The sequence below is a fragment of the Streptomyces sp. NPDC047706 genome, assembly GCF_043204795.1.
Taxonomy (GTDB): Bacteria; Actinomycetota; Actinomycetes; order Streptomycetales; family Streptomycetaceae; genus Streptomyces.
On sequence record NZ_JBIDCW010000006.1, the window covers coordinates 276,370 to 332,359 of the forward strand.

Here is a 55,990-nt window from a genome sequence, read left to right on the forward strand (position 1 = left end):
AGTTCCCGGTGAACGGTCCACCGGTTGTCGAGGGCGCGGACGACGCCGGCGACCGAGTCGGTCGAGCCGTCCCAGTCCACCGTCGTCATGACCGCCTCGGTGATCTCCTCCGGCTCCCGGATCACCTGGGTCGGTTCGCCGTCGACGTCGTCGAGGGAGGTGCGCAGCGCCTCGTGCGTGGCGATCGCGATGCGCACCGCTCGTTCCAGCCGGGCGGGGTCGACCGGCCCCTCGACGATGAAGCAGTTGAACAGCCGCTTGGCCGGGACGGATGTGTGCTCGGCCATGATGAAGTCGTGATAGACGGCCTGTCCCGCCGATGCCTTGAGCAACCTCATGTTCCATCCAATCTCAGAGTGACCACGGCAGTGCCCAGAAGCCCGCCTTGGCCAGGACCCGGGCGGGGCCGGGCGGCAGCAGTGCCCGTTGCCGCAGGGTCGTCGCGAGCTCGTGGCCGAAGGCGTGGTGGCCGAGGGTCTTGCTCAGTACGAGGAGCTTGACGGCCTGCTCCAGCCGGATCGACTCGGTGCCGCACACCAGGTCGTCCTTCATCCACAGCCCGCGGTACTCCAGGGGCTGGTGCCGTACCGTGTCCCCCCACCCCGCGGCCGGGCGCGTTCCGGTGCTCAGATCGAGCAGTGAGTAGCCCAGACCGCGCAGCAGCGGGGCCACCACCGCCAGCGGGTACTGCCCCACGTAGTTGTCGACCAGGCCGCCCGCCACGTCGACGCACACCGCGTCCCGCACGGCGTCCAGGTCGGAGCTGAGCAACGCGTATTCCAGCCCCTGGGTGGTGAGCCGCAGGACGTCGAACGAGTCGTGGCGGTCCCGGAGCTGGCGGAGCGTCATCGAGGCCACGGGGCGTCGTTCGCACACCTCGAATCCGGCCGCGCCGCCGTACCGGGCCACCACGGCACGGTGGGGTTCCAGCAAGGAGGAGCGGTGGGGGTTCCTGGTCACCTTGAGTTCCTCGGGGCCCCCGTGCACGGAGACCGCGACGGTGTCGACCACGGTGTCGCCCCGCTCGTCCGCGGCGTCGGCCAGTGGGTCGCAGACGACGCTGCGGACGAGACCGTCCAGCGCGTCCCACGAGGCGGGCAATCCTCGCGCGCCCGCGTCCAGCACCCGGATCGGGGTGAGTTTCGAGGACAGCCACGCGAGTGTGTCGGCCACCTCCGTGCCGGACACCGCACTCGCCGTCGTCGGCGGACCGGTCACCATTCCCCCTCCACCGCGTTGTCGCGAAAGGCATTGGAATACCCACCCAGCGTGTACAGCAAGGTCGGCATGTGGGTGCTCACCATGGGCACGTCCGCCGCCACGAGAGCGCGCAGGAGTTTGTTGTCCTCGCCCACCACGTTGCGCCAGTCGTCGATGTCATAGGTCTCCGGGAAGGGAACGGTCCGCAGCAGCGCCCGCTCGAAGAGCCATTCACTGGTGTCGGCGTTCCGCACCCGGCCCGGCCCGGCGCCCGGCTCGACCTGGTCGCGCAGGACGTTGGACCAGGGCACGTACACACAGGGCTCACGCAGCTCCAGGTACCGGGACCGGGCTGCCTCGGCGTCGCGGACCCATGGGTGCCGCGCCTCCAGATAGGGCGTGCCGTCCTGGTGGATCAGCCGGCACTGGGAATGCACGGCCGGGCTTCCGGTGCGCCGCATGCAGTGGAACAGGCTGGACAGGTGGTGCGGTTCGAGCAGGTTGTCGTCGTCGAGGAAGCTGATCAGCGCGGTCCCGGCCAGCTCGACCGCCGCGTTACGGAGCCGGGACAGCACCGGGGGGCCCGAGACGTCCCCCGGCGACCGGGGCTGGAAGTGCCACGCCGTCACCCGGTCCGGGCCCCTGTCCTGCCGTGCCGTGCGCTCGGCCAGCGGGCGGTACGCCGGCTCGTCGTCGTCCACGACCACGAGATGTGTCACCGGCCCCGCAAAGTCCTGTGCGCGCACGGTGTCCAGACAGCGGCGCAGCAGGTCCGGACGGCCCCGGGTCACGGTGATCACGGTGATCCCGTCGGCACCCACGGGGGCACTCATGAGCGGCTGAACACCACCTTCGCGACAGCGTCGGCGATGTCCGCCATGTCCCGCTCGTCGCCGAGCAGCGTCGAGTGGTGGGTGAGCACCGCGTGGCCGGCCAGGTACTCGGCGTTCGGGAACGCGCGGCCGCGGTTCTCCGCGACGAAGCGCTCGGCCAGCGGACCCAGCGTCGGCTTGGTCCACGGCCGGAGCAGTCTGCTGCGGCTGAGCGGTTCCCGTGGCGGGTAGAAGCGGACACCCAGTTCGGCGGTGAGGGCCTCGGCCACCTCGCTGTTGGACATCCCCGTGGGCAGGGGGTCGAACACGATCGGCAGTTCGTAGACGGAGATCCGGGTCTGCTCCGCGCGATGGCGCAGCAGCCGGACGCCGGGGACGCCCTCGATGAGTCCGGCGAGGACCGCGTAGTTGCGATTGCGGATCTCGTGCTGTGCGTCCAGGGACTCCAGTTGGGCGCACAGGAGTGCCGCGCCGAACTCGCTGAGGCAGAGGTTGGCGCCCATCATGGTGGCGCTCTCCTCCAGTTCCAGTCCCTGGGGAGCGTTCTCGGCGGTGGTGTACCGGCGCGAGTCGGCGCGCAACTCCTGCATCACCGACAGGAGCCGGTCGTCGTCCGTGACCACCGCACCGCCCTCACCCGCGGCGAGCACCTTCGACTGCTGCATGCTGAAACAGCCGATCAACGCCAGTGAGCCGGCCGGCCGCCCGAGCCACTCGGCGCCGTGCGCCTGCGCCGCGTCCTCCACGACCCGCGCACCGTGCGCCGCCGCCGCCGCGGAGATCGCGGGGATGTCCGCCATCGCACAGGACCAGTGGACCGGGAGCACCGCGCGCGGTTGCGCGCCGAAGTCCAGGTACTCCGGAGCCAGGCATCCGGTCAGCGGATCGACGTCCGTCAGCACGGGCACGAGCCCGGCCCGCAGGACCGCACTGGCCGTGGCGACCCAGGTGAGAGCGGGGACCAGGACGCGGTCGCCGTGGTCGAGCCCCAGCGCTTCCAGGGCCACCACCAGGGCACTCGACCCGTGGTCCACCGGGACGCAGTGACGGGTCCCGACATAGTCGGCGAACATACGGGCGAACCTGCGCTCGAACAGCTCCCGGCCCGCCGGGCTGGTGATCGCCCAGCGTTCCCCGTGCAGCACGGTGTCCAGGAACGGCCCGGCGTTGGGCGCCGGTACCGGCCAGACCGGCCAGCGACGGCCGACCGGACGCACCGGAGTGCCCCCGTCGACCGCCAGCCGGTCGGCCGAGGTCCGCTGGGGCACACTGTGACCGTCCGTGTCGATCTGCCGAATTGAACGTCCCATTGTGTGCCCTCCGACGTCGGGAATTCTCACGAAAGACCGAAGAAAGTCACGGGTCCGGCTGGCCCGGTGTGCCGCAAGGATGCCCGAGGAGAACCGCCGTTCAACTGGCGACCGGACCCAGTTGAACGGGACGTACGCGGCGAAGTAGGGGCGGAGTCGGGGATTCTTGACCGGCCCGACGCCCTCGTACAGTATTCCCGTGCCGTGCGGCGCGGCTGGGTTCGGCACCACTAAAGCACCGATGGCGCGTGGGGCGGTCCGTATCCGCCGATATCACGGCCGGACGGACCCGATCCTTGGTATTCCGAGGCCGCCGCTCAGCCACCAAGCCACCGAAAACGGGAGCTGTACGTGCGGATATCCGAAGGACTGCACAGTAAAGAGGACCTACCGAAAAGGTGCGGTGTCCTGGTCGTCGGGGGCGGCATGAGCGGATTGAGCACCGCCCTGGAACTCCGGGAACGGGGCGCGCGGGACGTCCATGTCGTCGACCCCGGGCCGTTCACGGGTTTCGAGCACCGCTCCCGGACCCCGCACACGACGCCCCTGCCCGGGGCGCCCCCCTGGTGGCGTGCCGCCTCCCCGCACTACGCGGACCTCCCCGGCGTGACCGGCCCCCTCGGTGGTCGCTCGCGCTGCTGGCACGGCGTGCTCCTCCCGGTCGGCCCGCGCGTGCTCGCGGAGCACTGGCCGCAGGACACGGCGGACCGTCTGCTGGGCGACGGGCCGGGCTCCTACCAGGCGGTCACTCGGGAACTGCTGGACTGGCGGAGCGCCTTCGGCGATGCTCGTCCGGACCGGACGCCCGACGATCCGCGTGCGGAGTTGAAGACCGTCTGGCCCGACCTCTCGCTGCGGCCGGTCCCGCAGGCCGGCTGGTCCGTCGACGGTCCCGAAGGCCGCCTCGTCTGGGCGTACTCACCGCTCATGGCCTGGGCACGCCGCGGGCTCGCCCGGCACACCGGCCTGGAACTGCCGACCGTGGTCCCGGGCCTTCGAGCGATCCGGGTGCTGGTCGAGGCCGGACGCGTGCGCGGCGTGCTGTTCGCGGACTCGGCGGGCGGGACGCGGGAGGTCCTCGCCGATGTGGTGGTTCTGGCGGCGGGCACGCTGGAGAACACCCGCCTGTACGCCCAGACGCTCGCCGCCGCCGGGGACCTCGTCACCCGGTGGCACGGCCTCAACGACCATGTCACCCACGGCTACGCGATCCCGCTGCCGCGCGCGCTCGCCGACCGTTGGGCCCGCTCCGACCACCGCTTCCTCTGGTCCGACCACGAGAACGAGCTGAACGCGAACCTCTTCATGGAGGTGCACGCCGCGGGCCTGGCCGAACCGGTGCTGGACCTGTGGTGGATGGCGCAGCAGGAGGGCCCCTTCCGCGACGAGATCCGCTTCGACCCTCCTGACGATGCCGCCCCGGGCGGGACCGCGGCCTGGGAGGGGCAGGTGACCGCCTCCTTCTCCTCCGCGGACGAGGAGCAGATCCGCCGCCGGGACGAGATCACCGGCAAGCTGATGGAAGCACTGGGCGTCGAGGTCGCCGAGGAGCGCGAGTTCGTCGACTTCGATCCGGCCGCGCGCGCCGCCCTCGCCACCGGCACGGCCCACCACTACGTCAGTCTGCTGGGCACCGCCGACCACGAGGCGGGGACGCTGCCGCTGGGACAGCGGCTGGACTTCGGCGGCCGGTCCCGCTCAACCGACGGCTTGTTCGTCACCGGCCCGGCCGTCTTCCCGGCGGCCGGTGCCGCGAATCCGTCGCTGACCATCCTCGCACTGACCGCGCACACGGCCGACGCCGTCACCGGCGGCTGAGGGGAGCGGCCATGGCTCGGGCACTGGTACTCGGCTACTCCGGCGGGCTGGACGGGACCGCGTGTCTGGTGGCCGACGGGCGGGTGCTGTCCTGGTCGCGGTACAGGCGCGGAGCGCCGGGGAGTGCCGCTGTCGCCGACTGCCTCGATGCCGCCGGGGTCGGGTGGCGGGATGTCGGGCTGGTCGTCGAGTGCGCTGTCGAGCCCCACCCCTTACGCCCGTGGGATCCGCTGTCGGCCGTCCCCGAGGGCGTACCCCGGGTGACGGTCAGCCGGCACGACGCGCTGGCCCGGGCCACTGCCGCGTCCTTCCCCTTCCGGGACGCGGCAGTGGCCGTCGTCTCCTGTCCCGGCACAGCCCGGTACACACGCGAGGCCGGCGTCTGGTACGAATCCGACAGCCTCTACGACCTGGCCGACGGACACCTCTCGCTGCGCCTGCGCCATTGCGCTCCCGCCTCCCGGTCGGCGCTCTCCACCGTCCTCGACTTCCGGCGCCACGTGTGCCGCTATGTCTTCGGGACGGCCGCGGACGGCCATGGTCGGGCCGGCGGCCTCGCCGCGCTGGCCTCGTCGGGGCGCCCCGGCCGATGGAGCGACGCGGCGGCCCTGCGGTCCGAGGGGAGCCGCATCAGCGTCGAGGCTTCGGCACTGGGGCACTTGGACCCCGCACGGGCGCGATCGGCCCTCGCCGTCCCCACCGCGGCCGACCTCGCCTTCCACGCGGACGTGTCCCGCTGGGCGCAGACCCAGATCGAGACCGCCGTGCTTGGCCAGCTCGCCAACTGGGCCAGCGAACTCCCGCGCGCACGGCTGCTCTTCACCGGAAGTCTGGCGGGCGACGGTGCGCTCGACCGCCGGGTCGGCGCCGAGACCCCGTTCGACCACGTGCACCTCCACGCGCCGGCCGGCGAGCGCTCCGCCGCGCTCGGCTGCGGTGCTCACGGTCTGACCCTGCTCACCGGGCGGGCCGTCCTGCCGTTCGCGCCGCTCGGCCGGGCTAGGTGTATTGACCCGTGAGGTTGGGGACGCGGCTGGCGGGTGGTTGGCCCTTGAGCGCGGTGTGTCCGCGGTGGTGATTGTAGGTGTGCAGCCACCGCGGGAACGCTTCGCGGCGCTCGGCTTCTGAGCGGTAGGGGCGGGCGTAGGCCCATTCGTCGAGCAGGGTGCGGTTGAAGCGTTCGACCTTGCCGTTGGTCTGCGGGCGGTGAGGCCGGGTGCGTTTGTGGGTGATCCCGGCCGCCGCCAGAGCGTCTCGCCAGTCGCAGGATCGGTAGCAGGAGCCGTTGTCGGTCAGCACGCGCTCGACGGTGATCCCGCACTCGGTGAAGAAGGTGTGGGCCCGGGTCCAGAAGCCGGTAGCGGTCTCCTTCTTCTCGTCCTGGGTGAGGCGGGCCAGGCCGAAGCGGGTCAGGACCCGGTGCACGGTCGAGGGCACCAGATGCAGCGGGTGTGCGATGCGGGCCGGGCCCCAGCGGCGCGGGCAGCGGACCTTGATGATCCGGCGTTCGGTGCGGGTCGGGGTCCGGCGCGGGCTGGTGCGCGGACGGGAGGAGCGGTCGGACATGCCGGCCTCGCCGAGCTGCCGGTAGCGGTCGGCCCAGCGCCGGGCGGTGGTGGGTGAGACCTGGAAGCGCTCGGCGGCCCGGCGCAGGGGCCAGTCGTCCTCGACCACGCAGCGGGCCAGGCGCAGCCGTCCGGTCTCGGTCAGGGGTGCATTACGGTGGGGCACGAGGGCCTTTCAGTCAGGTGTAGACGTCGCAATCCACACCGAACCGGAAGGCCCTCACCTGTTCAAGATCCCTCAACCGAGACCTGGCTCACCCGTCCACGACCTCCCGGGACAGAACAGCTAGGCCGACTGCCGCAGCACCAGCCGAGTGGGGACGATGAGGGAGGACCGCGGCCGGTCCCCGCTGTCCGCGGACGGATCCGCGGCCCGTTCGAACAGCAGCCGGGCCATCAGGCGGCCCATGCCCTCGATGTCCTGGCGCACGGTCGTCAACGGCGGGTCCATCGCCTCGGCGATCGACCTCACGTCGTCGAAGCCGACGAGGGCGATGTCGTCCGGCACCTTGCGGCCGCGCTCGCGCAGGACCCGCAGGGCACCCTCGGCCATCAGGTCGGAGGCGACGAAGACGGCGTCCAGGTCGGGTGACCGCTCCAGGAGCACGGCCATCGCCGCCGCGCCTCCCCGCAGCGTGAAGTCGCCCTCGACGATCATCTCAAGGGGTCGGTCCGGCAGGACGTCCCGGTACCCGTCGAGACGGTCCACCGCGGCCGCCTGGTCGAGCGGCCCGGTGATGGTCGCGATCCGGGTGCGGCCCAGGGACACCAGATGACGGACGGCGTCGGCGGCGCCGCCGCGGTTGTCCGCATCGACGTACGCGTGACCGGCGTCGGTCTCCCCGGCGCCGAGAAACGGACGGCCGCCGAGGACGGTGGGCAGCCCCATCCGAGCACAGGTCTCCGGCAGCGGGTCGTCGGCGCGCAGCGAGAAGAGAAGCGCGCCGTCGACATGGCTGCCCCCCAGGAAGTTGCCGACGCGCGCGTAGTCGTCCGGTTCCTCGATCAGCAGCAAGACCGGCTGGGCGCCGTGCCGGGCGAGTTCCTCGCGGATACCGCGCAGATGGAGGTCGAAGAACGGGTCGATGAAGAGCCGGTTCTGCGGCTCGGTCACGACGACCGCGACCGCGTCGTTGCGTCGGGTGACCAACTTGCGGGCAGCCTGGTTGGGAACGTAGCCCAGCTCGGTCACCGCCTGGCGGACCCGCCGCAAGACGGTGGCGCTCACCCGTGGCGAGCCGTTGATCACCCGAGACACGGTGGAGCGCGACACCCCGGACATCAGGGCCACGTCCTCGAGCGTGGGGCGTTGATCCTCGGGCCGGTGGGTCACACGCGTCCTCCCAACCGCAGCAGTTCCTCGAGCACCCGCTGCGCGCGGTAGCCGGTGTCGAAGTCTGCCACAGGCACCGGGGGCCGGGCCCCGGCCACGACACCCGCCCAGGCGTGGAGTTGGTCGACGAAGGAGTCCGCCCAGCCGGGCACCTCACCGGCCGGGTCCGCCAGCCGGCCGGAGCCGAGCACCTTGACCGGCTCCCAGTCCACCCCGTCCCGCGCGTGCAGCACCGGACCGTCCTTGGAGTCGTGGACGAGGTCGCCGCGGCTGCCGATCAGGGCCAGGGTGAACCCGGCGTGCTCCGGCCGGGTCGCCTTGGAAGCGGTGAGCGTGAAGGAGGGCCCGTCCTCCAGAAGGCCGCTGACGAAGGCGTGGTCGTCGACCTTCACCTCCACACCGCCCTTCCTCGGGACCTTGGTCTGCAGCCCCACCCGGCAGCGGGTGAGGTCGACCCGGCTGTCGGAGAGGAAGTGCAGCAGGTCGATCAGGTGCACCCCCAGGTCGCCGAGCGCGCCGCTGGTGCACCGCTCCGCCTCGCCGTCCCGCCAGGTGACGTGCTTGCGGGTGAGCGCGCTGGAGCGGGTGAAGGCGATGTCGACGTGCAGAACACGTCCGAGGGCACCGTCGGCGATCCGTCTGCGCGCCTCCTGCACGACCCCGAGGTACCGGTAGTTGAAACCCATGGCGCACACCGCGGCGGAGGCCGCCGCCCGGGTACGCATGTCGGCGGCCTCGGCCAGGGACACCGCCATGGGCTTCTCGCAGAGCAGGCTGCGGCCGTTCTCCAGCGCTTCCCGCGCGTAGCCGGCGTGGGTCCGGTTCGGCGCGGCGATGATCACGCCGGTGGACGACTCGTACAGTTCGTGCGGGGAGCCGAAGGCGCGCGTGCCGAGGACGCCGGCCAGCGACCGCGCTCTGTCCCGGTCCACGTCGTACACCCCGGCCAGGGACACACCGGTGCCGGCCCGTACCGCCTCGGCGTGGACCCGGCCGATGCCGCCGGCGCCGATTATTCCGACTCGCAAACCCCTAGTTCCTTCCGCAGTTCGTAGAAGATCGCGTCCGTGTGGCTCCACGCGGACACGCGCGGGTACCGGCTCCGGGCCTCCTCGGTGCAGTTGCCGACCAGCGTCCCCGCGCCGACGGCGGCCAGCATCTCCAGGTCGTTGCCGCTGTCCCCGAAGGCGTAGGCGCCCGCGGGGTCCACCCCGTGCACGCGGCAGACGTAGTCGACGATCCGGCGCTTGCCACAGGCGGGCGGCAGGAAGTCGACGTCGTAGCAGTCCTCGGGGTCGCCGGCCGCCGGACTGCAGCGGCTGACGCTGACCCCGAGCGAGAGGGCCTCCGCCACCTGCCGGACGAGGGCGAGGTTTCGGGCGTCGCGCTCCGCGTCCTGGGCGTAGTAGTAGTGGCTGATCACCCTGGTGCCGGGCGGGCGGTTGTGCTGCGGTACGAGGGGCATGCCCCGAAGGCGCAGTTCCCGTACGACCTGTTCCGCGAGCACGGCGATGTGCGCGCTGCCGGGCAGTCCCCGCAGCCAGCCGGGGTCCGGATGGAGAGCGCCGTCCCGCACCGTGTACAGCTCGGTGCCGAGCGAACACGCCAGGAAGTGCGGCAGGGTGTGCATCCCGTGCGTCTCGGTCTTGCGCAGCACGGAGCCGAGGGAACTGCCGGTCACCCAGCCGAACAGCATCCCGTGCCGTTGGGCCGCCTCGGCGAGGTAGCTCTCCAGCCGGCGCCGCGAGCGCACGTGCCCCGGGGTGCCGGCGTGGGCCAGGTAGGTCTCGTCGAAGTCGGAGAACACCACGGTGCGCACCGTGCGCGGCATCGGCAGTACGCCGAGGTCAGTGGAGGGTGGCACGGACGGCGGCATGCAACGCCTCGATCACTCGGTCCTGCTCGGTGAGGGACAGGTTGTTGTGCAGGGGCAGGTGGAGGACGGTGTCGTGGAGGTGTTCGGTCCGCGGCAGCGTCACCCGGCTGAACAGCTCGCGGTGCAGGGGGGTCTGCTGGCGGTGGGTGAGCAGCGGGTAGTAGAGGTCCGTCTCCACCCGGCCCGTGGACCGCATGTGGTCCCGGACCGCGTCCCGCGCGGCACGTCCGGCGGGGATGCGTACGCCGAACAGGTGCCAGGCGTGGTCCGGTCCGGATTCGGGCAGCAGGACCGAGCCGCCCGCCGCCACCTCCGCGCAGTCGTCGAGGTAGCGTCCGGCCAGGTAGGCCCGGCGGTAGTTGTTCAGGGTCAGGCGCGGCAGCAGGCCGAGACCGACCGCGGCGGTCGAGTTGTCCATCCGCGCGTTGAGCCCGTATCCGTCCTCCTTGACGTTCTTGCGCTTCGGGTCGAAACCGTGGTAGCTGAACCTCCGGGCCCGCGCGGCGACCTCTTCGTCGCGGGTCACGACGGCGCCCGCCTTGCCGGTCAGTCCGAAGTTCTTGTAGGGGTTGAAGCTGAGGACGGCCGCGTCCGTGTACCGGCCCACACCGGTGACACCGATGGCCTGGCAGGCGTCTTCCACGACGCGCAGGCCGTGCCGGCGGGCGACCCGGGCCAGGGCCCGCACCTCGGCCAGACGCCCGTAGAGGTGGACGGGGAGGATCGCGCGCGTACGCGGACCGACCGCGGCCTCGACCAGGTCCGGGTCCAGGGTGTGACGGTCGGGGTCGACGTCGACGAGGACCGGGGTGGCCCCGCGCGCCCACACGGCGTTCTCGGTCGCGGCGAAGCTGTTGGCCGGCATGATCACCTCGTCACCGTGGCCGACCCCGACCGCTTGCAGCGCGATGACGAGGGCGTCGGTGCCGCTGCCGGTGCCCACCACGTGCGGCAGGCCGAGGAAGTCGGCCAAGGCGTCCTCGAACTCGGCCACGGCCGGTCCGCTGGTCAGCGCGCCGTCGGCCAGCGCGCGGGCGAAGCATTCCGTCGCGGTGCGCTGCTCCTGTCGCGTCAGCAACCGCTCCCGGGGCAGGAACGGCACCGGCTCTTCGGCCCGCGGCCGGGGCCCCGTGGCGAAGACCGGGTCGGGGGCGGCCGGATCGAGGCGCCCCGGGTCGTGGATGAGGAGATCGGCCAGTGCCTGGTTCGCACGGCTGAGGGAGGGGGCGTACGACGGGACCCGGCCGCGTCGCACCTCCGCCACCAGCCGGCTGATGGCGGCGCTGTCTCCGGTGAAGGGGGGCTTCGAGGAGGTGTCCACCACGGTGCTCAGCTCTCCGTTCCGACGGTGAGGAGCGCGCCGCACCCGAAGGACTTCGCCGCCTGCTTGAGCAGTTCGGGGCCGGGGTTCTTGAAGTACAGCAGTTCGCGGCCGGTCCGCAGGGTCTGGACGGTGACGGGCAGGTCGCGGTCGTCGGTGGTGTCGACCACGACGAGGTCCTGCACCGCGCCCGCTGACTCGATCTCCGGCACCGCGCCGTCCAGGTTGGACTCGTCCACGACCAGGACCTCGTACGACCGCCCGAGCGGCAGCCGGCCGGCGACCGCCCGGCAGGCGAACTCGAAGCGCAGGTAGGCGTCGAACCAACTGGAGCGGTCCTCGCGCCGGGGGTCGAAGTAGGCGTCGAGGACCTCCTGCAGCCGGACCTCCGGCTCGGGGTGCTTGGCGGTGAGCAGGGCGAGGTTCTCCCGCCAGGCCGCGTAGCGGTCCGCGTCGGACTCGGGGTGGTGCTGGTGGTAGACCCGGGAGAAGGGATTGTGGACGAGGGTCAGGCCGATCCGGTGGAGCCGGTAGCCCAACTCGACGTCCTCGAAGCTCCACTTCCTGATGTCCTCGTCGAACCCGCCCACGGCCAGCAGGTGCTCGGTGCGGACCGAGAAGTTGCAGCCGTACAGGAAGTGCCACCCCGTGGCCAGGTTGGCCAGGTTCTGCGACAGGGTGTCCGTGACCTCGGCACGCTCGTCCACCGCGACGACCGGCGGGAGGGCCTCGGGGGTGAAGGAGCGCCCGAGGGCGGGCAGGTCGACCGCCCCGGGTGCGAGGTAGTCCCGGAACCCGATGGCCACGATGCCGGGGCGCGTGCGGTGGCAGCGGATGTGCTCCTGGAGGAAAAGGGGGTCGATGATCTGGTCGCCGTCCGCGAAGACGACCAGGTCCCCTTCGGCGGCGCGGATACCGGCGTTGCGTGCCGCGGAACGGCAGGAACTCTCCGTGCGTGGCACGTACACGCGCCGCACCGGATAGCTGAGGTCCAGCGCGTCGACGGCTTCCCCGGTGCCGTCGGTGGAACCGTCGTCGACCAGGACGACCTCGAACTCGTCGGGTTCGTCCAGCCGCTGGTGGTTCAACGACACCAGGCAGGGGACCAGGAGTTCCTTCGAGTTGTAGGTGGGGATGACGAGACTGGCTTTCACGGCATTCTCCGAGGCAGAACTAGAGAGGAAGGAGCACAGGGGCACAGGGGGGACGGCGGCGAGGGGCGCGAAGTCCCGGGAGGGGAAGGGTGAGGCTCAGACGCCGACGGGCGGGATGTCCGCCGACTTCGTGACGAGCCGCCCGGCCCGCCCCGGCGCCGAGACGTAACGCCACCGGGCCGTGAGCAGCAGGGCCCGCAGGTTCTCGTCCACCGCCATAGCGATCATCACGCCGAGGATGGCCAGGCCGAGCGGCAGCGACAGGACGTAGGCGAGGGGGATGAAGACCCCCCACAGCACCAGGATGCCCGTCGCGGCCGGGTAGTTGACGTGTCCCACGGCGCGCAGCGTGCTCGCCGTGGTCATGATGAGCGAGGAAGCCGGGAGGTAGAGCAGACCGCACCACAGCAGGAGCCGGCCCGCCTCGGCGACCTCCGGGGAATCGGTGAAGCCGTCCATGATCCATCCCCCGGACAGGGCCGCCGCCAGCGCCAGGACGAACGCCACCGCGACGCCCCACCACCGCGTCGTCCGGGAGATGTGTCGAATGCGGTCGAGTTCGCCGGCTCCGACGAGGTGGCCGACGGTGATCTGGAGACCCTGGGAAAGCGCCGACGACACCATGCCGATCATGTTGGTGATGCTCAACGTGTACATGCGGGCGGCGAGTTCGGGCTCCCCGACCTCGGCGATGATGCGGGTGGTGGCGATCTGGGCGGCCTGCCAGAACGCGGGTTCCAGCATGGTGGGCAACGAGAAGGCCAGGAGGAGCGCGCCGTGCGCCCTCACCTGCCGCGCATCGGCGGGCCGCCGGAAGCGGATCCGGAGCCCGCGGAAGACCAGCCAGACGCTGAACAGCAACCCGGCCGCCGTCGCGAGGGCCGTGGACAGTGCGACCCCGCGCACACCCCACTCAGGACCGGCGGGGGACAGGACCAGGACACCGATCGCGGCGACGTTGACCACGTTGGTGAAGATCGCGGCGAACATGGCCGCCCGGGTCCGGCCGTTCGCGGCCATGACGCCGCCCAGCATCGCCACCAGCGAGTGCAGCAGACAACTGCCGCCGACGATACGCAGGAACGTCGTGCCGTGGGCCAGGTGCTCGCGCTCCAACCCCAGCAGGCCCGCCACGTCCTCGGCCCACAGGAAGAGCGCGGCGCTCACCACCACACCCAGCACGAGATGCAGGACCAGGGCGACGAAATAGCACTGCTCGGCTTTCCTCGTCTCCCCCCGCCCCAGCATCCGGGCATAGACGAGGCTCCCGCCCTGCCCCATGAAAGAGAACATCATCAGCACGAAAGTCATGACGGTGTTCACCGAACCCACGGACCCCGCCGCGGCATCCGAAATATGTCCCAGAGCCCAGACGTCGACAAGTCCCATACAATAGGTGAAACCGAGTTGAAAGAAGATGGGCCAACTCAGGGACAGAACACCGATGTTCACTCTTGACGACACGCCGATTTTTCTCTCCGCTTTCCCCGTGACCGGAACCAGGCATCCGAAGATCCCTGAGCCGCAAACGCGTCGGATACTAGCCACACGCGGCGCGTATTCGAAAGCATTCGACGATGCCGTGGACACCGGCACCTGGCTCTTCGGCCAAGCGGAATTCGCCGCGCCCCGCACACATATCACCCCGCGTGACCGGCCGGAGACATGCAATGTCCCGGTATACCACCCGAACCGCGCTCCGGAACGGGACGCCACAGCGGGCGGCCACGACGGTCCGTGGCGGCGGGGACACACTCACCGTGGCCGGTCCTCGACGGGGGACGGGCAGCGCCGGTGGGGCCGCCCGTGATCGAGGAACTGCTGCCCCCGGGTGTCGAACACGCCGAAGCGTTCGGCGACCTCGCAAGCGCGCGGCTGTATCCGGCGGAGGAGTCCGCCGTCGCGGGGGCGGGGCCGGAGAGACGTGCGGAGTTCGCCACGGCACGCCACCTGGCTCGTCGTGCGCTCTCCCGACTGGAGGTGGCGCCCGCCCCCCTGCCGGCGGGCCCGCGCCGGGCACCGCGGTGGCCGGCGGGGGTCGTGGGGAGCATCACGCACTGCGCCGGCTACCGCGTCGCCGTGGTGGCGAGACGGACGGTGTTCGCCTCACTCGGTGTCGACGCCGAACCGAACGAGCCGCTGCCCGTGACCGTCCTGCGGCGGATCGCGACGGACCGGGAGCTGGCCCAGGTCGCCGACCTCCTGGTCAGGCGGCCGGAAGTGCGCTGGGACCGGCTCCTCTTCAGTGTCAAGGAGTCCTTCTACAAGGCGTGCACCCCTCTGGCCGTGCGATGGCCGGGATACGACCGCACCGACATCGTCCTTGACGCCGACGGACCGGCCTTCACCGTCCGACTGCTTCCCGGAGCCCCCTCGTGCGGCACCCTCGAGGGCCGCTGGCTGGTGCGCCGTGGCCTGGTGCTGACCGCGGTGACCCGGCCCGCCTGACCCGGGCCCGTCTGAGATGGGCGGCATCACCCGGCCGGTGGCACCAGTGGCCCGGGGTGACCGTTGTCCCCGCCGGTGACCGTGCTGCATCATCGGCCACGGCATGCGCTCCTGCGAGGACGCCGGTCCGCGAGAGCACGCGACCCGTCCGGTGACGGGGCCGTCCGGCGCTGCCGATCCCGCGCTGACGCCGGCCGAGAAGCGTCAGGGCTCCCGTGTCCCACCGAGTCGGAGAGGGCTGTCCATGAGTGGACCTCGCACCCGGGCAACGCTGCATGACCTCGTCCCTGCGTTCGTCCGGACACCGGACCCGTCCCTGATACAACTCGCCGCCAACGAGGCGGCCTACGGACCGCTGCCGTCCGTGGCGGAGGCGGTGGCCCGGGAGATCGGGCAGGTGAACCGGTACCCGGACGACGGCGCCGTCGGACTCCGCCACACGCTCGCCGACTGGCTCGGCGTGGCGGGCGCCGAGGTCGCGCTCGGCGCCGGTTCGCTGGGTCTGCTGGAGCAAGTGATGCAGGCACTGTGCGACCAGGGCAGCGAGGTGGTGTATCCGTGGCGGTCGTTCGACGTCTACCCCCAGCTGATCCGCGTTGCCGGCGCGACGCCCCGGCCGGTGCCGCTCCACGAGGAGCGCAACGACCTGGAGGCGATGCTGGCGAGCGTCGGCGGGCGCACCCGAGTGGTGATCGTCTGCAACCCCAACAACCCGACCGGGCCCGCGATCGGCCGCTCGGAGCTGGAGAGCTTCCTCCGACGGCTCCCCCGGACCGTGACGGTGCTGCTGGACGAGGCCTACTTCGAGTACGTACGGGACCCCACCGTGCCCGACGGGCTCACCCTCCTGCGGGAGCATCCCAACCTCGCCGTGCTGCGCACCTTCTCGAAGGCGTACGGGCTGGCCGCCCTGCGGGTGGGCTATCTGGTGGCACGACGGGAGATCGTCGAGGCGGTGGACAAGACGCACGTGACGTACTCGGTGAGCCGGCTCGCCCAGGCGGCGGCACTGGCCTCGATCGACGCCCAGGAGGAGCTGGGCAAACGGATCGAGGAGACCGTGAGCGAGCGCGGCCGAGTGCGCGACACCCTGCTCTCCCAGGGGTGGCGGGTGCCGGTGAGCGAGGGGAACTTCGTGTGGCTGCGGCTCGGCGCCGCCAGTCAGGGCTTCGGGAAGGACCTCGAACGGTTCGGTGTCGCGGTCAAGGTGGTGCCCGACGAGGGCGTTCGGATGACCATCGGTACCCGCGAGGAGAACGACGTCTTCCTGGAGGCGGCCGACGCGATCCGCGAGGCCGCCCTGTCATCCGGCGGGCGGCCACCGGGCGACGGACACGTTCAACTGACGCCGCCGGGCAGTTGAACGGACCGGACGGCGGGGTGTCGCTGGTGTTCAGGGGTCCGGGCGTTCGCCGTGCTGCCTTCGGTCGTCGGCGGGCTAATGTGGTCCTCGCGGTCGGGCGGGGAGTCGCCGGTTGTACCGCCGGTCGGTCTCCCGCCGTGCGGACACCGCTCATCGGGGCCGACGGGACACCGGCCGAGGCGCCACGGGCCGCCGGCAACGCCGGCGACCCGCCCCGCTGCCACTCCATCCTCTGAGCAGGCCGCCGCCGGGCTCATGGCCGGTCCACCGGCGCACGCCACGGCGGGCCCGCCTGACACGCAGGGCGATACTGAAGGGCATTTGCCATGCTGACGCTCGGAATCTCCGCCTATTACCACGACGCCGCCGCTTGCCTCCTCTCCGACGGCCGCATTGTCGGAGCGGCCCAGGAGGAGCGATTCACCCGCCAGAAGTACGACTCCGCCCTGCCGGTCAACGCCGTCCGCTACTGCCTGGAAGAGGCCGGGGCCACCATCGCCGACGTGGACCGGCTGGCCTTCTACGAGGTCCCACGGAACAAGCGGTCCCGACAGGAGTGGCAGGCCGCCCGGCGCACCGCCGGCCCCGAGGTCAGGGTGACCGCCCAGGACACCGAGGCTCGGCTGCGCGACGGTCTGCAATGGACCCGCGAGATCCACTTCGTGGACCACCACCGGGCGCACGCGGCCAGCGCCTACTACGTCTCCGGTTTCGACGACGCCGCGGTGCTCGTCTGCGACGCTGTCGGCGAATGGGACACGACCACGTTCTGGCACGGGCAGGGTCCGGAGCTGACCCGGCTCGGCGGGGTCCGCTTCCCCGACTCCCTGGGCCTGTTCTATTCCTGCCTGACCTCGTACCTCGGTTACCGCCCGAACTCCGACGAGTACAAGGTCATGGGCCTGGCGAGCTACGGGAAGCCCACGCACGAGGCCGGCCTGCGGTCGCTGCTGAAGCTCGACGGCGGCGGATTCACGATGGACACGAAGGTGCTGGACTTCATCAGCGAGCCCGAGGGCCACGTGAGCAACCTCGCCGAACTGCTCGGCGTCCCGGCCCGCCGTCCGGGCCAGCCGGTGCTGCCGCAGCACGCGGACATCGCCGCGTCAGGCCAGGCGGTCCTGGAGTCGGCCGTGTCCGCCCTCCTCGACTGGCTCTCCCGGCAGCGGACCACCACCAACCTCTGCCTCGCCGGCGGCGTCGCGCTGAACTGCCGTGCCAACGCGGTCGCCTTCGAGGGGTCACCCTTCACCCGCATGTTCGTCCAGCCGGCGGCCGGGGACGCGGGCACCGCCCTCGGCGCGGCGCTGTGCGCCGAACCGCCCGCGACCCGTGCGACGGCCGCCACCGGGGCGATGCGGCACGCCTACCTCGGCCCCCAGTGCGGCAGCGACTCCATCGCCGAGCTGCTGACCAGCGCCGGAGTGCCCTTCCGGGACTTCAGGGGCGACGAGGAAGGGCTCGTGGACGCGGTGGCCGGGGCCCTCGCCGACGGCCGCACCGTGGGCTGGCTGCACGGGCGGATGGAGTTCGGGCCCCGGGCGCTGGGCGCACGCTCGATCCTGGCCGATCCCCGCCACGAGGACATGCGCGACCGGGTGAACAGCAAGATCAAATGGCGTGAGGAGTTCCGGCCCTTCGCCCCGGCGGTGCCGGAGGAACGGGCGGAGGAGTACTTCGACATGGGTCGCACATCACCGTTCATGGTCGACCTGTTCACGGTGCGGCGGCCGGACGTCCTCGGCGCGGTGACCCATGTCGACGGCACGGCCCGCGTGCAGACCGTGAACGCCGCCGTGGCCCCCCGCTATCACCGGCTGTTGGAGCGCTTCGGGGCACTGACCGGTGTACCGGTGCTGCTCAACACCTCCTTCAACCTGAGCGACGAGCCCGTGGTCTGCACCCCGGTCGACGCGCTGCGCACCTTCCTGCGCTCCTCGCTCGACCTGCTCTGCCTGGAGGACGTCCTGGTCGACGCGGAGTCGATCCCCGGGAAACTGCGGGAGGCCGCGGTGGAGGAACACCGCTTCGTGGCCGGCGCGGGGACCCAGCAGGGCGGGGAACTGTACAGCTTCTTCTGATGCGAGCGGGTGCTCGGATCAGGCGCGGATCTCCCGGTGCGCCGGGCGGATCGCGGGACCACCTCGACAGACCAGCGAAGGGTGTGAGAGATGGGTACGGTCCGCCGGATCCTGGACGAGGGCTTCGGGCCCTGGGCCCTCTCGGAGGACGGGACCTGCCTGGTCCGCCGGAACGACCGGCCACCGGGCGAGTTCCCGAGGCAGAGCGGCTGCTGGTCCCGGGACGAGCAGATTCCGGTCGAGCCGGGCAAGCCGTTCCGGGTCGCCGTCGTCGGTGAGTCGGTCGCCCGGGGCTTCCTGCTCGACCCGGTCGTCACGCTGCCCGACCTGTGCCGGGCGGCGTTCCGGGAGGCCGACCTCGACGACCGGCTGGAGCTCCTCGACTTCACCGTCAACGGGCTCTCGGCCGCGGGCGCGGCCAAGCTGTGCCGGGCCGCCGCTGAACTGCGGTGCGCGATGATCGTGCTCTACGTGGGCAACAACTTCCCGCGCTCCACTCCGTGGCTCGACGACCCGGAGACCCGGCAGGTCGCCGCCGAGGCCTTCGCCGGCCGCGGCTACGCGGACTACCTGGCCGCCCGCCGGGAGGCCATCAGCGCGTTCGCCCGGGACTTCTGCCAGGAGGTGGAAGAGGTGTGCCGGGCGGCGGGGATACCGCTGGTCGTGGTGGTCCCGGCCACCAACCAGCTCGACTGGCACGCCCCCTGGGTGATGCCGACCTGGCTGCCCGAGGACCGGCTGGCCGAGTGGACGGCGACGCGTCGCCGGCTGGACGAGTCGGCCGACGCGGCCGAGGACCCGGCCCAGCGCCTGGCCCTGGCCGAGCGGATGACGGCCCTGGACGGCGGCACCACGGCACGGCCCCTGGAGATCGCCGGCCGCTCCCTGGTCCGGCTCGGACGCGAGAGCGAGGGCGTCGCCCTGCTGAGCCGGGCCGTGAGCACCGGCGCCGACCCGGCGAACTACGAACGGCGTTGTCCGGCCGAGGTCGCCGAGGAGCTGCGACTGCTCGGCCGGGCACCCGGCTGCCGCCTCGTCGATGTCCCGGCCCGCGCCCGCGAGCGGTACGGGATCGCCGCGCTGGGCCGGGAGATCTTCCTCGACTACTGCCACCACACGCTGGATTCGCTGCGGGACGTCGCCGCCGACATCGTGGCCGAGGTCCGCGCCGAACTCGGTCTGGCACCGACGCCGGGCCGGCCCGAGCCGCTCGGGCCGGCGGTGTCCCCGCCCGCCCGGGAGATGGCCACCGCCTATCTCCTCTCCGCGCTGCACAACCAGCACTGGGGGCAGCCCGCCGACATCGTCGAGCACTGGCTGCGGTGTGCCGCGCGGACCGATCCCACCTGCGTGGAGGATCTGACCACCTACTTCTCCATGTCCCTGCCACAGGCGCAGTTCTGGCTGCTGGAGGACTCGCTCGCGGCCCGCTCGGGCCGCATGTACTGGTTCCTGAAGAACTTCTCCCATCTGCCCGTGCTCGACGCCCGGTTCGCCGATCGGGCGCTGCGGTCGCTCCCCGAGGACGGCGGACAGCGGCTGGGGAAGGAACTGGACGCCCTCTGGCAGGAGCTGCGGGTCGAGCGGCGCGGCGAGGTCAATCTGCTGGACACCTTCTGGCGGGAACGAGACAGTGGGCCCCGCCCGTTCACCGTGGTCGCCGGCGAGGACGGACCTGTCAGCCGCTACGGCTTTCTGACCTCGGGAGAGCTGCCCCTCACCCTGGACGTCGTCCTCGTCGCGGGGCCCGGGATCAGCGGCGGCCGCTTCGACGTGAGCCTCAACGGCCGTCAGTGCCACGCCGGTGAGGTGACGGCCGAATGGCGGCACGAGCGGATCGTGCTGCCGCCCTCCCTGCTGCGGGCCGGCGCCAACGAACTGGCGTACACCTGGACCACCGTCGGCCGCGACCCGGCTGTCGCCACCGCCGCGGTCTCCACCTTCGGCACCGGTCCGGAGAACCAGGACCTGATCCGCCTGGCGCGGATGCGGCTGACCCCGTGAGCGCCGCCGGGAACACCCCGGGCGACCCGGGCGGCCCCCTCTACCCTGACGGCATGACCTTTCCCACGCTGCCGGAGCGCCTGAAGCACGTCTGCGCCGCGGCGGTGCTGATGCCGCAGGGCCCCCCGCGCCTCATCGAGAGCCAGTCCAACGACACCTGGGCACTGGACGACGCCCGGCTGGGCCCCGTCGTGCTGCGCATCTGCTGGCGCGGCGACGTCAGCCGGATGGCCCGGGAGACCGCGGTCCTCCGGCAGCTGCCCCACACGGTGCGCCACCCCGAGGTGGTGGGCCACGGTGACCTCACCGTGCACGGTCATCCGCTGTCGTACTCCCTCACCCGCCGGCTCACCGGGCAGTCCCTGGCCGAGGCCTGGCCGGCCCTGACCGCGGCCGAACGCCGGGCGGCGATCCGCCGGACGGCCTCGGTGCTGCGGGAGCTGCACGGCTGGGAGCCTCCGGCCGCCCTGGCCGACGTGGTGCTCGCCCGCCCGGGTCTGGCGGCGGGGACCGCCGAAGAGCTGGTGGGCGCGGACATCGCGCCCCTGCCCGTGTCCCGGGCGGTGCGCCTCGCGGAGCACGTGGCCCGGATGCCGTACGTCGACACGGGGCTCATGGCGGCGGCGGTGCGTCTGCTGAGGGCGCTCGGGGACCCCGAGCCGGCCGTGGACGCCCCCCGGCACCATGGGCTGGTCCACGGTGACCTCAATCTGAGCAACCTGTGGTGGGCGCCGGACGGCACCGTCTCGCTGCTCGACTTCGAGTGGACCCGGATCGCACCGCCTTCGCTGGACCTCATGCGCATGTGCGAGTACGCCGACGACGCGGTCGGCGGAGCCGGCACGTATCCGTCGGTGCTGCGGCTGCTGTACGAGGCGTATCCGGAACTGTTCCGCGCCGAGGGCATCGCCCGGCACGTCCGGCTGTACGTACTGGCCTACTCGGTACGGTCACTGGCCATCGCTCCGCCCGACGGGCCCGCCGCTTCCCTCCCGCCCGGCCACGCTCTGCACCGGGTACGGCGGATCGTGGCCGGCCGGTGGCCCGCCCCCGGCACACTGCCGGACGTGCTCGTGGCCGCGCCCTGATGCGGACGGCGGCCACGAGGTGAGAAGCGGGCGCCGGATCCCTCCGGCGCCCGCGGGGTCACCCTTCGGCCGGCTTCCAGTACCGGGCGTAGGCCGCCGGCACGCCGGGTGGGGGCGCCTGGTGGACGTAGAGGACGTCCCTGGCTCGCACGACCTGCCCCAACGGGTCCACCCAGTAGAGGTCGTCGGTGCCCGCCTCGATGAGCCGACGTGACACCTGCGCCGTCCCGGAGTGATAGACCTCCGGGTCGAAGACGAACTTGTCCGCGCTCCACGGCACCAGGAAGACGGCCTGCGGCCACTTTCCGGCGATCTCGAACAGCGCGTCCTCGCCGTCCGCCCGCAGCACCTCACCGGCGAAACGCGGTGCCTCTGCCTCCCCCACGGCGCACAGGGCCGAAGTGGTCAGGACCTGCTCGCGGCCGAGGACGTCCACCGTGCGCTGCGCGTGGGCCGTCTCCGGGAGTGTCACCAGGAGCGTCGGCCGGTCGGGGAGGCCGCGGCAGTTGATGCGCAGCGGGTCGAGGTCGCCCACCCGCGCCTCGCGCTTGTCCTCGAACACCCGGTCCCCGATGACCAGGACGTCCATGCCCGAGGACACGAACAGGCGGATCGCCTGCTCGCAGGTCTGCACGATCGGCTCCCCCTTGTCGTTGAACGAGGTGTTCAGGACCATTCCCATCCCGGTCCGTTGCTTGAACGCGCGGATGAGCCGGGAGAAGAGCGGGTTGAACGACTCGCCGACCGTACCGACCCGCGCCGTCCCGTCGACGTGACAGACCGACTCGAGCGTCTGTCGCCACTCCTCGCGCAGCGGCGCGACGACGGTCATGTACGGCAGCGGCTCGGTCGCCTCGAAGTAGGTGCTCAGATCCTCCTCCAGCACCGAGGGCGCGAACGGCCGCCAGTTCTCGCGGTGTTTGACCTCGGCGTTGATCCTGGTCCTGATGCCCGGCGTGGCCGGATTGCCGAGGATCGACCGGTTGCCCAGGGCCCGCGGACCTATCTCGCTCCGGCCCTGGATCCATCCGACGATCTGCCCGGCCGCGAGCCGCTCCGCAGCGAAGGCGGCCGGGTCGTCGCACCGGACCCCCTCGATACCGGCCGCGGCTGCCGCCTCGTCGACCCGGTCCAGGTCGATCCCCCGCCCGAGGAACGGGTGGCTCATCTCCCAGTGATGGCGTTCGGCCGGCCGCACGCGCTGGTGATAGGTGTGGAGCGCTGCGCCCAGCGCCGCGCCCGCGTCGGTCACCTGGGGATAGACCGCGATCCGTGGGAAGACGCCCTCCTTGCGAATGAGGCCGTTGGCGACCGAATTCAGGGCGACGCCGCCGGTGACCAGCAGGGCGTCCGACCCGGTCCGCTTCCGCAGGGTGGTGGCCAGGGTGAGCATCACGCGTTCGCACACGTACTGTCCGGCGGCCGCCACGTCCTTGTGGAGCTGTCCGATCTCGTCGTCGCGTCCCCGGCGCGGCCCGAACCGCTCTTCGAAGACCCGGGCCACCAGCTCCGGTGTGGAGTAGGAGAAGGTGCCGTCCGTCAGCCCTTCGTCGAACCGGAACAGGCCGTCCCCGTCTACCTGGAGCAGGCCACAGAGGTCGGCCGCGAACCGCTCGGGATCGCCGTAGGCCGCGAGTGCCATGGTCTTCCCCTCTTCGCCGAAGCCCCAGCCGAGCCAGCTCGTCACGGCTTCGTAGAAGCGGCCGAGCGAGTGCGGAAGACCGACGGTCTCCAGGATGCCGATGCCGTCGTCTCGGGTGCAGTGCGCCAGCAGGGCCGTGTCGGCTTCCCCGCTGCAGTCGAGGCTGAGCACGGCGGCGTCGCTGTAGGGGCTCGCGTGGAAGACGCTGGCGACGTGACTCACGTGGTGCCGGACATCGACGACCCGGTCCTCGCCGAACCCGGCCTCGGCCAGCAGCCGGTGGAAGGTCGGGTGCCGCCACGTCACGTTCTTCGTGGCCTTCTCCAGTGCCTCCCCGGACAGATAGGCGCGGGCCTGCCGCAGCCTCTCGGGCACCAGGCCGTGGTCCCCGCATGTCGCCACCAGATCGACGTCACCGGGGGCGAGGCCGTGCTCCGCCAGGCCCTCGAACAGGACCGACAGATCGCTCGACCTGCCGTGCTTCACACGGTTGAACCGTTCCTGTTCGTAGACGAACAGCGGCTCCCCGTCCTTGACCAGCGCGAAGCACGCGTCGTGCTCCCCCGCCTTGGCGCCGAGCACGATCATCGCGACCACCTTATGCCGTGAGTGGGTCGTTGCCCCCGGCTGAGGGCACCGTCCGATTGCTGCCGCACCACACATCTCGAAACCACGCGGACCCCCAAAGAATGTCCGTCCGAGCAGGGAGAGAGGATGATTTCTGCAGAAGACGAAAAGGGACCTTCTTCAACAATGTCCGACGCATTGCAGCCCACGTCTTCTCGGTTCAGCGGCCTGCACATTCAGACGGTCGGAGAATGTGTCGCTACGAGGCCGATGCACATCGTGGAAGGCTTCTTGCTCCTTCTTCCGAGCGGGGACTTTACGGGTCCTTTCATTGCCGCCGCAAGCCGCGCCGATCATTCCGGGAGCACCCAGATCGGATTGGCGTAGAACCACAGATCCGTCCAGGGGTCCTGATCCCCGTCCACGTCCATCGCCGGCCCGCACGGATCGATGTCCGCGCCCAGCAGGCCGGGGCGTGAGCGGTTGCCGTCGGTGCCGCGCAGACGCACGTAGTACGGCTCGTCCACCCGCCCCAGGTCGAAGCGCACCGAGAGCTTCCGGTCGCCGGGGCGCACCTCGAACGACGCGATCACCCGGGTCCGCGGGGCGACGAAGGAGTCCCGGTCGGCCGCCGGGCCGGTGACCGCTCCCCGGATCAGGTCGATGCGGGCCAGCCTCGGAACGAACTGGGCCCAGTTCGGTGTCGTGGGCAGCGTGATCTCCAGAGCCAGTTCCACCGGGGTCCCGCGCCGGGCCGTGAGAGTGCCGCCGAGCACGGTCCCCGACCCTGGAGGGCCGCCGGCCACCCGGATCCGCGCATCGACCGCGTCGACCAGGCCGCCGTGGTCGACCCAGACCCGGCCGGAGCGCAGGCCGTCCATGACGGCGCGGTAGCCGAACTCCGTCGCGCCGACATGGGTCCTGGAGTAGAAGCCGGGCCAGAAGTCGCCGTCGATGACGGGCTGCGGGCTGTACACCGGATCGTCGTTGCGCCCGTTCGCGGCGAAGTCGCTGTCGGGGCCCGGCCGGGCGTGGTCCAGGTGGACGGCGTGGGCGTCGGAGTTGGCGGTGATCCACCAGGGCCGGCCCTCGGCCAGCATGCTGTCCCACAGCCCCCCGACGGTCGAGGTCATCCAGTCGAATCCCCCCCACGACCGGTAGGCGTCCAGCGGAAATCCCGGGAACGACGCCGCGGTCGGGTTCAGGTAGTAGTAGCCCCGGGCACCACCGAATCCGTGCGGTTTCGGAATGCCTCCCGCCTGGTGGCCGGGTGCGCCCTCCATGCCGACGGCCACGCTCGGGTCCGCGTCCCGCCAGGCACGGAGTTCGTGCGGGGAGTCCAGGCCCCGGTGGGAGGGATGGTTGGCCAGCATGAGCGCCGCGTCCACGTGCCGCCGCCGCACCTGGCCACCGAGGTAGGCGATCCCGGCGACCGCCCTCGCCTCGTTCTCCTCCGCGGTGTGGGTGGCCGGCATCTGCGACCCGTCGTAGAGCTTCTCGAACTCCTTGAGCACGGTTGCCTCGTTCGGCCCGGGCGACACGAAGACCGTACCGTGTTCCGCGTTCGGTATGTTCCATTCGAGCCCCTGGAAGATCAGCAGGTCCGGCAGCTGGGCCCGGGCGGCGACGATGTCGGGGTGCACCGCGTCGACGCCGATCCTGCTGTGCTGGGGCCCGCCGTGATCGGTGATCACGAGCCAGTCGAGGCCATAGGCGCGTGCGTGCCTGGCCTGGTCGATCACCCGGTACACGCCGTCCGCGCTGTACTGGGTGTGCACGTGGTGGTCTCCGGCCAGCCAGCGGACCGCGCTCCCGCCGCCGGGCGCCGGCCGGTGGCGGGAGCCGGAGGGGCCGGCCGCGCGCGGGTCCTGGTCCTGGTCGTGACCGTGCTGGCTCTGCGACACCGAACGGCTCCTCCGGTTGGGGTCCCGGCGCCATGCTACGAGTGCGCATACGACTGGAAACAGCAATCGACGTCTTATTCGCGAACGGGCACCGAGCAAATTCAGCAACCTTTGTCAAGGTGTGTTCAACTGCCTCCCGACAGCAGTTGAACAATGGGATCCGCCCGGTCCTCCGGTAATGCCGCGACGGAAAGCTGGGGTACGGTGACGCGGCGAATCAAATCCATGGACGGACGGGGAGCATGGACCACTCGACATGGCCGGGCAGCGACCGGGGAGCCGCCGTCGTCTTCGATATCGACGGCACACTGCTGCGGCCGGGTACTTTCCTTCAGCGCGTGCACATGGAATCGATGGCGACCGCGATCGAACGGATTTCCGGCGCACCCGCCGAGTTCCGCTACGAGGGCGGTGACCTGTTCGTCAACGGCCACGATCTGGCGGGCTGCACCGACGCCGGAACTATCGACCTCGTCCTGCGCGGAGCAGGCGTGCCCGCCGCGAAGTCACCCGGCCTGCACGCCGCCGTCGTGGCGGCCATGTGCGACCTAGTCATCACAGCGACCCAGGACCTCGACAGCGCGCACGAACTGCTCCCGGGGGCCGCGGACCTCGTCGCCGGACTGCGGCGGCACGGGGTGATCGCCGGGCTGTCCACCGGCAACGCGCGCACGGTGGCGACCTGCAAGATGCGCGCCACCGGGCTGTCCGGACTGGCGGCCCTCGGCGGCTTCGGCGACATCTGTCGCGCCCGGACGGACATCGCCCGTGGCGCGGTGGAGGCCGTCCGCGCCGCCGCCGGCACCCGGGGCCAGGTGCTCGGCGCAGCCGGCATCGTCCTCATCGGTGACACCACCAGCGACGTCGGCGCCGCGCGGGCGGCGGGCGTGCGGTGCGTCGGTGTCGCCACCGGGGCCTCGCGGGTGCACGAGCTGGAGCGGGCGGGAGCGGATCTGGTGGTGCCGACGTTGGAAGGGCTAGGGGTGCGCGATCTCGTCGAGCTCGTGCACGCCGACGGGGCCGGCTGCCTGGACGGGGCCGCACCGTCGACGCCGCGGAGGTAGTCCCGGCGATGAAAGGTGCCGTACGTGACCGTCTGCGGCTGCTGGCCCTGCTGCGGGCAGCCGGCCCTGTCCTGCTCACCTCGCTCTGCTGCCAGATCCTTCTGGTCGGCCTGGTGCCGCCCGCCACGGCGATCACCTTGGCCCACCTCCTGGACCGGGTGCAGGAGGTGCGTGCGGGGTCCCTGGCCGCCGCCGCGGTGCCGCTGCTCCTCTTCGCGGGGGTGCTGCTGCTCGGCCACGGGCTGGAGGCCGTGCGCGATCCGATCGCCTACGCGGTGCAGGCCCGCATCGACGGCAGGCACCGGGCCGAGGTCGCCCGGCTCGCCGCCACCAGCCACACCATCGACGCCCTGGAACGGCCGGAGGTGCAGCGGCTGATCCGGCTGTCACGGGCCGACCCGGAGAACTGGACCGAACGCACGCCGGGTGCCGGGGCGGTGGCTCAGCTCGCCGAGTTCGGACGGGCCGTCACCCTGCTCAGCTCCTCCGTGGTGCTGGCCGCGTACGCGTGGTGGCTGATCCCCGTCCTGGTGCTGCCGGCCCTGCTGTACCAGCAGCTCAACCGCCGGGACTCGATGCGGTGGTACCGCGCCTGGCGCGGCAACAGCGGCGCCGCGCTGCGCGCCGGTCTCTGGTACGAGGCGATCGTGTCGCCGAGCGAGGGGAAGGACATTCGCCTCTTCGGCCTGGGCGGGTGGGCGCTGGACCGCTCCGAGGAGCACATCCACACCCTCTACGATCCGGTCTTCGCCGTAGCACGCCACCAGCTCCGCTCGCAGTGGAGGCAGTTGGCGGTGCTGCTGATTCCGATGACGGTCGCCTTCCTCGCGGTGTCGCTGGCCGCGGCACGGGGACACCGGTCGCTCGCGGTCGCCATGGCGGTGCTGTCGGCCGGCGCGGCGGTGTACCGGGCCGTCGGCGGTGAACCCCGGGACATGATCGGCGGGATCGCGAGCCTGCACGCGGTCGACCGGCTGCGGGCGCTGCTGGGGTCGAGTGCCCGGGCCTCGGACCCCGCGAGGACGGACTCGGCGCCGGGCGCCGTCACGGTGCGTTTCGAGGGTGTGGGGTTCACCTATCCGGAAACGTCGAGGCAGGTGCTGGACGGGCTGGACCTGGAGATCCGGCCGGGCGAGCTGGTGGCGGTCGTCGGACTGAACGGCGCCGGCAAGTCGACCCTGATCAAGTTGTTGGCGGGGCTGTACGAGCCGGACCGCGGCAGGATCACGGCGGGCGGGGTCGACATCGCCGCACTGGGTCCCGTGGCGTGGCGACGGCGCATCGCGGTGGTGTTCCAGGACTTCGTGCGCTACCACCTGTCGGCGGCGGAGAACGTGGCTCTCGGCAACGCGGCGGTGCCGGTGGACCGGGCGATGGTCCGTGAGGCGGCACGCGACGCGGGGCTGACGGAGGTCGTGGAGCGACTGCCGGACGGCTGGGACACGCCCCTGGCGCGGACCCGCACCGGCGGGGTGGACCTGTCCGGTGGTCAGTGGCAGCAGGTGGTCCTGGCACGGGCCCTGTACGCCGTGCGGACGGGCGCGCGGCTGCTGGTGCTGGACGAGCCGACCGCTCACCTGGACGTGCGCACCGAGTTCGAGGTGTTCGAGCGGCTGGCGGCGCACAAGGGGGACGCGAGTGTCGTCCTCATCTCCCACCGGCTGTCCACGGTGCGCCGGGCGGACCGCATCGTGCTGCTGGAGGGCGGGCGGGTGGTGGAGTCCGGCACCCACGAGCGGCTGATGGCGGCCGGCGGCCGGTACGCGGAGATGTTCGCGATCCAGGCCGACCGGTTCAACCGGGGGTACGACGACCGCATCGAGGAGGATGAACTCATATGAGCGCGACGGCGACCGTCCCGGGCGGGTGGTCGCGCTACCTCCGTCTCTGGCTGGAGCTGATCGGGCTGTGCCGACGGGCACACCCCTGGCGGACCGCGGGTCTGCTCGGCATCAAGCTCGTGGCGTCGGTCAACGTGGCGGCCACGGCGCTGGCCCTGCAGGCGACGGTCGACGGCATCGTGCGCGGCGACGTACCGGCCGCGGCGGTCGCGGGGGCCGCCGCGGCCGCCACGCAGGCCCTGTCCGCGTACCTGCTCAACCTGGACTTCACGTTGACGATCCTGATGGTCGACTCGGTCGGCGCACTGGACATGACCCGGCGGATCAACGAGGTGATCCTCGGCCTCGACGGGCTGGGCCACCTGGAACGCACCGAGGTCCTGGACCGCGTCACCGTGGTCCAGACCGGCGGATGGAACCTCGTCTACGGCGCGTGGACGGTGGTGGACGTGGTGGCGGGCGCGATCCGGCTGGGGCTCACTCTGCTGCTCCTGGGCACGGTGAGCCCGTGGCTGCTGCTCCTGCTGCTGTTCGCGGCGGTGCCCCTGTGGTTGGACCGGCGCGGCCAGCGCGCGGTCGCCACGGCGGAGACGGACACGGCGGAGGCGTTCCGGTTGCAGCGCCATCTGTTCAACCTGGCCACCGAGGCGGCCGGCGGCAAGGAGATCCGGGTCTCCGGCGCGGGCCACGCGGTCAGCGAGGCGCAGACCCGCGCCTGGGACGAGGCGGTACGCGGACGGATGCGGGCACGCCTGCGGGCGGCGGGCTACAAGGTCGTGGGCTGGGTGCTGTTCACGGCGGGCTTCGTCGGCGGGCTGGTCCTGCTGCTGGACCGGGCCGCGCGCGGTCAGGGAGGCGTCGGCGACGTGGTGCTGGCCATCACGGTCGCCGTGACCCTGCGGGACTCGGTCCAGCTGACCGTGGCCCGTGTGAGCCGCACGACGGGCAGCGCGGGCGTGGTCGACGCCTACCTGTGGCTGCGGGCGTACGCCGCCGGCCGGCGGGAGGCGGACGCCGGCGCCCTGCCCGTGCCCGCCACCCTGCGCCGCGGCATCACCCTGGAGGGGGTGCGTTTCACGTACCCCGGCGCCGGCCGCCCCACGCTGGACGGCCTGGACTGCCATCTGCCGGCCGGCAGCGTGGTCGCCGTCGTCGGGGAGTACGGCTCCGGCAAGACCTCCCTGGTCAAGCTGCTGTGCAAGCTGTACCAGCCGGACGCCGGCACGATCCGGGTCGACGGGGCCGACCTCGCCGACCTGGCGACCGCGGACTGGTACGCCCGCACCAGCGCGGCGTTCCAGGATTTCGGCCGCTTCCAGATCCGCTTCGGCCAGACCGTCGGACTGGGCGACGTAGGGCGGCTCGACGACCGCGACGCGGTCCTGGCGGCCGTCCGCGCGGCCGACGCGGAGCCTCTGCTCGGCCGTCTGCCCGACGGCATGGAGAGTCAGCTCGGACGCCGCTTCGGCGGCGTGGACCTGTCCGAGGGGCAGTGGCAGAAGACGGCGCTGGCCCGTGCCTCGATGCGGTGGGCGCCGCTGCTCTTCGTGCTGGACGAGCCCACCGCCTCGCTGGACGCGCCCAGCGAACACGCCATCTTCGAGCGCTACATGGCTCGCGCGCGGGAACTGAGCGCACGGACCGGGAGCGTCACCGTCATCGTCTCGCACCGCTTCTCGACGGTCACCGACGCGGATCTGATCCTCGTGCTGCACGCCGGACGAATCGCCGAGTCCGGCACGCACGGGGAACTGCTCGCGGCCGGCGGACGCTACGCGGAGTTGTACGGCATCCAGGCGAAGGCCTATGCGCCTGGCTGAACCGGAGGCGGCGGGCCGTGGCCGTCGTCGCCGGAGCGCTGGGCCGACCGGACGCGGATCTTCCCGGGATTCGAGGTGCCGGATGATGTCCTCGACGACGTGCGGGTTCCGTCGCCGTCCCCGGGTGTGTATGCGTAGCCGACGATGAGGAGAGCGACATGGAGTCTGCTGAATTGCGCCGCGCGGTCGAAGCGGCACGGGCGACCGCGACGGAGCTGGGCCTGCGCGTGGACGACGTGGTCGTCGTCCACGACTCGGACCGCGTCGCGCTGCGCCTGCTCCCGTGCGACGTGCTGGTCCGGGTCGCTCCGCCGGGGCAGCGGGACGACTCCGCGTTCGAGGTCGAGGTGGCCCGCCGGCTCGCCGCCGTCGACGCCCCGGTGGCCGGGCTGGACCCCCGGGTCGAGCCGCGTCTGTACGTGCGGGACGGTTTCGCCGTCTCGCTGTGGACCTATTACGCACCGGGGGCGAAGGAGATCACGCCGGCCGCGTACGCGGACGTGCTCATGCGCCAGCACGCCGCCCTGCGCCGGGTCGAGCTGGACGCGCCCCATTTCACGGACCGGGCCGCCCGGGCGCTGCGCGAGGTGACCGATCGGGAGCAGTCCCCCGACCTGTCCGACGACGACCGGGAACTGCTCGCCCGCACCCTGGGCGAGGTGAGCGCGGCGATCGGCGCCGACCGGTCCGGCGACCAGTTGCTGCACGGCGAGCCGCACGAGGGCAACCTCCTCGCCACGGAGCGGGGGCCGCTCTTCGTGGACCTCGCCACGTGCTGCCGGGGGCCGGTCGAGTTCGACCTCGCCCACGCTCCCGACGGCGTGGCGGAGCATTACGCGGGGGCCGACCCGGATCTCCTGAACCGGTGCCGTGCCGTGGACTGGGCCATGTTCTCGGCCTGGCGCTGGCGCCGAGCCGACCAGATGCCCGACCGGGACCACTGGAGGGCGGAGGGACTCGCCCTGGTCCGTGCCTCGCTCGACCGCTGCGGACCGGGCTGACCGTCCGCAGCTGCCACGACTGACGAGAGGGCGCGCACCCTGTGGTGAAACGCCAGGAACGAACGGGCCGGTCATGCCCGGGCCGGTGCCTGGTCCCGCCGGGGCCCCGCCTTCTCATCGTCACCGCATGCGGTGCGCACCGCGGGGATGAGCAAGGCGACGGCGGCCGAGACCGCGGCCACGCCGCAGCCGATGAGCAGACCGGTGCGGAAGCCGCCCTCGAAGCGGCCGTCGACGCGCGCTCGGCCGGGTTCCGCGCGCCGGCCACCGCCAACGAGCACGAGGACACCATCCCGGAGGAGGCGCAGGGCCGACGTGATGAGTGCATCTCGTCCTGATTCGCTTCGAGCGCCGGTACCTCAACGGCCCGTGCCCCCCCCACAGCTCGGCCGTGGACGACCGACGTGAACAAGGATCGTCGGTTGCGCACAAACGCCGCAGACCGTCTGACACCTCGGGAGAGCGCATGGACCGGCCCTACGTGATCGGCAGTACCAGCCGAAAGTCCCTGAGAAGTCCCTACGGGCGTGGATCGCCCCTCGCATGCTCTGGAACGTGCAGGTCAATGGCATAGCGCGCCAGGGCGCCGACATGTCCGTGAAGTACAAGGAGACGGCCCGGGGCGGGCTGGCGGTGAACATCATCGAGTGCTGAGGGCGTTCGCCCGAGCCGCTGCGGGGAATCATCGACTCCCGTCCCCCACAGCCACATCCGGGAGCCCCCGTGCTGCGTGGCATCGGCGTCAGCTCCTACCAGTCCAGCACCTACGACACCGACGGCCTCTCCTTCGTCTTCGTCAAGGCGACGGAGGGCCGTTCGTACGTGAACCCCAGACTGGCCGCCCAGCCCAGGCACGGCCGTGTCGCGGGCCTGGTCGTCGGCCTCTACCACTTCCTCCGGCCGGGCAACCTCGCCGCCCAGGCGGAGCACTTCGTGGGCAGGGCCCCCGAGCGGGCCGGCGACATACTCGCCGTCGACTGGGAAACCACGGGCGCCGGGACGCACGCGAGCAACGCGGAGAAGGACAGGTTCATCCGCACGGTGAAGCAACTGCGGCCGGACAACCGGGTGCTTCTCCACCGCAACCGCCACTACTGGCTGAACGTCGACACCACGTCCTACGCCGGGGACGGCCTGTGGATCGCGGACTACGTCACCGCGGGAAAGCCCCGCATCAGGGCGAAGTGACGCTTCCACCAGTACACGGACGACCCGGTCGACAAGAATGTCGCGGACTTCACGAGCAGGTCCGCGCTGCGGGAGTGGGCCACGAGCGCCTGACGGCGTGCGTGCCGGGACACTCGGCGTGAGTCCGTGTCCCGCCGCCGGTTTCCCGGTGACGGCCCGGTACGACGAAGGGGCGCCCGTCTCCCCCCGGGGAAGGCGGGCGCCCCCAGGGGCCCGTCACTTGTTCATGTGGGCCCAGAACTCGTCGAAGGAAAGGAGCTTGTCGCCGTCCAGGTCGCGGCTGGCGATGATGGCCTCGGCGACCGCCTCGGTGACGTTCCAGTCGCCCCCCTGCGCCAGAGCGGTCTTGAACTCCTTGGCGGTGATCCGGCCGTCACCGTCCGTGTCGATCCGCTCGAACTGCTTGCGCGCTTCCTCGATGTCCGCCACCGATCCGCCCCTCTGTCTCGTGCTGTGCCGTCGTACTGACGCAGGTCAGATTATCCGGCGACCCGAGCCTCCCGTGCGGCGACCACCCACGCGAACTCTCCGCGGTGCGCGGCGGCCGGTTCCTGACCGCTTCACCGCGGCGAGCAACTCGCGGTAACGGGTGAGACGGTCGTCGGCGCCGGTGCGCAGCCGTTGCGGTACGTCGGCGGGGTCGCCGTCCCCGTGCCTTCCAGTGGGGGACAGACTCAAGGGGCGACGGGCAGCGATGCGAGGAGCGACCGCGTTGGAGACCTTGAGGGACGTTCTGGACGCCGCCGCGCACGGCGTCTTCCCGCCGGCGGACGGCGGTACGACGGTCGTGCCCCAGCCCTCGTCCAGGGACGCGGGCGTGATCGCCTTCACCGGCCACTCCGTCGTCTTCACCGACGAGGACCCCGGCTGGGTCCACGAGACCCTGCGCATTCTGGACTGCGACGCGCTCGCGGCGACGATGAACCCCCGCTTCCTCGCCGCCTTCATGGAACGGACGGGACGCACCACGGACACGGTCGACGTGCTGACGGTGGGAGCGCCGCTGGCGGGCGAGCCACCCCTCGCGCTGAGCGAGATCCGCGACCCCGGGCATCCGAGGGTCGACCGTTCCCGCCGGCGCCGGGACGACGTGCGGGTGTGGGCCACCGAGGGCGGTGTGCTGGTACTGGGGCGCGGCGTCGCGGGGCGGCTGGAGGCCGCGGTGGAGGTGGCGGAGGCGGTACGGCACCGGGGGCTGGGGCGGGCCCTGGCGGTGGCGGCGCGGCACCTGGGCGGGGGCGAGCCGGTGTGGGCGCAGATCTCCCCGGGGAACGCCCGCAGTCTGCGGGCGTTCCAGGCGGCGGGCTACCGGCCGGTGGGGTCGGAGGCGCTGCTCAGTGCCAGGCCTCGTAGTGGGGATTGCTCTCGCAGTCGCTCATGATCTCGGCCTTGGTGGTCCTGTCCACCGAGCAGACACCGCTCACGTACGCGCGGTCGATGCCGCCCGGGAAGGCCACCTCGACCTGGTCGGCCCACTTGTGGGTGTCACCGAGGGTCCGGTCGAACGGTCACCCGTACGGCCGTGTGCCGGGTGGGGGTGCCTGCGCCGCTCAGCGGTCCGCCACCCGCATCTCGAACCAGGTCGTCTTGCCGCGCGGCAAGAGGTCCACGCCCCAGCGGTCCGAGAGCTTGTCGACCAGGTACAGGCCCCGGCCGCTGACGTCCAGCTCCTGGACCGGCATGAGGCAGGGCAGCCCGCGGGAGGGGTCACGGACCTCGATGCGGATCCAGCCCCGGCGGCGGTGCATCCGCAGGCCGAAGACGCGGGCGCCGGTGTGCCGCACGGCGTTGCCGACCAGCTCCGAGACCAGTAACACGGCGTCCTCGGTCATCCTGGCGGACAGGCCCCATTGGCGCAGGACGACGACCTGGGCGAGCCGGCGCGCCGTGGCCGCGGACTCGGGGCGGGACGGCAGCGCAACTTCCGCCTCCGTCGGGTTGCCGAACAACTCCAGGGCCCTGAGCGCCCGTTCGTCCTCGGCCGCCGGCGACCAGCGCGCCGCGGTCGCACCGCCGCGTCCTTGCGGCTGTTCGATGCCCTCCAGCCCCGCCATGCCCCCATCATGGCCGCCCGGTGCGCCACGCGGGGCCGTTCCTGGCGAATACGCCCCCCTCGGGGCGTCCTTCCGTACCCGCCGTCCGGCATATGCCGTGGGCAGTTCGGAGGCGTCAACGGCCCCTTTGACCTGCGGAGATGGGTCGACTGGCGGCAAAGGACGGACTCCCTCGACAAGACAGGCTTAAGGCTGCCTTAAGGCTTCCATAAACCGCCCCATCGAGGGACCCGGATCAGACACCGCGTCAACTGCAAGTCCTGACACGGTGATTTCAGAGAAACTTGGCCTTGCCCGGCCCCTCTTCCACGAAGCTGCGCATCCCCCGCACGCGGTCCTCCGTGGCGAACAGGCCCGCGAACCAGTTCCGTTCGACGGTGAGCCCCGTGTCGATGTCCGTCTCCAGGCCCGTGTCGATCGACTCCTTCGCCGCGCGCAGCGCCAGCGCCGGGCCCTGCGCCAGCTTCGCCGCCCACGCGTGTGCGGTGCCGTACACCTCGGCGGCCGGGACCACCCGGTCGACCAGGCCCAGGCTGAGCGCCTCGTCGGCCTTGACCATACGGCCCGTGAAGATCAGGTCCTTGGCCTTGGACGGGCCGACCAGCCGGGCCAGCCGCTGGGTGCCGCCCGCGCCCGGGATCAGGCCGAGCAGGATCTCGGGCTGGCCCAGCTTGGCGTCGTCCGCGGCGACGCGGTAGTCCGCGCACAGCGCCAGCTCACAACCGCCGCCGAGGGCGTACCCGGTGACGGCGGCGACGACCGGCTTGGGGATGCGGGCCACGGCCGTGAAGGCGTCCTGCAGGCCGCGGGCGCGCAGGACCATGGCCGTGTGGTCCATGTCCTGCATCTCCTTGATGTCCGCGCCGGCCGCGAACACCTTCTCCCCGCCGTACACGACGACCGCGCGCACGTCGTCGCGGCGTGTTGCCTCCTCGGCGAGTTCCTTGAGCCGGTCCTGCGTGGCGACGTCCAGCGCGTTCATGGGCGGGCGGTCGAGGCGGAGGGTGCCGACGCCCTCGGCGACTTCGAGATTCACGGTCATGCCAGCAGGTTAACGGGGACTAACGGCGACCGGGCCGGTGCCGTCGCTCACACCCGGCCGGAGGTCCCGGGGGTTGCCCCCGGACGGGCACGGCACGGGGACCAACGGCGGCCGGGCCGGTGCCGTCGCTCACAGCACGGGCCCGGTGCGGTCGGGCGCACCGGGACCACTCCCGCGCCGTGCTCCTCGGAGGCTCACGCCTTCCACTCCTCCCACGGCATGTTCCAGCCGTTGAGTCCGTTGTCCGGGTCCACGATCCGGTCGTTGGAGTTCTTCACCACGACCACGTCACCGATCATCGAGTTCTCGAAGAACCACGCGCCCGGTGCGCCCTTGTCCCAGCCGCCGCGCGCGTCGCGCAGGCCGATGCAGCCGTGGCTGGCGTTGTAGTTGCCGAAGGCGCCGCCGGCCCAGTAGTTGCCGTGCAGGAAGGTGCCGGAGGTGGTCAGGCGCATGGCGTGCGGGACGTCCTTGATGTCGTACTCGCCGCCGTAACCGACGGTCTCGCCGTTCATCCGCGTCACCACGTGCTTCTCGCTGATGACCATCTGGCCGTTCCAGGTCTCCATGCCGGCCTTGCCGGTGGTGACCGGGATGGTCTTGACGACCTTGCCGTCCCGCATGACCTTCATCGTCAGCTTCTTGACGTCGACGACGGAGACCTGGTCCCGGCCGATGGTGAAGGAGACGGTCTTCGACTGCTCCCCGTAGACCCCGGGGCGGCCCTCGACGCCGTCGAGGTTGAGCTTGACGGTGACCTTGGTACCGGCCTTCCAGTACTTCTCGGGCCGGAAGTCGAGCCGGTCGTTGCCGAACCAGTGGCCCTCGACGTCGACGGCGGGCTCGGTCTTGATCTCGATGGCCTTCTCGACCTCGTCGGGGTGGGTGATACCCCGGGTGAAGTTGAGGGAGAAGGGCATTCCGACGCCGACCGTGGAGCCGTCCTCGGGGGTGAAGTGACCGATGAACGTGTTCTGCGGCGTCAGGGTGGTGAAGCTGGAGGACTCGGCGGCCTCGCGGCCCGCGGAGTCCTTGGCGACCGCGTGCACCTGGTACTTGGTGGCGGCGGCCAGGTGGATGGACGGCGTCCAGCTCGCGCCGTCCTCGGATATCTCGCCGGCTATCTCGGTGCCCTTGGCGTCCTTGACGACGACCTCGGTCAGCTTGCCCTTGGCGGCGGTGACCTTCAGGGCCCCGCTGGTGTCCACGGAGTTCGCGCCGTCCTTGGGGGCTATGGTCACGGCCGCCTCGGACTGCTTGCTCTGCGTCGTCGCCGAACCCTTGTCCTTGCCGTCCCCGGACCCGGCTCCCGGGCCCCCGGAGTCCGAGCCGCCGCCACACGCCGTGACGGTCAGCAGCAGTACCCCGGCGACCATCGCCAGGCCCTTGCGTCCGCGCCCCCCGCGCGCGTCAACCGACGCCCCCGATATCGGTCGCACGTTCAACTTGTCTCCCCTCAACGGGCCCCGGACCGGACCCTCACCGGGCCCCGTGGGCCCGCTCCCCTGCGCGTCCCCGCGCGTTCGGCGCATAGTAACCACAAGGTCGGCGCGGTCGCGGCCGCGTGATTGTCACCGTTCAGTCCCAACATCGACCGGCCGCCACGGGCCACCCCGCCCCCCCGGCGGGCTCACTTCGCAGCACTGCCCGCTTTCCACTCGTTCCACCCCATGTTCCAGCCTCCGAGCCCGTTGTCGGGAGCGACCTTCTTGTCGTCGCTGTTGACGATCTCGATGACGTCCCCGACCAGGCTCCGGTCGAAGAACCAGCCCGCCGGAGTCTGCGAGCTGCCGCCCTTCTCGTCCCGCAGTCCGACGCACCCGTGGCTGACGTTCGACTCGCCGAAGGTGCCGGCCGACGCCCAGTAGTTGCCGTGCAGGAAGGTGCCGGATTCGGTGAGGCGCATGGCGTGCGGGACGTCCTTGATGTCGTACTCGCCGCCGAATCCGACCGTGCTGCCGTTCATCCGGGTCACCTCGTACATCTCGGTGACCACCATCTTCCCGTTGTACGTCGGGGTCTTGGGCGCGCCCGCGGTGATCGGCACCGTGCCGAGCAGCTCGCCGTCCCGGCGCACCTGCATGGTGTGCTTCGCCGCGTCGACCAGCGAGACCTGGCTGCGGCCGACGGTGAAGGTGACGGTCCGGTGCTGGAGCCCGTAGACGCCCGGCGCGCCCTCGACGTCCCTGAGCCGCAGGTCGACGGTGACCTCGGTGCCGGGCTCCCAGTACTTCTCGGGGCGGAGGTCGAGGCGGTCGCGGCCGAACCAGTGCGGGCGGATCTCGACGGCGGGCTCGGAGGAGACGCGCACGGCCCGTTCGACCGCGGCGCGGTCGGTGATCTCCCGGTTGAAGCCCAGGCTGACGATCATTCCGGTGCCGACCACCGAGCGGTGTTCGGGGGTGATGTACGCGATGAAGCGCTCGTCGGGGACGTACGTGGTGAAGGTGGTGTGCCGGGCGGAGCGGCGGCCGTCGCCGTCCACGGCCACCGCGTCCACCGCGTATCTGGCGGCCAGCGCGAGCTTGCCGTCGTCGGGCTGCCAGCGCCGGCCGTCCGCGGAGATCCTGCCCGGGACCGGCTGTTCCTGGGCGTCCTGGGAGCGGACGACCCGCACCGATTCCAGGCGCCCGCTGGACACTTGTACGGACAGCGTCCGGCCGGGGCGGACGCCCTTGTCGCCGTCGTCGGGCGAGACCTCGATGACGTTCCCGGGGGCCCCGGGTCTGCCGGGCGAGCCGAGCCCGCTCGCCCCGTCCGCGGTGCAGCCGGCGGCCCCGGCCAGCAGCCCTGCCCATGTCAGTACGGCGGCCAGTGCGGCCCCCGCGCGCCGCGCGCGCCCATGTACGTGCCTCACAACCGTGTCCAACGACCGGGCCCGCCCTGGGGAAACGTGAGTGCGAGGCAAGCTCTGGGCAGAACAGTGGGGAGGACGACGGGCCGGGCTCCGCGGAAGGGACGCCGCGGCCCCGGCCGACGTCGTCGACACGAGCCGCGGGAGGCTGACAGGTGTCCAGCGCAGCCGAGCAGGAGACGGTGGCCGGGCAGGGCGGACGCCCGGCCGCCGCGTTGAACGGCGCGCCGCGCGCGGCACCCGCCGCGGTGCCGGTGTGGCCGGGTGCGCCGACACCACTGGGGGCCCGGTTCCGGGTCGGCCCGGACGGGGTGGCGGGCACGAACTTCGCGCTGTGGGCGGGCGGGGCGGAGGCGGTGGAGCTGTGCCTGTTCGACGAGGAGGGCACGGAACACCGGCATCGTCTGAGCGAGCTGACCCATGAGATCTGGCACGGCTTCGTGCCGGGGGTGCTGCCCGGTCAGCGCTACGGCTACCGGGTGCACGGCCGCTGGGATCCCTGGACCGGCGCCCGGTGGAACCCGGCGAAGCTGCTGCTCGACCCGTACGCGCGCGCGGTGGACGGCGACTTCGGCCTGCCGCCGGAGGTCTACGGGCACGTCCGGGACTGGCCGCAGCAGCAGGTCGCGGACACCGTGCGCGACGAGCGGGACTCGGCGCCGTACGTGCCGAGGGGCGTCGTCGTCCACGACGACGACGACTGGTCGGACGACCACCGCCCGAAGACGCCCTGGGCCGACTCGGTGATCTACGAGCTGCACGTGCGCGGCTTCACCAAGCTGCACCCGGGGATTCCCGAGGAGCTGCGCGGTACCTACGCGGGCCTGGCCCACCCGGCGGCGGTCGAGCACCTCACGCGGCTCGGCATCACGGCCGTCGAGCTGCTGCCCGTGCACCAGTTCGCGCACGAGGACCATCTGCTGCGGCGGGGCCTGAGGAACTACTGGGGGTACAACTCCATCGGCTACTTCGCCCCGCACGCCACGTACGCCGCGTCCGGTACGCGCGGGCAGCAGGTCGGCGAGTTCAAGCGGATGGTGCGCGCGCTGCACGCGGCCGGGATCGAGGTCATTCTCGACGTCGTCTACAACCACACCGCGGAGGCGGGCGAACTGGGCCCGACGCTGTCCCTGAAGGGCATCGACAACCGCGGCTACTACCGCCTCCAGTCCGACGCCCGCCGGTACGCCGACTACACCGGCTGCGGGAACACGCTGCACGTCGTCCAGCCGCACGTGCTGCGCCTCATCACCGACTCGCTGCGCTACTGGGTGACGGAGATGGGCGTGGACGGCTTCCGCTTCGACCTGGCCGCGGCGCTGGCGCGGTCCATGCACGACGTGGACATGCTGTCCCCGTTTCTCGCCGTCATCGCGCAGGACCCGGTACTGCGGCGCGTGAAGCTGATCGCCGAGCCCTGGGACGTCGGCTCCGGCGGCTACCAGGTGGGCGCCTTCCCGCCGCTGTGGACGGAATGGAACGACCGCTACCGCGACGCCGTGCGGGACTTCTGGCGGCACGCGCTGCCCGACGTACGGGAGATGGGGTACCGGCTGTCCGGGTCCAGCGACCTGTACGCCTGGGGCGGCCGGCGGCCGTACGCGTCGGTCAACTTCATCACCGCGCACGACGGTTTCACGATGCGGGACCTCGTGTCGTACGAGCGCAAGCACAACGAGGCGAACGGCGAGGGCAACCGGGACGGCACGAACGACAACCGGGCGTGGAACTGCGGGGCGGAGGGCGAGACCGGCGAGGAGCGGGTACGGGCGCTGCGGCGGCGGCAGCTGCGCAACCTGCTGACCACGCTGCTGTTGTCGACGGGTGTGCCGATGCTGGTCGCGGGCGACGAACTGGGGCGCACCCAGCGGGGCAACAACAACGCCTACTGCCAGGACAACGAGATCAGCTGGCTGGACTGGGAGCTGCTGCGGGAACCGGGCTGGAAGGCCCTGTACGACCTGACGTCGAGGCTGATCGAGCTGCGGCACCGGCACCCGGTGCTGCGGCGCCGGGCGTTCTTCTCCGGGCGGGCGCACTCGGCGGACGGGCTGCGGGACCTGGCGTGGTTCACCGCGCGGGGCACGGAGATGACGGAACGGGACTGGTACGCCCCGGCGGCCACGCTCGGCATGTATCTGTCCGGGCGGGACATCCCGGGGCGGGACGAGCGGGGGGCGCCGATCGTGGACGACAGCTTCCTCGCCGTGCTGCACGCGGGGGAACGGCCGGTGAGCTTCGTGCTGCCGGGGCCGCCGTGGGCGGAGCGGTACGAGGTGGTCGTCGACACCTCGCAGGAGGAGCAGGCGGCGGCGCCCGGGACGGCGTACCCCGCGGGGCGGGCGATCTCGGTGCCGGCCCGGTCGGTGCTGCTGCTGAAGGTCGGGTGAGGCGCCCCGCCGGCTCTCTTCCGCGCAGGTCGTAGGACCAACGGCGGACGCCCGCCCGGCCAAAACTCGGTGGGCGTTGTCAGTGCCGATCCGTAGGCTCGCTCCTGATGCCCACGACACGTGCCACCTCGCCCCGCGACCGCTCCGCCGTCCGCTCGCTGCTGCGCCTGTGGCCCTATGTCAGGCCGGTGCGGGCCCGTCTGTTCACCGCCGCGTTCGTCGCGATCGTCGCGTCCTGCGTCGGGCTGGTGATCCCCCTCGTGCTGAAGTGGCTCGTGGACGGCCCGGTGGCCGGGCGCGACCCGGCGGGCGTGTGGCTCGGCGCGCTGTTCCTGCTGCTGCTCGGGCTGGGCGAGGCAGTGCTGTTCGGGCTGCGGCGGTGGCTCGTGGCCCGCCCGCTGGCGGGGGTCGAGGCCGCGATGCGGGCGGACCTGTACGGGCACCTCCAGCGGCTGCCGGTCGCCTTCCACGACCGGTGGGCCTCGGGGCAGTTGCTGTCGCGGGGCACGACCGATCTGATGCTGCTGCGCATGTTCCTGGCCTTCCCGCTCACCTTCCTGCTGGTCAACGGGGTGACGATTCTCGTCGGCGTGATCATCATGCTGGTGCAGGACCTGACGCTGGGGCTGGTGGTTCTCGGGCCCGCCGTACCCGTGGTCGTCAGTTGCGCGATCTTCGAGAAGCGGTACGCCGAGGTGGCGCGGCGCGCGCAGGACCAGGTCGGTGATCTCACCACGGTCGTCGAGGAGGGCGTCCTCGGCATCCGCGTCATCAAGGGGTTCGGGCGGCATCGCAGTCAGGCGCGGGCGTTCCGTGAGCTCGCGCGGACGCTGCGGGGCACCGAGCTGCGCAAGGCCCGGCTGCTGGCGGCGATCCTGAGTGTCATCGTGACGCTTCCGGAGGTGGCCGTCGGGGCGGCGCTGGTGCTGGGGGCCGTGCAGGTGGCGGACGGGACCCTGTCGGCCGGGACGCTGGTGGCCTTCCTGTCGACGGCGCTGGCCCTGCGGTGGCCGGTCGACTCGATCGGCTTCCTGCTGGCGATGAGCCAGGAGGCGGCGACGGCGACCGAGCGGTACTTCGAGGTGATGGACGCGCCACCGGAGACGGCCACGCCGGCGGTGAGCACCGTGAAGGACCCCACGGACCAGGGGCTCCGCTTCCACGCCGTCGGCTTTGGCTACCCCGACGCCCCCGCCGGCGCCCAGCCGGTCCTCGACCGCGTCGACCTGCACATCCGCCCCGGCGAGTCGATGGCCCTGGTCGGCGCGACCGGCAGCGGCAAGACCACCCTGACCGCGCTGATCCCCCGGCTGCACGAGGTGACCTCGGGCCGGATCACGCTCGACGGCGCCGACATCGCGGCCATGTCCCGCGAGGAGCTGCGCGCCAAGGTGGCCGTCGCGTTCGAGGAGCCCACCCTCTTCTCGGCGAGCGTCGGGGAGAACGTCCTCATGGGCGCCGCCCACGAGGCCGGAGCCGCCGAGCTGAAGCGCGCCCTCGCCGTCGCCCAGGCCGAGTTCGCGCACGCGTTGCCCGAGGGCACGGACACCCAGGTCGGTGAGCAGGGGCTGAGCCTGTCCGGCGGGCAGCGGCAACGCCTCGCCCTGGCCAGGGCGGTCGTGGGACGCCCGGAGTTCCTGGTCCTGGACGACCCGCTGTCGGCGCTGGACGTGCACACCGAGGCCGCCGTGGAGGCGGCGCTGCGCGAGGTGCTGGCGGGCACGACGGCCCTGATCGTGGCGCACCGCCCGTCCACGGTGCTGCTCGCCGACCGGGTCGCCCTGCTGTCCGGCGGCCGTATCACGGCCGTCGGCACCCACCACGAACTGCTGCGCGGCAACGCCGAGTACGCCCATCTGATGTCCGGGACGGAACTGGAGGCAGCCCGGTGACCGCGTCCACATCCACCCCCGCCCCCGTCACCGGCGACGAGCCGCAGCAACCCGCCGAGGCCAAGGACCCCTTCGACAAGGACGTCCTGCCCGCCCCGCCCGGCGCCACCGGCTCGCTGCTGCGGTCCCTGCTCGCGCCGATGAAGGCCCGGGTCGCCCTGACCACGCTCCTGCTGCTGCTGCAACAGGCGGCCGTGCAGTCGGGCCCGCTGCTGGTGGCGTACGCCATCGACCGCGCCGTGCCCGCGTTCCGCGCCCACGACCAGGGGCCGCTGATCGCGGTGGCGGTCGGCTATCTGCTGTGCGCGGCCGCCTCCGGCGGGCTCCAGTACGCCTTCGTCGTCACCTCCGCCCGGGTCAGCCAGGACGTGCTCCTCGATCTGCGAGGCCGGATCTTCCGCCATGCCCAGGCGCTCAGCGTCGACTTCCACGAGCGCTACACCTCGGGCCGGCTCATCTCCCGCTCGACCACCGACGTCGAGTCACTGCGCGAGCTGCTGGAGGAGGGGCTCCAGGAGCTGGTGACGGTGATCCTGTCCTGTGTGTACGTCGCGGCCATCCTGCTCTGGCTCGACCTGGGGCTCGGCGCCGTGGCGGTGGCGTCGTTCGGCCCGCTGTGGTGGCTGGTACGGCTGTACCAGCGGCGGGCGCGCCGGGTGTACACGACCCGGTCGACGGCGATCGCGGCGGTGATCGTGAAGTTCGTGGAGACGATGAACGGCATCCGCCCGGTGCGCGCGTTCCGCCGGGAGGCCGCCAACGACGCCGAGTTCCGGGTCCTGAACCGTCGGCACGAGCGGACCAACGGCGACGCGCTGCTGGAGATGGCGCGTTACGTCGTCGGGTCGCGGGTCGTCGGCAACACGGCGGTCGCGCTGATCGTCCTGTGGGGCGCCTACCGCGTCGCGGACGGCACGCTGGCGCTCGGCGTGCTCGCGGCGGCGGTGCTGTATCTGCGCCGGATGTACGACCCGATCGACCGGTTCGGCATGTTCCTCAACTCCTACCAGTCGGCGGCGGCCTCGCTGGAGAAGATCGCCGGGCTGCTGGCCCAGGCGCCCTCGGTGCCGGAACCGTCCGTACCCAGGAAACTGCCGCCCCTGGCGAGCGAGCACCCCGGCCGCGAGGTCGTCTTCGACGGCGTGCGGTTCGCCTACCGCACCGGTGGCGAGGTGCTGCCCCGCTTCGACCTGACGATCCCGGCCGGGCAGACGGTCGCGGTGGTCGGCTCCACGGGGGCGGGAAAGTCGACGCTGGCCAAGCTGCTGGCCCGGTTCTACGACCCGGCCGACGGGCGGGTGCTGCTCGACGGGGTCGACCTGCGCGAGCTGGCCGTGCCGGAGCTGCGGCGCGGGGTGGTGATGGTGACGCAGGAGTCGTTCCTGTTCTCCGGCACGGTCGCCGAGAACATCGCCATCGGGCGGCCCGACGCGAGCCGTGCGGAGATCGAGGGCGCCGCCAAGGCGATCGGCGCGCACGACTTCATCGCCGCGCTGCCCGACGGGTACGACACGGACGTCCGCAAGCGGGGCGGCCGTATCTCGGCCGGTCAGCGCCAGCTCGTGGCGTTCGCGAGGGCGTTGCTCGCCGACCCGGCGGTGCTGATCCTCGACGAGGCGACCAGTTCGCTGGACATCCCGGGTGAGCGGGCGGTGCAGCGGGCGATGGCGACCGTGCTGAAGGGCCGTACCGCCGTCGTGATCGCGCACCGGCTGTCCACGGTGGAGATCGCGGACCGGGTGCTCGTCATGGAACACGGCGGGATCGTGGAGGACGGCAGCCCGGCCGAACTCGTGGCGGGGACGGGGCGGTTCGCGGGGCTGCACCGGGCATGGCAGGACAGCCTGGCGTGATCAGGGGGGAACGGGCGGTGGTGATCGACGCGTACGAGGACCCCGGCACGCCCGACAGCCGGGGCCCGGCCCGGTACCTGTGGTGGCTGGTACGCCGCCAGTCGCGCCGTTCGGTGGCGGCGGCGCTGCTCGGGATCGTGTCGCTCGCGCTGCCCGCGGTGGTGCCGTATCTGCTGGCCCGCGCGATCGACGACGGGCTGCAGCCCGGTGACCGGGCCGCGCTGCTCGGCTGGTCGGGCGCGGTGCTGGCGGCCGGGGCGCTCGACGCCTGGCTGAACATCGCCCGGCACCGCACGATGACCCGGGTCCGGATGGACGCCAACTTCCGCACGGTCAAGGTCGTGGTCGGGCATTCCGTCCGGCTCGGCGCCTCGCTGCGCCGGCAGGTCGCCGCCGGTGAGGTCGTGACGATCGGCGTGGGTGACGTGCAGACCATCGCCGGCTCCCTGACCGTGATCGGCCCCGGTGTGGGCGCGGTGGTCGGGTACGGCGTCGTCGCCGCGCTGCTGCTCACGGTCTCCCCGCTGCTGGCCGCGGTCGTCCTGCTGGGCGTGCCGGTGATCGGCGTCCTGGTCGGGCCGCTGATGGGCCGCCTGCAGGGCGCCGAGACGGCGTACCGGGAAGGGCAGGGCGCGCTGACCGCGCGCATCGGCGACCTGGCCGGGGGGCTGCGTGTGCTGGGCGGACTCGGCGGCAAGGACCTGGTCGCCACGGCCTTCCGCCGGGACTCGCTGCGACTGCGCGACGAGGGGTACCGGGTCGGCGCGGTGACCAGCTGGATCCAGGCGCTCGGCCTCGGCCTGCCCACGGTGTTCCTGGCCGTGGTGACCTGGCTGGCGGCCCGGCTGGTGGCCCAGGGGCAGATCACGGTGGGCGAGTTGGTGTCGGTGTACGGCTATGTCGCGGTGCTGGTGGTGCCGGTGGCGTACTTCCTGGAGTTCGGCCAGCAGGTCAGCCGGGGGCTGGTGGCCGCGCGCCGGGTCGTACGGTTCCTGCGGCTCGACCCTCTGGACGACGGCGGGGCGCGCGACGCCCCCGCCGAGCCGTCCGTGCTGCACGACCCGGAGTCGGGCGTGCGGGTGCTGCCGGGGCGGCTGACCGGCCTCGCCTGCGAGCGGCCCGCCGACGCGGCGGAGATCGTCGACCGGCTCGGGCGGTACACGCCGTCGGACGCGACCTGGGGCGGCGTACGGCTGGACGGGATCACGCTCGCCCAGGTGCGGGAGCGGATCCTGGTCGCGGACCACGAGGCCGGCCTGTTCGCGGGGACGCTGCGTGAAGTGCTCCTCGGGCGGCGGACGGACGCCGGTGACGAGGCCGTCGTACGGGCCGTGCGGGCCGGCGTGGCCGAGGACGTCGTGCGCGGACTGCCCCACGGGCTCGACTCCCGGATCGACGCCCGGGGCCGCAATCTCTCCGGTGGACAGCAGCAGCGGGTGCGGCTGGTGAGGGCGCTGCTGGCCGACCCCGAGGTGCTGCTCGCCGTGGAGCCGACGTCCGCGCTGGACGCGCACACCGAGGCGGCGGTGGCCGAGCGGCTGCGGGATGCCCGCGCGGGCCGTACGACCGTCGTCACGACCACCTCGCCGCTGGTGCTCGACCGGGCGGACACCGTGTACTTCCTGGTCGACGGCAAGGTCGCGGCCAGTGGGACCCACCAGGGGCTGCTCGCGTACGAGCCCGGGTACCGGGCGCTGGTGGCGCGGGACGCGGAGGCCGGTCCCGGCACCGGGGCCGGGGCCGGCGTGGACGCCGGGGAGGCCGTGCGATGACGTCCGGACACTCGTCCGCCGCCACGGCGGACCCCACGGGCCGGCTGCCCGTCGCCGGGCCCGCCGAGGTGCGGCGGGCGCTGGCGGGGCTGGTCCGGGCCGACGGTCGGGCGTTCGCCGCCGTGCTGGCGCTCAACGCGCTGGCGGCCGGCGCCGGGCTGGCCGGACCGTGGCTGCTGGGGCTGATCGTCGACGAGGTGCGGGCGGGCGGCGGCGTGGACGTCGTCGACCGGCTGGCGCTCGCCCTGCTCGGGTGCGCGCTCGCGCAGTTGCTGCTGTCCCGGTGGGCGCGGTACGCCGGGCACCGGTTCGGGGAGCGGACGCTGGCCCGGATCCGGGAGCGGTTCGTGGACCGGGCGCTGTCGCTGCCCGCCTCGGTGGTGGAGCGGGCCGGCGCCGGCGATCTGACGGCCCGCGGCACCGCCGACGTCACGACCGTCGGCACCACGCTGCGGGACGCCGGCCCCGCGCTGCTGATCGCCTCGTTGCAGGTGCTGTTCCTGCTCGGCGCGGTCGTCGCGCTGGACCCGCTGCTGGGCTGCTGCGCGCTGCTGAGCTGGCTCGGCATCTGGTTCCCGCTGCGCTGGTACCTGCGCCGGGCGCGCTCCGCCTACCTCGACGAGGGAGCGGCCACCTCGGACGTCGCCGAGGTCCTCGCGGCCACGGCGGCCGGCGCCCGCACCGTCGAGGCGTTCGGGCTCCACGGGCGGCGGATCGCGGCGAGCCGGGACGCGCTGGCTCAGGCGCGGCGCACCCGCCTGTACACGCTCCGGCTGCGCAGTGTGTTCTTCCCGGCGGCGGACTTCGCGTACGCCTTCCCGGTGGTGGGCGTGCTGCTGGTGGGGGGCTTCCTGCAGGAGCGGGGCGCGGTGAGCCTGGGCGCGGTGGTGGCGGCCGCGCTGTACCTGCGGCAGGTCACCGAGCCGCTGGACACGATCCTGATCCGGGTCGAGCAACTGCAGATGAGCAACGCCTCCTTCGCCCGCGTCGAGGGCCTGGCGCTGGCGCCCCGGACGGCTCCGGCCGACTGCCCCGACCCGGACGGCGACCGGATCGACGTGACCGGGGTGCGCTACTCCTACGACCGGGGCGGCGAGGTCCTGCGCGGTGTCGACCTGACGATCCGGCCCGGGGAGCGGCTGGCGGTCGTCGGCCCGTCCGGCGCGGGGAAGTCCACGCTGAGCCGGCTGCTGGCCGGCGTCGACGCGCCGGACGCGGGCAGTGTGACGGTCGGCGGGGTGCCGGTCGCCGGTCTGGGGCCGGATCGGCTGCGCCGCCAGGTCGTGCTGGTGACGCAGGAGCACCACGTGTTCCTGGGCACGGTCCGCGACAACCTGCTGATCGCCGAACCGGCCGCCACGGACGCCCGGTTGTGGGCCGCGCTCGGCGCGGTCGGCGCCGACGACTGGGTGCGCGAGCTGCCCGGCGGGCTCGGCGCCGAGCTGGGCACCGGAGCGTTCCTCACCGACGGCCCACAGGCCCAGCAACTCGCCCTCGCCCGGGTCGTGCTGGCCGACCCGCACACCCTGATCCTCGACGAGGCCACCGCCCTGCTCGACCCGGCGACCGCCCGGCACACCGAGCGCGCCCTGGCCGCCGTGCTCCGGGGCCGTACGGTCATCGCCGTCGCACACCGGCTGCACACCGCGCACGACGCGGACCGGGTGGCGGTGATGGAGGCGGGGCGGATCACCGAACTCGGCACGCACGAGGAGCTGGTGGCGGCGCACGGGGCCTATGCGCGGCTGTGGCGGACCTGGCACGGGGAGCCCGCCGGGTAGGGGAGCCGCGGGGGCACCACCGGCCGGCGCGAACCGTCCTGTTCGTATACCGAACGCGAACTCCCGGACAACGAACCGTTTCCGGCCATACTTTTGACGCGCTCCTGACATGTCACGCGCCGGGTGTCACGCTTCTCACGGCCACTCCACAGCAACCCCACCTCCCTGCCGCTGTGTTGTTCCCGTGGCCCTGCGCACCTGGTTTCGCGTTCTGCCCGGACGGCTCACTCGCCGCCCGGATCTCCCCTGGCCGCGTGACCCGCGGCCACGCAGAAGGAGTCAGTGTTGAGAAGCAGTTACTCGTCGAGCAACGGTTCCTCCCACAGACGCACCCCCCGCGTCGCGGCCGTCGCCCTCGTCGGCGTCGCCGCGTTCCTCGCCGCCGCCGTGCAGTCCGGCGCCGCGGCAGCCCCGGACAAGGCGCCCTCGGCGGCGGCGAAGGCCGACCCCGGCTCCCTGCCCGTGAAGCTCACTCCCGCCCAGCGCGCGGCGCTGATCCGCGAGGCCGACGCCGGCACGGCGGACACAACCCGCGAACTCGGCCTGGGCAGCCAGGAGAAGCTCCTGGTCCGGGATGTCGTCAAGGACGCCGACGGCACGGTCCACACCCGCTACGAGCGGACGTACGCCGGTCTGCCGGTCCTCGGTGGTGATCTGGTCGTCGCGACGTCGAAGGCCGGCGCGACCGAGAGCGTCACCAAGGCCACCCGCGCCACCGTCGCGGTGCCCTCGCTCAAGCCCGCGATCGCCGGGGCGCAGGCGGAGCGGCAGGCGCTGGCCGCCGCCCGCGCCGAGGACGCCAGGAGCCCCGAGGTCAGCGGTGAGCCGCGCAAGGTCGTCTGGGCGGCGAGCGGCACACCGGTCCTCGCCTACGAGACCGTCGTCGGCGGCCTCCAGCACGACGGCACCCCGCAGGAACTGCACGTCGTCACCGACGCCACCACCGGCGAGAAGCTGTACGAGTGGGAGGCCGTCAAGAGCGGCACCGGGCACACGGTGTACAGCGGCACGGTCCCGCTCACCACGACCCAGTCCGGTTCGACGTACAACCTCACGGACGGGGCACGCGGCAACCACCGCACCTACAACCTCAACCGCGGCACCTCCGGCACCGGCACGCTCTTCTCCGGCCCGGACGACGTCTGGGGCGACGGCAGCCCCTCCAACCTGGAGTCGGCCGGCGCCGACGTCCACTACGGGGCCGCGCTGACCTGGGACTACTACAAGAACGTGCACGGCCGCAACGGCATCCGCGGCGACGGCGTCGGCGCCTACTCACGGGTCCACTACGGCAACAACTACGTCAACGCGTTCTGGCAGGACAGCTGCTTCTGCATGACCTACGGCGACGGGGCCGGCAACGCCAACCCGCTCACCTCGATCGACGTGGCCGCGCACGAGATGACGCACGGCCTGACGTCGGCGACCGCGAGGCTGATCTACAGCGGCGAGTCCGGCGGTCTGAACGAGGCGACCTCCGACATCCTCGCGGCGGGCGTCGAGTTCGACGCGAACAACGCCTCCGACCCCGGCGACTACCTCGTCGGCGAGGAGATCGACATCAACGGCGACGGCACCCCGCTGCGCTACATGGACAAGCCGAGCAAGGACGGCGCGTCCAAGGACAACTGGTACTCGGGCATCGGCTCGATCGACGTGCACTACTCCTCGGGCCCCGCGAACCACTTCTTCTACCTGCTGAGCGAGGGCAGCGGCGCCAAGGTCGTCAACGGCGTCAGCTACGACTCGCCCACCGCGGACGGGCTGCCGGTGACCGGCATCGGCCGGGCCAAGGCCGAGCAGATCTGGTTCAGGGCGCTCACCACGAAGTTCACGTCCACCACCAACTACGCGGGCGCCCGCACCGGCACGCTCGCGGTCGCCGGTGAGCTGTACGGCACGACGAGCGCCGAGTACAAGGCGGTGCAGGACGCGTGGGCGGGCGTCGCGGTCGGTTCGCGTCCGGGCGGCCCGGGCGGCGGCACCTCCTTCGAGAACACCGCCGACGTGCCGATACCGGACAACGGGGCGGCCGTGACCTCCTCGGTCTCCGTGTCCGGGCGGACGGGCAACGCCCCGGCCGACCTCCAGGTCGGCGTGGACATCGTGCACACCTGGCGCGGTGACCTGGTGATCGACCTGCTGGCCCCGGACGGGACGGCGTACCGTCTGAAGAACTTCAGCTCCTCGGACTCGGCGGACGACGTCCGGACCACCTACACCGTCAACGCCTCCTCCGAGGTCGCCAACGGCACCTGGCGGCTGCGGGTGCAGGACCGGGCGGCACGGGACACCGGCTACATCAACAGCTGGAAGCTGACGTTCCCGTAGACCCTTCGTGAGGGCGGCACCCGGCGGGCGGCCGACGCCGGGTGCCGCCCTACTCTTGGCCGCATGTCGTTCACGTACGAGGATGTCGGCGCGACCCGCGAGGCCGGGTTCTGCCCACCCGGCTTCCACCCCCTGCACGTGCGCACCCGGATCGGCGAGGGCGAGCGGGTGTTCCGCCGGGCCGCCGAGGCCCTGTGCACCTGGGAGGTGCACCGCGCGACCGGCATGGGCATCGAGGCCGGCGCCGACCGCGCCGCCCCCGGCGTCGACGTCACCGTCACCCTCGCCGGCCTGGTCAAGGCGCCCTGCCGGGTCGTCTGGACGGTCTCCGAACACCGCCGCGCAGGCTGGGCCTACGGCACGCTGAGCGGCCACCCCGAGTGCGGCGAGGAGGCGTTCGTGGTGGAACGGACGGGGGACGGCACGGTGTGGCTCACCGTGTCGGCGTTCAGCCGGCCCGCGAAGTGGTACGCCCGCGCGGGCGGGCCGGCGAACCGGGGGCTTCAGGCGGCGTACGCGAGGCGGTGCGGGAAGGTACTCCGCCAGCTGTGCGAGCCGGAGAACGAGTACTGACTCCCCGGGGTCCCCGTGGACCCTGGGGGCGCGCCACGTTCAGCGCATCAGCACCCCCGCCCCCTCCACCACCTCCTCCGGCGGGACCGCCACCAGCCCCAGCTCCGCGCTGGTCGCCAGCAGCCGGTGCGCGGGCAGGATCCGCACCGTGTAGCCGTACGGCCCCGTCCGGTCCAGCGACAGCGGTCCCTCGTAGACCCAGCGTCCTTCGAGGTCCCCTCCGCCCGCCGGTTTCAGCGGGACCGCCGTGGCGTCGGCGATGCGGTCCTCGGGGTCCACCCGGCCGGAGACCGCCTGGACCTCCACGTCGTCGGGGGCGAGGTCACCGAGGGCCACCCGGACGCGGAGGGTGAGGGTCGAGCCGAGTTCGGCCGTCGCAGTGGTCGCGGAGGTCTCGACGTGGTCGACCCGTACGCCGTGCCAGGACCGGCGCACCCGGGCCTTCCACTCGGCCAGTTCGCGGGCCGCGTCCGGCTCCATCGCGCGGTGGGCGCGGGCCGCGGGAGCGTACAGCCGCTCGACGTACTCGCCGACCATACGGCCCGCCAGCACCTTCGGGCCGAGCAGCATCAGCGTCCGGCGGACCATCTCGATCCACCGGTCGGGCAGGCCGCCGGGGCCGTGCTCGTAGAAGCGGGGGGTGATCCGCTGCTCCAGCAGGTCGTACAGGGCCGCCGCCTCGATGGCGTCGCGGCGGTCGGGGTCCGTGCCCGCGCCGTCGGCGGTAGGGATCGCCCAGCCGAAGTCGGGCTGGAACCACTCGTCCCACCAGCCGTCCATGACGGACAGGTTGAGGCAGCCGTTGAGCGCCGCCTTCATGCCGCTGGTGCCGCAGGCCTCCAGGGGGCGCAGCGGGTTGTTCAGCCAGATGTCGCAGCCGGGGTAGAGCTTCTGCGCCATCGCCATGCCGTAGTCGGGCAGGAAGACGATCCGGTGCCGCACCCGCGGGTCGTCGGCGAACCGGACCAGCTCCTGGATCAGCCGCTTGCCGCCGTCGTCGGCCGGGTGCGCCTTGCCGGCGACGACGATCTGGATCGGCCGTTCGGGGTGCAGCATCAGCTCCATCAGCCGGTCGCGGTCACGCAGCATCAGCGTCAGGCGCTTGTACGACGGGACGCGCCGCGCGAACCCGATGGTGAGGACGTCCGGGTCGAGCACGCCGTCGATCCAGCCCAGCTCGGCCGTGCCCGCCCCGCGCTGCCGCCAGGAGGCCCGCAGCCGCTCCCGCACCTCGGTCACCAGCTGTTCGCGCAGCTCGCGGCGGAGTTCCCAGATGTCCTGGGCGGGGATGTCGGCGACGGCGTCCCAGCGGTCCTCGCCGGCGCCCGTGAAGGCGTCCTCGGCGCGCTGTGCGCCCACCTGCCGGGCGCCGAGCCGCAAGACCTCGGGGGCGACCCAGGTCGGCGCGTGCACCCCGTTGGTGACGGAGGTGATCGGCACCTCGTCGGCGTCGAACCCGGACCAGAGCCCGGAGAACATCCCGCGGCTGACGTTGCCGTGCAGCAGGGAGACGCCGTTGGCGCGCTGGGCCAGGCGCAGGCCCATCACGGCCATGTTGAAGAGGTTGGGCTCGCCGCCCGGGTACGTCTCCATGCCGAGCCGCAGGATCCGCTCGACGTCGATACGGGGAAGCTCGGCGTCGGGCCCGAAGTGCCGCGCGACCAGCTCGCGGTCGAAGCGGTCGATGCCGGCCGGGACGGGCGTGTGGGTGGTGAAGACGGTACCGGCGCGCACGGCCTCCAGCCCGGAGTCGAAGTCGAGGCCCGCGTCGCACAGTTCGGCGATCCGCTCCAGCCCCAGGAACCCCGCGTGCCCCTCGTTGGTGTGGAAGACCTCGGGCCCGGGATGCCCGGTGAGCCGGCAGTACGTCCGCACGGCCCGCACACCCCCTATGCCCAGCAGCATCTCCTGCAGCAGCCGGTGCTCACTGCCGCCGCCGTACAGCCGGTCCGTCACGCCGCGCTCGCCGAGGTCGTTCTCCTCGACGTCCGAGTCGAGCATCAGCAGCGGGACCCGGCCGACCTGGGCCAGCCAGATCCGGGCGCGCAGCTGCCGGCCGCCGGGGAGGGCGAGGCTGACCTGGGCGGGCGTGCCGTCCTCCTCGTTGAGCAGGGCGACGGGCAGCTCGTTGGGGTCGAGTACGGGGTAGTGCTCCTGCTGCCAGCCGTCGCGCGAGAGGGTCTGGCGGAAGTAGCCGTGCCGGTAGAGCAGCCCCACCCCGATCAGCGGTACGCCGAGGTCGCTGGCCGCCTTGAGGTGGTCGCCGGCGAGGATGCCGAGGCCGCCGGAGTACTGCGGCAGGGCCGCCGTGATGCCGAACTCCGGGGAGAAGTAGGCGACGGCGGCGGGCAGGTCACCGGGCTGCGCCTGGTACCAGCGGTCGCCGGTGACGTAGTCGCCCAGGTCGCCGGCGACGGTGGTCAGCCGGCGGAGGAAGCGGCGGTCCTCGGCCAGCTCGGCGAGCCGCGCGGGCGGGACGCTGCCCAGCAGCCGCACCGGGTCACCGCCCGAGGCGGCCCACCGCTGCGGATCGACGGACTTCAACAGCTCGCGCGTCTCCGGGTGCCAGGACCAGCGCAGGTTCCGCGCGAGATCGCTGAGCGGCCGGAGGGGTTCGGGGAGAACGGGTCGGACGGTGAATCGACGGATCGCCTTCACATTCCACCTCGTCAGCATGCGTCGAAGGACGCACCGCGGTGTGCGTCCCGTCATCGCTATCGACGGTAGTGGCTTCCCGGCGTCGCCGTGGCCGACTCCGGGCGCGCCCCTGGAATGACCTTCATCCGCCCCTGATGGGTGATATGGCCGATTCCGCACGCACACACGTCCTTGTGGTGGTTCACACCGCACGAGAAGCTGCCGGACGGCATACCGCCGCGGCGCACCGGCGTGGCGGTGGGCAACGAGTCCAGGAGGGGGACGCAGAGCATGGCATGGACGCGATCATGGCGTCTGCGCCGGGTGGGGGGCCTGACCGCGGTGGCGTGTGCCGTGGTCCTCTCGGCCGGGGCCCCACCCGCGCAGGCGGCACCCGAGGGACGGACGGCCGGGGCCGCGGTACCCGGCTCCGTCGGCGGCGCTTACGTGGTGACGCTCAAGGGGGGTACGACGGCCGCCTCGCCGGAGGGAAGGAGGATCGCCGACGAGTACGGGGTGAGAATCGGCCATATTTACGGCACCGTGCTCAACGGGTTCGCCGTCCGGGCCGACGAGGGACAGGCGCGACGGCTCGCGGCCGATCCGCGGGTCGCCGCCGTGGCGCCGGACAGCCCGGTGGCCGCCGGACACACCCTGCGCGATCCGTCGTCCTGGGGACTGGACCGCGTCGACCAGCAGCATCCGCGGCTCGACCGGCGCTACACCTCGCCGGACTCGGCCGGGAGCGGTGTCACGGTGTACGTGATCGACACCGGGATCCGCATCACCCACGAGGAGTTCGGCGGGCGGGCCGGCTACGGCTGGGACTTCGTCGGCAGGGACAAGTCCGCAGGTGACGGCAACGGGCACGGCACGCACGTCGCCGCCACCGTCGCCGGCCGCAGCCTCGGCGTGGCCAGGAGGGCCAGGGTCGTGTCCGTCCGTGTTCTCGACAACGCCGGCCGCGGTACGACCTCCCGGGTCATCGCCGGGATCGACTGGGTGACCAGGCACGCCCGCAAGCCGGCCGTCGCCAACCTCAGCCTGGGCGGCCCGCGCAACGCCCAACTGGACGCCGCCGTACGCAGGTCCGTCGCCTCCGGAGTCACGTACACCGTCGCCGCGGGCAACAACGGCTCCGCGGCGGGGCGCTGGTCCCCGGCCGGCGTCCGCGAGGCGATCACCGCCGGGGCCACCGGCCGCACCGGCATCCGGCCCTCCTTCTCCAACCACGGCCCGGCGCTGGACCTGTTCGCACCGGGCGTGTCGATCACCTCCGCGAGCCACCGCGGCGACGCCGGCAGGGCGGTCCTCTCCGGCACCTCGATGGCGTCTCCGCACGTGGCGGGCGCCGCCGCGCTGTATCTGGCGGATCGTCCGAAGGCCACGCCGGCGCAGGTCTCCAGGGCGCTGGTGGCCGGCGCGGCCACCGGCAAGGTCTCCGGACGGGGCCCCGGTTCACCGAACGAACTTCTCCAGGTCCCGCGGTCGTAGCGGCGCATTCCAGACCTCGTGCCAGCATCGGCCCCGTTCGTCCGGAACGGGGCCGGTCTTGTGCGTAGACATACGCGTGGGTAGTTAACAAAGTGCCGGATTGCCCACCCGAACAGGGTGGGAAGGCTCCAGCGGTACGCCCCACCGGCACACCCGGTACGACCCCACCTCCCCACAGCCATCCGCCCACCCAGTTGACGCGGAACGGAGCGGTGATGCCCGCAACGCACCACTCGTCAGCACCTCCGACCACCAGTACCGACAGCACGGAAGCACCACCTGTGCGCCCGGCCGACGCCGGACCGCCCGCCCCGGAGCCAACCGCCGCGGGAGACGGCACGGCCGTCGGGCGCATACCGGTCCTCGACGTCCGGCCCGTCGTCCAGCACGGGCGCCGGCCCGCGAAGGCGGTGACCGGCGAGACGTTCGAGATCTCTGCCACCGTGTTCCGCGAGGGCCATGACGCGGTCGCGGCCAACCTCGTGCTGAGGGATCCGGACGGCCTGCCCGGCCCCTGGACGCCGATGCGCGAACTCGCCCCCGGAACCGACCGATGGGGAGCCACCGTCACCGCCGGCCGGCCCGGCCTGTGGACGTACACCGTCGAGGCGTGGGATGACCCGGTCAGCACCTGGCGCCACCACGCCCAGATCAAGATCCCTGCGGGGATCGACACGGACCTGGTCCTGGAGGAGGGCGCGCGGCTGCACGAGCGCGCCGCCGAAGGGACGCGCGCCGGCGACCGGTCCGTGCTCCTCAGCGCCGTCGCCGCCCTGCGCGACGGCTCCCGGGCCGCCGCCTCCCGCCTCGCCGCGGCGTTGACGCCGGAGGTGGACGCGGTGCTCGCGCGGTATCCGCTGCGGGAGTTGGTGACCGCTTCCGGGGCGTTGCCGTTG

General features: G+C 72.3%; 41 protein-coding genes and 2 pseudogenes (1 of these 43 cut by a window edge). 22 read left to right on the forward strand and 21 right to left on the reverse strand.

Features of this window, described 5'->3' with window-relative positions; translation table 11 throughout:
* The 4 genes in view from ACGF8A_RS10005 to ACGF8A_RS10020 are tightly spaced (at most 13 nt apart) and all read right to left on the reverse strand, a layout consistent with a single transcriptional unit that may run on beyond the window.
* Positions 1-338: the beginning of a condensation domain-containing protein gene (locus ACGF8A_RS10005; protein ID WP_393106155.1), read on the reverse strand. Its footprint begins 1,009 nt before the window's first position; 338 of the gene's 1,347 nt are visible here — the first part of the coding sequence; it begins with the start codon at positions 336-338; its stop codon lies beyond the left edge, outside the window.
* A 13-nt stretch (positions 339-351) separates the two neighbouring features.
* A complete protein-coding gene (locus ACGF8A_RS10010; protein ID WP_393106157.1) occupies positions 352-1,221 on the reverse strand; it encodes a hypothetical protein in 870 nt (289 codons plus the stop codon).
* Positions 1,215-2,033, reverse strand: coding sequence for a glycosyltransferase family 2 protein (locus ACGF8A_RS10015; protein WP_393106159.1), 819 nt, complete (start codon positions 2,031-2,033; stop codon positions 1,215-1,217). The genes ACGF8A_RS10010 and ACGF8A_RS10015 overlap by 7 nt, the downstream gene beginning before the upstream one ends.
* Complete coding sequence (locus tag ACGF8A_RS10020) at positions 2,030-3,343, reverse strand: DegT/DnrJ/EryC1/StrS family aminotransferase (protein WP_393106161.1); 1,314 nt, start codon at positions 3,341-3,343, stop codon at positions 2,030-2,032. The genes ACGF8A_RS10015 and ACGF8A_RS10020 overlap by 4 nt, the downstream gene beginning before the upstream one ends.
* 351 nt (positions 3,344-3,694) lie before the next feature.
* Between ACGF8A_RS10020 and ACGF8A_RS10025 the strand changes: the two genes are divergently transcribed.
* Together ACGF8A_RS10025 and ACGF8A_RS10030 are read left to right on the forward strand one after the other, a co-directional pair.
* On the forward strand, positions 3,695-5,161 hold the full coding sequence (locus ACGF8A_RS10025; RefSeq protein WP_393106163.1) for an FAD-dependent oxidoreductase: 1,467 nt from the start codon (positions 3,695-3,697) through the stop codon (positions 5,159-5,161).
* Between the two features lie 11 nt (positions 5,162-5,172).
* Positions 5,173-6,180, forward strand: coding sequence for a hypothetical protein (locus ACGF8A_RS10030; RefSeq protein ID WP_393106165.1), 1,008 nt, complete (start codon positions 5,173-5,175; stop codon positions 6,178-6,180).
* Here ACGF8A_RS10030 and ACGF8A_RS10035 read toward each other — a convergent pair.
* From ACGF8A_RS10035 to ACGF8A_RS10065, 7 genes are all read right to left on the reverse strand, one after another.
* Positions 6,161-6,892: an integrase core domain-containing protein gene (locus ACGF8A_RS10035; RefSeq protein WP_393106167.1), complete on the reverse strand. Its 732-nt coding sequence runs from the start codon at positions 6,890-6,892 to the stop codon at positions 6,161-6,163. The genes ACGF8A_RS10030 and ACGF8A_RS10035 overlap by 20 nt on opposite strands.
* Positions 6,893-7,012: 120 nt before the next feature.
* Positions 7,013-8,059 (reverse strand): LacI family DNA-binding transcriptional regulator, encoded by a 1,047-nt coding sequence (locus ACGF8A_RS10040; protein ID WP_393106169.1) that lies wholly within the window; start codon positions 8,057-8,059, stop codon positions 7,013-7,015.
* Complete coding sequence (locus ACGF8A_RS10045; protein WP_393106171.1) at positions 8,056-9,087, reverse strand: Gfo/Idh/MocA family protein; 1,032 nt, start codon at positions 9,085-9,087, stop codon at positions 8,056-8,058. Before ACGF8A_RS10045 ends, ACGF8A_RS10040 begins: the two co-directional genes overlap by 4 nt.
* Complete coding sequence (locus tag ACGF8A_RS10050) at positions 9,072-9,923, reverse strand: HAD-IIB family hydrolase (protein ID WP_393106173.1); 852 nt, start codon at positions 9,921-9,923, stop codon at positions 9,072-9,074. The genes ACGF8A_RS10045 and ACGF8A_RS10050 overlap by 16 nt, the downstream gene beginning before the upstream one ends.
* Positions 9,907-11,259, reverse strand: a complete 1,353-nt coding sequence (locus ACGF8A_RS10055) for a DegT/DnrJ/EryC1/StrS family aminotransferase (RefSeq protein WP_393106175.1) — start codon at positions 11,257-11,259, stop codon at positions 9,907-9,909. Before ACGF8A_RS10055 ends, ACGF8A_RS10050 begins: the two co-directional genes overlap by 17 nt.
* Before the next feature lie 5 nt (positions 11,260-11,264).
* Positions 11,265-12,410, reverse strand: a complete 1,146-nt coding sequence (locus ACGF8A_RS10060) for a glycosyltransferase family 2 protein (protein ID WP_393106177.1) — start codon at positions 12,408-12,410, stop codon at positions 11,265-11,267.
* A gap of 96 nt (positions 12,411-12,506) precedes the next feature.
* Positions 12,507-13,799 (reverse strand): MATE family efflux transporter, encoded by a 1,293-nt coding sequence (locus ACGF8A_RS10065; protein ID WP_393106179.1) that lies wholly within the window; start codon positions 13,797-13,799, stop codon positions 12,507-12,509.
* A 417-nt stretch (positions 13,800-14,216) separates the two neighbouring features.
* Between ACGF8A_RS10065 and ACGF8A_RS10070 the strand changes: the two genes are divergently transcribed.
* The 5 genes from ACGF8A_RS10070 to ACGF8A_RS10090 all read left to right on the forward strand — a co-directional run bounded on the left by ACGF8A_RS10070 (position 14,217) and on the right by ACGF8A_RS10090 (position 21,394).
* A complete protein-coding gene (locus ACGF8A_RS10070; RefSeq protein WP_393106181.1) occupies positions 14,217-14,858 on the forward strand; it encodes a 4'-phosphopantetheinyl transferase in 642 nt (213 codons plus the stop codon).
* Between the two features lie 238 nt (positions 14,859-15,096).
* On the forward strand, positions 15,097-16,221 hold the full coding sequence (locus tag ACGF8A_RS10075; protein WP_393106250.1) for a histidinol-phosphate transaminase: 1,125 nt from the start codon (positions 15,097-15,099) through the stop codon (positions 16,219-16,221).
* Between the two features lie 326 nt (positions 16,222-16,547).
* Positions 16,548-18,302, forward strand: coding sequence for a carbamoyltransferase (locus ACGF8A_RS10080; protein WP_393106183.1), 1,755 nt, complete (start codon positions 16,548-16,550; stop codon positions 18,300-18,302).
* A gap of 90 nt (positions 18,303-18,392) precedes the next feature.
* Entirely contained in the window at positions 18,393-20,306 is a 1,914-nt protein-coding gene (locus ACGF8A_RS10085) for a hypothetical protein (protein ID WP_393106185.1), read from the forward strand.
* Between the two features lie 53 nt (positions 20,307-20,359).
* The gene (locus ACGF8A_RS10090) at positions 20,360-21,394 is read left to right on the forward strand and encodes a phosphotransferase family protein (RefSeq protein WP_393106187.1); all 1,035 of its coding nucleotides are present in this window, start codon (positions 20,360-20,362) and stop codon (positions 21,392-21,394) included.
* A gap of 58 nt (positions 21,395-21,452) precedes the next feature.
* Here the strand turns inward: ACGF8A_RS10090 and ACGF8A_RS10095 are convergent, their stop codons facing one another.
* Both ACGF8A_RS10095 and ACGF8A_RS10100 read right to left on the reverse strand, forming a co-directional pair.
* The gene (locus tag ACGF8A_RS10095; RefSeq protein WP_393106189.1) at positions 21,453-23,624 is read right to left on the reverse strand and encodes a carbamoyltransferase; all 2,172 of its coding nucleotides are present in this window, start codon (positions 23,622-23,624) and stop codon (positions 21,453-21,455) included.
* Positions 23,625-23,956: 332 nt separating this feature from the next.
* Complete coding sequence (locus ACGF8A_RS10100) at positions 23,957-25,507, reverse strand: PHP domain-containing protein (protein ID WP_393106191.1); 1,551 nt, start codon at positions 25,505-25,507, stop codon at positions 23,957-23,959.
* A gap of 242 nt (positions 25,508-25,749) precedes the next feature.
* On the opposite strand from ACGF8A_RS10100, the gene ACGF8A_RS10105 reads away from it, so the two are divergent.
* The 4 genes from ACGF8A_RS10105 to ACGF8A_RS10120 all read left to right on the forward strand — a co-directional run bounded on the left by ACGF8A_RS10105 (position 25,750) and on the right by ACGF8A_RS10120 (position 31,233).
* Positions 25,750-26,571, forward strand: coding sequence for an HAD family hydrolase (locus ACGF8A_RS10105; RefSeq protein WP_393106193.1), 822 nt, complete (start codon positions 25,750-25,752; stop codon positions 26,569-26,571).
* Between the two features lie 8 nt (positions 26,572-26,579).
* Positions 26,580-28,412 (forward strand): ABC transporter ATP-binding protein, encoded by a 1,833-nt coding sequence (locus ACGF8A_RS10110; RefSeq protein ID WP_393106196.1) that lies wholly within the window; start codon positions 26,580-26,582, stop codon positions 28,410-28,412.
* Complete coding sequence (locus ACGF8A_RS10115; RefSeq protein ID WP_393106198.1) at positions 28,409-30,232, forward strand: ATP-binding cassette domain-containing protein; 1,824 nt, start codon at positions 28,409-28,411, stop codon at positions 30,230-30,232. Before ACGF8A_RS10110 ends, ACGF8A_RS10115 begins: the two co-directional genes overlap by 4 nt.
* Before the next feature lie 158 nt (positions 30,233-30,390).
* Entirely contained in the window at positions 30,391-31,233 is an 843-nt protein-coding gene (locus tag ACGF8A_RS10120) for an aminoglycoside phosphotransferase family protein (protein ID WP_393106200.1), read from the forward strand.
* 71 nt (positions 31,234-31,304) lie between these two features.
* Here the strand turns inward: ACGF8A_RS10120 and ACGF8A_RS10125 are convergent, their stop codons facing one another.
* Positions 31,305-31,514 carry a hypothetical protein gene (locus tag ACGF8A_RS10125; protein WP_393106202.1) on the reverse strand — a complete coding sequence of 70 codons (210 nt, stop codon included), beginning with the start codon at positions 31,512-31,514 and terminating at the stop codon, positions 31,305-31,307.
* 442 nt (positions 31,515-31,956) lie between these two features.
* Between ACGF8A_RS10125 and ACGF8A_RS10130 the strand changes: the two are divergent.
* Positions 31,957-32,514, forward strand: a pseudogene (locus ACGF8A_RS10130) (GH25 family lysozyme).
* A 123-nt stretch (positions 32,515-32,637) separates the two neighbouring features.
* Here the strand turns inward: ACGF8A_RS10130 and ACGF8A_RS10135 are convergent.
* Positions 32,638-32,850 carry an EF-hand domain-containing protein gene (locus ACGF8A_RS10135; RefSeq protein ID WP_393106204.1) on the reverse strand — a complete coding sequence of 71 codons (213 nt, stop codon included), beginning with the start codon at positions 32,848-32,850 and terminating at the stop codon, positions 32,638-32,640.
* A gap of 283 nt (positions 32,851-33,133) precedes the next feature.
* Between ACGF8A_RS10135 and ACGF8A_RS10140 the strand changes: the two genes are divergently transcribed.
* Positions 33,134-33,802 (forward strand): GNAT family N-acetyltransferase, encoded by a 669-nt coding sequence (locus ACGF8A_RS10140; protein WP_393106206.1) that lies wholly within the window; start codon positions 33,134-33,136, stop codon positions 33,800-33,802.
* Here ACGF8A_RS10140 and ACGF8A_RS10145 read toward each other — a convergent pair.
* The 5 genes and pseudogenes from ACGF8A_RS10145 to ACGF8A_RS10165 all read right to left on the reverse strand — a co-directional run.
* Positions 33,756-33,923: pseudogene (locus tag ACGF8A_RS10145) on the reverse strand (hypothetical protein); the annotation flags it as partial. The gene ACGF8A_RS10140 and the pseudogene ACGF8A_RS10145 overlap by 47 nt on opposite strands.
* Positions 33,924-33,971: 48 nt before the next feature.
* Positions 33,972-34,475: an ATP-binding protein gene (locus ACGF8A_RS10150; protein ID WP_393106208.1), complete on the reverse strand. Its 504-nt coding sequence runs from the start codon at positions 34,473-34,475 to the stop codon at positions 33,972-33,974.
* Between the two features lie 274 nt (positions 34,476-34,749).
* On the reverse strand, positions 34,750-35,517 hold the full coding sequence (locus tag ACGF8A_RS10155; protein ID WP_393106210.1) for an enoyl-CoA hydratase/isomerase family protein: 768 nt from the start codon (positions 35,515-35,517) through the stop codon (positions 34,750-34,752).
* A 194-nt stretch (positions 35,518-35,711) separates the two neighbouring features.
* Positions 35,712-36,962 carry an Ig-like domain-containing protein gene (locus ACGF8A_RS10160; RefSeq protein WP_393106212.1) on the reverse strand — a complete coding sequence of 417 codons (1,251 nt, stop codon included), beginning with the start codon at positions 36,960-36,962 and terminating at the stop codon, positions 35,712-35,714.
* A gap of 185 nt (positions 36,963-37,147) precedes the next feature.
* Positions 37,148-38,374: an Ig-like domain-containing protein gene (locus ACGF8A_RS10165; RefSeq protein ID WP_393106214.1), complete on the reverse strand. Its 1,227-nt coding sequence runs from the start codon at positions 38,372-38,374 to the stop codon at positions 37,148-37,150.
* Between the two features lie 152 nt (positions 38,375-38,526).
* On the opposite strand from ACGF8A_RS10165, the gene glgX reads away from it, so the two are divergent.
* From glgX to ACGF8A_RS10200, 7 genes are all read left to right on the forward strand, one after another.
* Entirely contained in the window at positions 38,527-40,761 is a 2,235-nt protein-coding gene (gene glgX / locus ACGF8A_RS10170; RefSeq protein WP_393106216.1) for a glycogen debranching protein GlgX, read from the forward strand.
* Positions 40,762-40,868: 107 nt separating this feature from the next.
* Positions 40,869-42,653, forward strand: a complete 1,785-nt coding sequence (locus tag ACGF8A_RS10175) for an ABC transporter ATP-binding protein (RefSeq protein ID WP_393106218.1) — start codon at positions 40,869-40,871, stop codon at positions 42,651-42,653.
* Positions 42,650-44,506 (forward strand): ABC transporter ATP-binding protein, encoded by a 1,857-nt coding sequence (locus ACGF8A_RS10180; protein ID WP_393106220.1) that lies wholly within the window; start codon positions 42,650-42,652, stop codon positions 44,504-44,506. Before ACGF8A_RS10175 ends, ACGF8A_RS10180 begins: the two co-directional genes overlap by 4 nt.
* 20 nt (positions 44,507-44,526) lie before the next feature.
* The gene (locus ACGF8A_RS10185) at positions 44,527-46,278 is read left to right on the forward strand and encodes an ABC transporter ATP-binding protein (protein ID WP_393106252.1); all 1,752 of its coding nucleotides are present in this window, start codon (positions 44,527-44,529) and stop codon (positions 46,276-46,278) included.
* Entirely contained in the window at positions 46,275-48,059 is a 1,785-nt protein-coding gene (locus ACGF8A_RS10190) for an ABC transporter ATP-binding protein (RefSeq protein WP_393106222.1), read from the forward strand. Before ACGF8A_RS10185 ends, ACGF8A_RS10190 begins: the two co-directional genes overlap by 4 nt.
* Positions 48,060-48,344: 285 nt before the next feature.
* A complete protein-coding gene (locus tag ACGF8A_RS10195; RefSeq protein WP_393106224.1) occupies positions 48,345-50,390 on the forward strand; it encodes a M4 family metallopeptidase in 2,046 nt (681 codons plus the stop codon).
* A 63-nt stretch (positions 50,391-50,453) separates the two neighbouring features.
* A complete protein-coding gene (locus ACGF8A_RS10200) occupies positions 50,454-50,963 on the forward strand; it encodes a DUF1990 family protein (protein ID WP_393106226.1) in 510 nt (169 codons plus the stop codon).
* Between the two features lie 39 nt (positions 50,964-51,002).
* On the opposite strand, the gene ACGF8A_RS10205 is transcribed toward ACGF8A_RS10200, so the two are convergent.
* On the reverse strand, positions 51,003-53,621 hold the full coding sequence (locus ACGF8A_RS10205) for a glycosyltransferase family 1 protein (RefSeq protein ID WP_393106254.1): 2,619 nt from the start codon (positions 53,619-53,621) through the stop codon (positions 51,003-51,005).
* A gap of 270 nt (positions 53,622-53,891) precedes the next feature.
* On the opposite strand from ACGF8A_RS10205, the gene ACGF8A_RS10210 reads away from it, so the two are divergent.
* Both ACGF8A_RS10210 and ACGF8A_RS10215 read left to right on the forward strand, forming a co-directional pair.
* The gene (locus tag ACGF8A_RS10210) at positions 53,892-55,094 is read left to right on the forward strand and encodes a S8 family peptidase (RefSeq protein ID WP_393106228.1); all 1,203 of its coding nucleotides are present in this window, start codon (positions 53,892-53,894) and stop codon (positions 55,092-55,094) included.
* Between the two features lie 215 nt (positions 55,095-55,309).
* The coding region (locus ACGF8A_RS10215) for a maltotransferase domain-containing protein (protein ID WP_393106230.1) at positions 55,310-55,990 on the forward strand (681 nt) is incomplete at its 3' end.

Coding starts and splice junctions, on each gene's coding strand:
- ACGF8A_RS10010 (WP_393106157.1), bottom strand. CDS start 1,221: ATGGTGACCGGTCCGCCGACGACGGCGAGTGCGGTGTCCGGCACGGAG.
- ACGF8A_RS10015 (WP_393106159.1), bottom strand. CDS start 2,033: ATGAGTGCCCCCGTGGGTGCCGACGGGATCACCGTGATCACCGTGACC.
- ACGF8A_RS10020 (WP_393106161.1), bottom strand. CDS start 3,343: ATGGGACGTTCAATTCGGCAGATCGACACGGACGGTCACAGTGTGCCC.
- ACGF8A_RS10030 (WP_393106165.1), top strand. CDS start 5,173: ATGGCTCGGGCACTGGTACTCGGCTACTCCGGCGGGCTGGACGGGACC.
- ACGF8A_RS10065 (WP_393106179.1), bottom strand. CDS start 13,799: ATGGGACTTGTCGACGTCTGGGCTCTGGGACATATTTCGGATGCCGCG.
- ACGF8A_RS10080 (WP_393106183.1), top strand. CDS start 16,548: ATGCTGACGCTCGGAATCTCCGCCTATTACCACGACGCCGCCGCTTGC.
- ACGF8A_RS10085 (WP_393106185.1), top strand. CDS start 18,393: ATGGGTACGGTCCGCCGGATCCTGGACGAGGGCTTCGGGCCCTGGGCC.
- ACGF8A_RS10090 (WP_393106187.1), top strand. CDS start 20,360: ATGACCTTTCCCACGCTGCCGGAGCGCCTGAAGCACGTCTGCGCCGCG.
- ACGF8A_RS10095 (WP_393106189.1), bottom strand. CDS start 23,624: ATGATCGTGCTCGGCGCCAAGGCGGGGGAGCACGACGCGTGCTTCGCG.
- ACGF8A_RS10105 (WP_393106193.1), top strand. CDS start 25,750: ATGGACCACTCGACATGGCCGGGCAGCGACCGGGGAGCCGCCGTCGTC.
- ACGF8A_RS10110 (WP_393106196.1), top strand. CDS start 26,580: ATGAAAGGTGCCGTACGTGACCGTCTGCGGCTGCTGGCCCTGCTGCGG.
- ACGF8A_RS10115 (WP_393106198.1), top strand. CDS start 28,409: ATGAGCGCGACGGCGACCGTCCCGGGCGGGTGGTCGCGCTACCTCCGT.
- ACGF8A_RS10120 (WP_393106200.1), top strand. CDS start 30,391: ATGGAGTCTGCTGAATTGCGCCGCGCGGTCGAAGCGGCACGGGCGACC.
- ACGF8A_RS10150 (WP_393106208.1), bottom strand. CDS start 34,475: ATGGCGGGGCTGGAGGGCATCGAACAGCCGCAAGGACGCGGCGGTGCG.
- ACGF8A_RS10155 (WP_393106210.1), bottom strand. CDS start 35,517: ATGACCGTGAATCTCGAAGTCGCCGAGGGCGTCGGCACCCTCCGCCTC.
- ACGF8A_RS10175 (WP_393106218.1), top strand. CDS start 40,869: ATGCCCACGACACGTGCCACCTCGCCCCGCGACCGCTCCGCCGTCCGC.
- ACGF8A_RS10190 (WP_393106222.1), top strand. CDS start 46,275: ATGACGTCCGGACACTCGTCCGCCGCCACGGCGGACCCCACGGGCCGG.
- ACGF8A_RS10200 (WP_393106226.1), top strand. CDS start 50,454: ATGTCGTTCACGTACGAGGATGTCGGCGCGACCCGCGAGGCCGGGTTC.
- ACGF8A_RS10210 (WP_393106228.1), top strand. CDS start 53,892: ATGGCATGGACGCGATCATGGCGTCTGCGCCGGGTGGGGGGCCTGACC.